This is a genomic window from uncultured Brachybacterium sp., from assembly GCF_947500705.1.
In the GTDB taxonomy this organism is placed as follows: Bacteria; Actinomycetota; Actinomycetes; order Actinomycetales; family Dermabacteraceae; genus Brachybacterium.
Genome location: NZ_CANMSY010000003.1, coordinates 172,134 through 228,405, shown reverse-complemented (window position 1 = coordinate 228,405; position 56,272 = coordinate 172,134). Strand labels below are relative to the sequence as shown.

Annotated in this window: 50 protein-coding genes and 1 pseudogene (2 of these 51 only partly in view); 31 read left to right on the top strand and 20 right to left on the bottom strand. The window is 70.2% G+C overall.

Translation table 11 applies throughout. From position 1 onward, the window contains the following. On the top strand, window positions 1–799 hold the 3' portion of the coding sequence (locus tag Q0937_RS07130) for an acyltransferase family protein (RefSeq protein WP_299301525.1). Its footprint begins 512 nt before the window's first position; only the last 799 of its 1,311 coding nucleotides appear in the window; the start codon falls outside the window, past its left edge; it ends in the stop codon at window positions 797–799. Between the two features lie 132 nt (window positions 800–931). Continuing rightward, the gene (locus Q0937_RS07125) at window positions 932–1,885 is read left to right on the top strand and encodes an HNH endonuclease (protein ID WP_299301522.1); all 954 of its coding nucleotides are present in this window, start codon (window positions 932–934) and stop codon (window positions 1,883–1,885) included. A gap of 190 nt (window positions 1,886–2,075) precedes the next feature. Here the strand turns inward: Q0937_RS07125 and Q0937_RS07120 are convergent. The 3 genes and pseudogenes from Q0937_RS07120 to Q0937_RS07110 all read right to left on the bottom strand — a co-directional run. After that, window positions 2,076–2,229 (bottom strand): annotated as a pseudogene (locus Q0937_RS07120) (IS3 family transposase); the annotation flags it as partial. Window positions 2,230–2,595: 366 nt separating this feature from the next. Further along, entirely contained in the window at window positions 2,596–3,393 is a 798-nt protein-coding gene (locus tag Q0937_RS07115) for a hypothetical protein (RefSeq protein ID WP_299301519.1), read from the bottom strand. Between the two features lie 53 nt (window positions 3,394–3,446). After that, the gene (locus Q0937_RS07110; protein ID WP_299301518.1) at window positions 3,447–4,796 is read right to left on the bottom strand and encodes an AAA family ATPase; all 1,350 of its coding nucleotides are present in this window, start codon (window positions 4,794–4,796) and stop codon (window positions 3,447–3,449) included. A gap of 1,048 nt (window positions 4,797–5,844) precedes the next feature. On the opposite strand from Q0937_RS07110, the gene Q0937_RS07105 reads away from it, so the two are divergent. After that, window positions 5,845–6,198 (top strand): hypothetical protein, encoded by a 354-nt coding sequence (locus tag Q0937_RS07105; protein WP_299301515.1) that lies wholly within the window; start codon window positions 5,845–5,847, stop codon window positions 6,196–6,198. A gap of 70 nt (window positions 6,199–6,268) precedes the next feature. On the opposite strand, the gene Q0937_RS07100 is transcribed toward Q0937_RS07105, so the two are convergent. Further along, entirely contained in the window at window positions 6,269–7,108 is an 840-nt protein-coding gene (locus tag Q0937_RS07100; protein WP_299301512.1) for an NAD(P)-dependent oxidoreductase, read from the bottom strand. A 36-nt stretch (window positions 7,109–7,144) separates the two neighbouring features. Beyond that, the gene (locus Q0937_RS07095; protein ID WP_299301508.1) at window positions 7,145–8,125 is read right to left on the bottom strand and encodes an LLM class flavin-dependent oxidoreductase; all 981 of its coding nucleotides are present in this window, start codon (window positions 8,123–8,125) and stop codon (window positions 7,145–7,147) included. Between the two features lie 260 nt (window positions 8,126–8,385). On the opposite strand from Q0937_RS07095, the gene Q0937_RS07090 reads away from it, so the two are divergent. The 6 genes from Q0937_RS07090 (at window position 8,386) to Q0937_RS07065 (ending at window position 14,887) form a co-directional block, all read left to right on the top strand. Then, entirely contained in the window at window positions 8,386–9,336 is a 951-nt protein-coding gene (locus Q0937_RS07090; RefSeq protein ID WP_299301505.1) for a formate/nitrite transporter family protein, read from the top strand. Then, window positions 9,333–11,906, top strand: a complete 2,574-nt coding sequence (gene nirB / locus Q0937_RS07085) for a nitrite reductase large subunit NirB (RefSeq protein WP_299301502.1) — start codon at window positions 9,333–9,335, stop codon at window positions 11,904–11,906. Before Q0937_RS07090 ends, nirB begins: the two co-directional genes overlap by 4 nt. Then, a complete protein-coding gene (nirD, locus tag Q0937_RS07080; protein WP_299301499.1) occupies window positions 11,903–12,334 on the top strand; it encodes a nitrite reductase small subunit NirD in 432 nt (143 codons plus the stop codon). The genes nirB and nirD overlap by 4 nt, the downstream gene beginning before the upstream one ends. A gap of 107 nt (window positions 12,335–12,441) precedes the next feature. After that, window positions 12,442–13,323 (top strand): uroporphyrinogen-III C-methyltransferase, encoded by an 882-nt coding sequence (gene cobA, locus Q0937_RS07075; RefSeq protein ID WP_299301496.1) that lies wholly within the window; start codon window positions 12,442–12,444, stop codon window positions 13,321–13,323. Beyond that, window positions 13,320–14,171 (top strand): uroporphyrinogen-III synthase, encoded by an 852-nt coding sequence (locus tag Q0937_RS07070; protein WP_299301493.1) that lies wholly within the window; start codon window positions 13,320–13,322, stop codon window positions 14,169–14,171. Before cobA ends, Q0937_RS07070 begins: the two co-directional genes overlap by 4 nt. Continuing rightward, the gene (locus tag Q0937_RS07065; RefSeq protein WP_299301489.1) at window positions 14,168–14,887 is read left to right on the top strand and encodes a sirohydrochlorin chelatase; all 720 of its coding nucleotides are present in this window, start codon (window positions 14,168–14,170) and stop codon (window positions 14,885–14,887) included. The genes Q0937_RS07070 and Q0937_RS07065 overlap by 4 nt, the downstream gene beginning before the upstream one ends. Before the next feature lie 15 nt (window positions 14,888–14,902). On the opposite strand, the gene Q0937_RS07060 is transcribed toward Q0937_RS07065, so the two are convergent. Then, on the bottom strand, window positions 14,903–16,342 hold the full coding sequence (locus Q0937_RS07060) for a GNAT family N-acetyltransferase (RefSeq protein ID WP_299301486.1): 1,440 nt from the start codon (window positions 16,340–16,342) through the stop codon (window positions 14,903–14,905). A gap of 258 nt (window positions 16,343–16,600) precedes the next feature. On the opposite strand from Q0937_RS07060, the gene Q0937_RS07055 reads away from it, so the two are divergent. Further along, entirely contained in the window at window positions 16,601–17,620 is a 1,020-nt protein-coding gene (locus Q0937_RS07055) for an aldo/keto reductase (RefSeq protein ID WP_299302473.1), read from the top strand. A gap of 124 nt (window positions 17,621–17,744) precedes the next feature. Beyond that, window positions 17,745–19,196: a sulfatase gene (locus Q0937_RS07050; RefSeq protein ID WP_299301484.1), complete on the top strand. Its 1,452-nt coding sequence runs from the start codon at window positions 17,745–17,747 to the stop codon at window positions 19,194–19,196. A 112-nt stretch (window positions 19,197–19,308) separates the two neighbouring features. Here the strand turns inward: Q0937_RS07050 and Q0937_RS07045 are convergent, their stop codons facing one another. Next, window positions 19,309–20,238 carry a LysR family transcriptional regulator gene (locus tag Q0937_RS07045; RefSeq protein ID WP_299301481.1) on the bottom strand — a complete coding sequence of 310 codons (930 nt, stop codon included), beginning with the start codon at window positions 20,236–20,238 and terminating at the stop codon, window positions 19,309–19,311. Between the two features lie 69 nt (window positions 20,239–20,307). Here Q0937_RS07045 and Q0937_RS07040 point away from each other — a divergent pair, with 69 nt between their 5' ends. Next, window positions 20,308–21,801, top strand: a complete 1,494-nt coding sequence (locus Q0937_RS07040; protein WP_299301478.1) for an MFS transporter — start codon at window positions 20,308–20,310, stop codon at window positions 21,799–21,801. A 286-nt stretch (window positions 21,802–22,087) separates the two neighbouring features. Here Q0937_RS07040 and Q0937_RS07035 read toward each other — a convergent pair whose 3' ends face one another. Further along, complete coding sequence (locus Q0937_RS07035) at window positions 22,088–22,762, bottom strand: histidine phosphatase family protein (RefSeq protein ID WP_299301475.1); 675 nt, start codon at window positions 22,760–22,762, stop codon at window positions 22,088–22,090. A 212-nt stretch (window positions 22,763–22,974) separates the two neighbouring features. Next, window positions 22,975–23,583 (bottom strand): hypothetical protein, encoded by a 609-nt coding sequence (locus Q0937_RS07030; RefSeq protein WP_299301472.1) that lies wholly within the window; start codon window positions 23,581–23,583, stop codon window positions 22,975–22,977. Window positions 23,584–23,639: 56 nt separating this feature from the next. Here Q0937_RS07030 and Q0937_RS07025 point away from each other — a divergent pair, with 56 nt between their 5' ends. Continuing rightward, a complete protein-coding gene (locus tag Q0937_RS07025) occupies window positions 23,640–24,638 on the top strand; it encodes a dihydroxyacetone kinase subunit DhaK (protein ID WP_299301469.1) in 999 nt (332 codons plus the stop codon). A gap of 11 nt (window positions 24,639–24,649) precedes the next feature. After that, a complete protein-coding gene (locus Q0937_RS07020; RefSeq protein WP_299301466.1) occupies window positions 24,650–25,342 on the top strand; it encodes a DAK2 domain-containing protein in 693 nt (230 codons plus the stop codon). Between the two features lie 196 nt (window positions 25,343–25,538). Here Q0937_RS07020 and Q0937_RS07015 read toward each other — a convergent pair whose 3' ends face one another. Beyond that, window positions 25,539–26,552, bottom strand: coding sequence for a Gfo/Idh/MocA family protein (locus tag Q0937_RS07015; protein ID WP_299301464.1), 1,014 nt, complete (start codon window positions 26,550–26,552; stop codon window positions 25,539–25,541). 85 nt (window positions 26,553–26,637) lie between these two features. Then, a complete protein-coding gene (locus Q0937_RS07010) occupies window positions 26,638–27,597 on the bottom strand; it encodes a Gfo/Idh/MocA family protein (RefSeq protein ID WP_299301461.1) in 960 nt (319 codons plus the stop codon). 196 nt (window positions 27,598–27,793) lie between these two features. Between Q0937_RS07010 and Q0937_RS07005 the strand changes: the two genes are divergently transcribed. The 3 genes from Q0937_RS07005 (at window position 27,794) to Q0937_RS06995 (ending at window position 31,051) form a co-directional block, all read left to right on the top strand. Further along, window positions 27,794–29,089 (top strand): ROK family protein, encoded by a 1,296-nt coding sequence (locus Q0937_RS07005; protein ID WP_299301459.1) that lies wholly within the window; start codon window positions 27,794–27,796, stop codon window positions 29,087–29,089. 149 nt (window positions 29,090–29,238) lie between these two features. Next, the gene (locus Q0937_RS07000) at window positions 29,239–30,105 is read left to right on the top strand and encodes a sugar phosphate isomerase/epimerase (RefSeq protein ID WP_299301457.1); all 867 of its coding nucleotides are present in this window, start codon (window positions 29,239–29,241) and stop codon (window positions 30,103–30,105) included. 115 nt (window positions 30,106–30,220) lie between these two features. Beyond that, on the top strand, window positions 30,221–31,051 hold the full coding sequence (locus Q0937_RS06995; protein WP_299301454.1) for a sulfite exporter TauE/SafE family protein: 831 nt from the start codon (window positions 30,221–30,223) through the stop codon (window positions 31,049–31,051). Between the two features lie 110 nt (window positions 31,052–31,161). Here Q0937_RS06995 and Q0937_RS06990 read toward each other — a convergent pair whose 3' ends face one another. Both Q0937_RS06990 and Q0937_RS06985 read right to left on the bottom strand, forming a co-directional pair. Continuing rightward, entirely contained in the window at window positions 31,162–31,905 is a 744-nt protein-coding gene (locus tag Q0937_RS06990) for a hypothetical protein (RefSeq protein ID WP_299301451.1), read from the bottom strand. A gap of 184 nt (window positions 31,906–32,089) precedes the next feature. Next, entirely contained in the window at window positions 32,090–33,049 is a 960-nt protein-coding gene (locus tag Q0937_RS06985; RefSeq protein ID WP_299301449.1) for a YafY family protein, read from the bottom strand. A gap of 122 nt (window positions 33,050–33,171) precedes the next feature. On the opposite strand from Q0937_RS06985, the gene Q0937_RS06980 reads away from it, so the two are divergent. Beyond that, window positions 33,172–33,747, top strand: coding sequence for a DUF664 domain-containing protein (locus tag Q0937_RS06980; protein ID WP_299301446.1), 576 nt, complete (start codon window positions 33,172–33,174; stop codon window positions 33,745–33,747). A gap of 70 nt (window positions 33,748–33,817) precedes the next feature. Next, the gene (locus Q0937_RS06975; RefSeq protein WP_299301443.1) at window positions 33,818–34,435 is read left to right on the top strand and encodes a DinB family protein; all 618 of its coding nucleotides are present in this window, start codon (window positions 33,818–33,820) and stop codon (window positions 34,433–34,435) included. 87 nt (window positions 34,436–34,522) lie between these two features. Here Q0937_RS06975 and Q0937_RS06970 read toward each other — a convergent pair whose 3' ends face one another. Continuing rightward, complete coding sequence (locus Q0937_RS06970; protein WP_299301440.1) at window positions 34,523–35,725, bottom strand: ROK family transcriptional regulator; 1,203 nt, start codon at window positions 35,723–35,725, stop codon at window positions 34,523–34,525. A 231-nt stretch (window positions 35,726–35,956) separates the two neighbouring features. Between Q0937_RS06970 and Q0937_RS06965 the strand changes: the two genes are divergently transcribed. The 9 genes from Q0937_RS06965 (at window position 35,957) to Q0937_RS06925 (ending at window position 47,199) form a co-directional block, all read left to right on the top strand. Continuing rightward, window positions 35,957–37,648, top strand: coding sequence for an ABC transporter substrate-binding protein (locus Q0937_RS06965; protein ID WP_299301437.1), 1,692 nt, complete (start codon window positions 35,957–35,959; stop codon window positions 37,646–37,648). 83 nt (window positions 37,649–37,731) lie between these two features. Further along, on the top strand, window positions 37,732–38,718 hold the full coding sequence (locus Q0937_RS06960; protein WP_299301434.1) for an ABC transporter permease: 987 nt from the start codon (window positions 37,732–37,734) through the stop codon (window positions 38,716–38,718). 9 nt (window positions 38,719–38,727) lie between these two features. After that, on the top strand, window positions 38,728–39,720 hold the full coding sequence (locus Q0937_RS06955; RefSeq protein ID WP_299301431.1) for an ABC transporter permease: 993 nt from the start codon (window positions 38,728–38,730) through the stop codon (window positions 39,718–39,720). A 155-nt stretch (window positions 39,721–39,875) separates the two neighbouring features. Then, window positions 39,876–40,742, top strand: a complete 867-nt coding sequence (locus Q0937_RS06950; RefSeq protein ID WP_363323217.1) for an ABC transporter ATP-binding protein — start codon at window positions 39,876–39,878, stop codon at window positions 40,740–40,742. After that, window positions 40,739–41,599, top strand: coding sequence for an ABC transporter ATP-binding protein (locus Q0937_RS06945; protein WP_299301426.1), 861 nt, complete (start codon window positions 40,739–40,741; stop codon window positions 41,597–41,599). The genes Q0937_RS06950 and Q0937_RS06945 overlap by 4 nt, the downstream gene beginning before the upstream one ends. Next, window positions 41,596–44,130 carry a glycosyl hydrolase 2 galactose-binding domain-containing protein gene (locus tag Q0937_RS06940; protein ID WP_299301423.1) on the top strand — a complete coding sequence of 845 codons (2,535 nt, stop codon included), beginning with the start codon at window positions 41,596–41,598 and terminating at the stop codon, window positions 44,128–44,130. Before Q0937_RS06945 ends, Q0937_RS06940 begins: the two co-directional genes overlap by 4 nt. A gap of 20 nt (window positions 44,131–44,150) precedes the next feature. Further along, entirely contained in the window at window positions 44,151–44,981 is an 831-nt protein-coding gene (locus Q0937_RS06935; protein WP_299301420.1) for a LacI family DNA-binding transcriptional regulator, read from the top strand. Window positions 44,982–45,106: 125 nt separating this feature from the next. After that, window positions 45,107–46,381, top strand: coding sequence for a Bcr/CflA family efflux MFS transporter (locus Q0937_RS06930; RefSeq protein ID WP_299301417.1), 1,275 nt, complete (start codon window positions 45,107–45,109; stop codon window positions 46,379–46,381). Window positions 46,382–46,488: 107 nt separating this feature from the next. After that, window positions 46,489–47,199: a hypothetical protein gene (locus tag Q0937_RS06925; RefSeq protein ID WP_299301414.1), complete on the top strand. Its 711-nt coding sequence runs from the start codon at window positions 46,489–46,491 to the stop codon at window positions 47,197–47,199. Window positions 47,200–47,274: 75 nt separating this feature from the next. On the opposite strand, the gene Q0937_RS06920 is transcribed toward Q0937_RS06925, so the two are convergent. Then, entirely contained in the window at window positions 47,275–48,057 is a 783-nt protein-coding gene (locus tag Q0937_RS06920; protein WP_299301411.1) for a hypothetical protein, read from the bottom strand. Between the two features lie 92 nt (window positions 48,058–48,149). On the opposite strand from Q0937_RS06920, the gene Q0937_RS06915 reads away from it, so the two are divergent. Continuing rightward, window positions 48,150–48,641 carry an SRPBCC domain-containing protein gene (locus Q0937_RS06915; RefSeq protein WP_299301408.1) on the top strand — a complete coding sequence of 164 codons (492 nt, stop codon included), beginning with the start codon at window positions 48,150–48,152 and terminating at the stop codon, window positions 48,639–48,641. 133 nt (window positions 48,642–48,774) lie between these two features. Here Q0937_RS06915 and Q0937_RS06910 read toward each other — a convergent pair whose 3' ends face one another. Next, window positions 48,775–49,590 carry an IclR family transcriptional regulator gene (locus tag Q0937_RS06910; protein WP_299301405.1) on the bottom strand — a complete coding sequence of 272 codons (816 nt, stop codon included), beginning with the start codon at window positions 49,588–49,590 and terminating at the stop codon, window positions 48,775–48,777. A 144-nt stretch (window positions 49,591–49,734) separates the two neighbouring features. On the opposite strand from Q0937_RS06910, the gene manD reads away from it, so the two are divergent. Next, complete coding sequence (manD, locus tag Q0937_RS06905) at window positions 49,735–50,973, top strand: D-mannonate dehydratase ManD (protein WP_299301402.1); 1,239 nt, start codon at window positions 49,735–49,737, stop codon at window positions 50,971–50,973. Between the two features lie 95 nt (window positions 50,974–51,068). After that, window positions 51,069–52,904 carry a gamma-glutamyltransferase family protein gene (locus Q0937_RS06900; RefSeq protein ID WP_299302470.1) on the top strand — a complete coding sequence of 612 codons (1,836 nt, stop codon included), beginning with the start codon at window positions 51,069–51,071 and terminating at the stop codon, window positions 52,902–52,904. A gap of 35 nt (window positions 52,905–52,939) precedes the next feature. On the opposite strand, the gene Q0937_RS06895 is transcribed toward Q0937_RS06900, so the two are convergent. The 4 genes in view from Q0937_RS06895 to Q0937_RS06880 are tightly spaced (at most 46 nt apart) and all read right to left on the bottom strand, a layout consistent with a single transcriptional unit that may run on beyond the window. Beyond that, the gene (locus Q0937_RS06895; RefSeq protein ID WP_299301399.1) at window positions 52,940–53,932 is read right to left on the bottom strand and encodes a sugar kinase; all 993 of its coding nucleotides are present in this window, start codon (window positions 53,930–53,932) and stop codon (window positions 52,940–52,942) included. Continuing rightward, the gene (locus tag Q0937_RS06890; RefSeq protein ID WP_299301396.1) at window positions 53,929–54,582 is read right to left on the bottom strand and encodes a bifunctional 4-hydroxy-2-oxoglutarate aldolase/2-dehydro-3-deoxy-phosphogluconate aldolase; all 654 of its coding nucleotides are present in this window, start codon (window positions 54,580–54,582) and stop codon (window positions 53,929–53,931) included. The genes Q0937_RS06895 and Q0937_RS06890 overlap by 4 nt, the downstream gene beginning before the upstream one ends. A gap of 46 nt (window positions 54,583–54,628) precedes the next feature. After that, complete coding sequence (locus Q0937_RS06885; protein WP_299301393.1) at window positions 54,629–55,633, bottom strand: L-idonate 5-dehydrogenase; 1,005 nt, start codon at window positions 55,631–55,633, stop codon at window positions 54,629–54,631. Beyond that, a protein-coding gene (locus Q0937_RS06880) for a mannitol dehydrogenase family protein (protein ID WP_299301390.1) crosses the window boundary here: on the bottom strand, window positions 55,633–56,272 show its end. The gene runs 887 nt beyond the window's last position; the window shows 640 of its 1,527 coding nt (coding positions 888–1,527); its start codon lies beyond the right edge, outside the window; the stop codon is at window positions 55,633–55,635. Before Q0937_RS06880 ends, Q0937_RS06885 begins: the two co-directional genes overlap by 1 nt.

Sequence of the window (56,272 nt, the reverse complement as noted above, 5' to 3'; positions counted from 1 at the left end):
CGGCTGGTGGTCGATCATCGGCGGCATCGCGCTCGCCGGCGCCGTGGACGCCCTCAGCATCGTCACGGATCAGCCACTGCTCGGCTACCCGAACTACCTGCTGGTGTGGGCGGCGTTCCACCAGGTTGGTTACGCCTGGCTCGATGGCCGGCTCGCGGGGTCAGGCCGACGTCTGTTGCTCGCCGCGATCGGCCTGGTGGGCCTGCTGCTGCTCGTGCTGGTGGGCCCGTACCCGGTCTCGATGATCACCTCTTCCGCCGACGAGATCTCGAACTCGAGCCCTACCCGCGTGACGATGGCGTTCCTCGGGATGCTTCAGGCCGGGCTGGTGCTGCTGCTCGAGAAGCCGCTGACCGCGCTGCTGCGCTGGCCACGGCTGTGGTTCGTCACCGTGCTCGTGAACCAGCGGATCATGACCTGGTTCCTGTGGCACCTCACCGTGATGGTGGGTCTCGCGCACCTGTTGCTCGCGCTCGACGCGCGGGCGCCGCTGCCCGAGCCGCTGAGCGAGGCGTGGTGGGCGACCCGGCCGCTGTGGGCACTGGTGCTGCTGGCGCTGACAGGGGTGGTGGTGCTGGTGATGGGTAGGTTCGAGATGCCGCGGGCCAACGACAGGCCGGCGCCGCCGCAGTGGAAGCCGATTCTCGCCGCCGTCACCGTGATCGCCGGGCTCGCGGTGATGGCGAACGTGGGCGTGGTGGGGGAGAACGGCGTGACCTGGTGGTGGGTGTTGCTGCCGGTGGTGGGAATGTGGGTATTCGGGGTGATCGGGACGGGGGAGCGGAGTAATGCGGAGTGACTGGCTGGCTTGAACGGCGGGCCCTGGCTTACTGGCCGAGGCGTTCTTGGTGCGCTGTGACAGATGCGGCACGCTCGCGGTCACTACGGAAGGAAAGTAGGCAAGAACGAGGTGTCGTGGAACGATAGCCCGATGCTGCCTTCGATCGAAGACCTCGAGCTTCGTAACGCGTCCATGAACTGGCTTCGCGAACGGACGCGTGACGGCGAACTGAGTGTCCACTACATAGAGCTGGCTGAAGGATTTTCTTTCCAGGGAGTGCGTAGGCCTCTCAAAGACCGTCAGCGCGGCATCCATTCCTCGCGAGGATTTGGTACCGCATGGACGATCACGACGACGTATCGTGAGGATGGGAGGGAACGACCTTACGACGATGCTCCCGGCCCCGACGGTCTGCTGCGTTACCAGTGGCAGGGCAAAGACCACGACCATCCGAGCAACCGCGCGTTGCGCAATTCGATGACGCAAAAGCTTCCGATGATCTGGTTCTGGGGCGTCGCGCCCGGAGAGTTCAGGGCGATCTTCCCGATCTTCCTTGTTGCGGAGGAGCAGGAGAAGCATCAGTTCGTCGTAGACCTCAACGACCAGTGGGAGACGGCGGCTGTAGGGGCAGAGTCGTCAGAGTTAGTCAAGTCGTATCGCGAAGGAACCGTTCGCCAAAGGATTCACCAGCCGGTTTTTCGTCAGCGAGTCATTCGAGCCTACGAGACTCAGTGCGCGATTTGCGGCATGCCGAGGGCAGAACTTCTCGACGCCGCGCACATCGTCGCTGACAAGGAACCGGACGGGATTGCCAGCGTTCCGAACGGATTGGCACTTTGCAAGATTCATCATTCGGCGTACGATCATGACCTGCTGGGAGTGTCGCCGGAGTACAGGGTTGTCCTGCGCGACGACATTCTTGAAGCGAGTGATGGCCCGGTCTATGAGCACGGGCTGAAGGACGCGCATGGGCAGAGTCTGCGCTTTCTCCCTAGGAGAAGGTCTTTGTTGCCGGATGCGGCCCTTCTTGCTCAACGCTTCGACAACTTTCTCGCGGCTCCCGTGCCGCCGCATCGTCCACCAGACATTCTCTTCAAGCGATGATGTGCCGGGTCTTCAGGGGTATCCCATCGCGGCGTGATTAGCATTTTCGACGCCGGAGTAGACGAGTTCGGAGACCTCAATCGGCAGCTGGGAGGCCTTTCGTGCGGGGGCGTGGGCGGCGTTCCAAGGCTTAGACGTAGTCGTTCCGGTAGCCGTGGACCTATGAAGCGCCCTGGGTTTCGTTCCGTGGCTAGACGGTCGCGGGCGCGGTCGTCGTGGGATGAGTGTAGGCCGCTTCGACCGCTGCGGGGGTGCGGTAGTCGAGAGCTTCGTGGAGCCGGGACCTATTCCACCAGTGGAACCCAGCCCATCTTGGCGAGCTCGACCTCGCTGACGGACTCCCAGTCAAAGTTCCGCGCATACCAAGGACGAGCTGCCCGCGTTGATCAGTGACGGGCGGGAGACGATTCATGTCGGCCAGCAAGCTCTTGAACTGGGACTATCTTCAGATCCGTGGTCCGCGGTGGTGCAGTCGAAGCGCTCTCGCGTGCTGTTGGAAACCTGGCGTCCGTCCTGACGGCGCTGGGATTCTATGCCGACCGGGTTCAGCATCCAGAGAAGAGTCCAGACTTTCCGCCTGCTGTAGGAGGTCATCACCCCTCTGGCCGGCCAGGAGATCACCGCGAAGCCCGTATCCACCGACGATGCCCGCCGCATTCTTAACGCGCTGACACTCTAGAATTGCGCAAGCTGGGCCTGTCCCGCAACAACTAAGTGGATAGTTTATCCTTCGCCCACTGCAGGATCGCGGAGTATAAATCGGACGCACTTTGCGACCCAAGATGACTTGCGCCGCTTTTGGTGCATGAAACCTCAACGTGCTTCGATCCGTCGTGACCTATTTGGCCTGTCCAGCATGCAACAAGGTCTGTGTCCCGCTTAAGGCCAGAGAGGCGCCTTTTAATAATTTTCGGCGATGTCGATCGGTCGATTTCAATCCAATTTATTGCATCCTCGGGAACGCCGCTATCCTTCAGTTTTTGAACCAAGGGAAGGTTCTTTTGTCCCCCGACAATGAAAAGTCGAGTGGACGCAAAAATTTCAGCGACGGCTGCCCTGGAGGCCGAGGCTAGCCCGAGATTTGGATCGCATAGTAGTTCCGAGATACTTCCGTCTTCTAAAGAAACATTGCTTTCAGCCCCGTCCCAATGCCCACTCGAGGACGCTATAAAGGTTAGCTCTTCCCTGGAGGCATATATTACATCTAGAGTTATCGCAAGTTGCGATTCGTCTCCGCCCAGATATTTCGGGCGAACGATTTGAGGAATGAATGCGGTGACCGGCTGATTCGCTGACGTTGTATTCAGTGAGCGAGTGAGCATTCGGTCGATCTGACCTCGGACTTCGAAAGACCCCTCTGGAATATTGATCGTTGGTGCAGCATTCGGATATCCGAACTCAGTGTACTGCGAGAGAATGAAATCGCATCCGCCGGGCCCGATTGTCAACTCGTGACCAGAAGCAAGCCACCCCGCGAATCTTTCAAAGAACTCATCGTCGCTCTCCACCGTCGAATCCGAGCATTCGCTGTGGAGTAACACCCGCGCATCAACGACGGCAATCATGCGAACCGGCCCCCACGCCTCTTGGCGAGGGCGAGGATGAGATCCCGCCCCTCCTTGTCTTGCGTATCAAAGAAACCTGCAGGCCACTCCGAAATATCTCCTAGCGGCCCCAACTGAAGGGCAGCGATTCTGCTACCAAATTCGGACGGGTGCGCAAATAAGAATGAAACTTCACGTCCAGATTCCTGAGGCTCAATGGCGATCCTTCGGGCCCGCGTTATTAAGTATTCAGAATGTGTTTCAATTATCATTGACACGTCGGGCCGTGCACTGAAGAAAAAATTTGCGAGTCTGCTTTGAACTGCAGGATGGAGGTGGAGCTCGGGTTGCTCCAGCATTACCAAACTGTTCGGGGGCACACTTAGTGCAATCGTGATAACGGGGAGGAGTTGGCTGACCCCCACTCCGATAGTGGTCAGATCTCTTTCTTTGCCGTTGACCCGGACGGTTAACCCTCTCCCCAGTTTGCCTCGGTCTACGACGTCGACCGAGTCGCCAACTCCCAGCCAGGCAGCCCATGTCCCAACTGCTTCTCTAAGTGGAGAGGTTTGCTTTGTCCCATCGGGGTCGATGAATGCAACTGCTGTCTTCATGTTTCGTAGCAGGTAATCTGCTGTATATTCACCGCGAATGCCGACAGGGACCACTGGGTTTCGGCCGCCGGTCGAAGAGAGTACCTTTGGCTCTTCGCGAAGCGGACCGAGGTATGCGATAGAGTCCGCGAGCCGCTTCAGGCTGGTAAATGCGGCTTGCAGCGTATCCCACGCATGGCGGTATTCCTGACGGATTGCTGCCGTGCGAATCATTGATCGGCGACCGAAGAGTGGCGCCTGTTCGGGCGAGAACATCATTGGGAATACTATATACCCATCTTCGGCGACAATATTCGAGAGCTTTTGAACGACATTCACCACCTTTTCCCGAGATGTTTCGCTGAGTTCTTCTAGCGGCTTTTCGAGCAATTCATTTGTGATCTCGAAAACTTCTCGACTGATGCCGTCGAGATTCTCGCCGGGCGCGCGAAATCTAGCATTCTCGCGGAGCTCATGAATTGCATCGTATATCTCGAATGCTGTGACGTTGGAGTCGGACTCGCGCGATGCAGCGAGCTTCTTTAGGACTTCTTCGACGAGCCTAGAGGCGTCAAACTTGTGAATCGCGTGATGAGGATAAAAGCCGCTGAAAGTGACGAAGGTGCGGCCTGGGGCCTTCTTTCCCTCAATGCTCTTTACCCGAAGAAGGGCTTGGCCCCACGCCCCATTCGGATTGTTCGCTTCGCGAGTCTTTAGTTCAACCCGATGCGTGCTTGCATGGAATATCTGCGCGCCGTTAGCGAGGATCTCCACTTCGCTCACTGACAGCGGTGGGGTCTCGGGTTGGGCTGGCAGTTTTGGGCCGCGTAAATGGATTCGCGTGACGATAGTTTCGCGCATACGTGCGGGGCGCTCAATCCGGTCTGGCTGAGATTGGTCGAGCTCCCACTCGAGAACGATGTGGTTGCTTGATTCGTTCACGACGTCTGAATGATTGCCAAGTCTCAGGATTGTACCATTTAGGATGATGTCGCGAGAGGAGCTTTGGGCAAGCAGGAGGAGAGACTGTAGTAACGAAGATTTTCCCGAGGAGTTTATTCCGGACAAGAAGTTTGTTCCTTCGAGTGGCGTTTCGGCACTCTCTATTCCTTTGAATCCTTCGACTCGCCATTTGGTCACAGGGGCTGCGTGCTCGCCAAAATAGAACATTTCTATAGTCATCCGCATCTTGATCTTGGGCGGGTGGCGCCGCTCGGATTTTCACTGAAGCATTCTCCGCGGTAAGGCTTCTTTGCTGCTAAGCCAACCACGTGGGAGAGGGGGCGGAGTGCCAGATGCTGCCTAGAGTACCGCTTCGGCCCTCATGGCGGGTAGGGAGTTTCTCGTGTCCGCCATGGCGACTGGGCAGGAGCGGTGTGGCGAGCTGTTGGTCGTCGAGGATGCCCGCAGCCCAGGACGAGAAAATGCGCAACCTGACCGAGGAGGAGGGTGGTGTGCTTTGACGCATGCCTAGAGTTTGCACTTGATTGAATAGGGGTTTGCCATGGGTGAAGATGTTCCGCGGCGGCTATTCCGGCGCCGCTAAGGGCATGGTGTTCGCCTTCTCATCGCCTCGCCAAGCCTCTATGTACTTCGATTTGGCATATTAGAGGAAGATCACGGCGGCTCTCTGCCCTTCTTCTTAGGATGAAGAGGACTCAGGATGGCCGCACCCCGTTGCAGGCGCAGGAGACATGCTCAGTCCCTCCTCGTGTCGGACGCCGCCGTGTCCCATGTCGAGCCCGTAGAACTGGTAAACCGCCTGGTTGCCCAGCGATGCGCGGCACTCACCTGGAGCGTCTGGGCGGCGCGGCGAGAGGGGATGCCTGCGGGAGAAGCCGCCGCTGCCGCCGTCGCTCAGCTCGAGCGGGTCGATCGGGACCTCGAGGAGTTTGGGGACCTCCCGCGGTCGGTGCTGCTCGCGGTCGCGGCCCAGGTCCCGGCGGCGCTGGGGTGGGTGGTGGACGCGGCTCTCGCGGGCACCACTCCGGGGGACCCCACCCACCTCGATACCTTCGTCGGGGCGGCGCGGGTCCTGCTCGAGAACGTGCCGGCCGACGAGCGCGGGCCGCGGCTCCGTGAGGACGCGCGCGAGATCGCCGCAGCGCTCGATCGGCGCAACGGGAACGCCGCGCAGTCCGAGCTGCTGCGCGAGAGGTTCTTCCCGCAGGGGTGAGACCGAGGGCGGGACGCCGAGTCGGTCGGCGGGCCGGGAGCACGCCCCCTCCCGTCGGCCGTCGAAGCGACTACCGCCAGGAGTGCTCCGGCGCGTACCCGAGCACGCGCCGGGCCTTGTCGATTGAGAGCAGGGTGCCGTTGCCGGCGATGTCTCCGTGCACGGGGACCTCCGGGAACACCTCGGCGACGAGTTCGCGGTTGTCGCGGGTCATGACGGTGTCGGCCGCGGCGACGATGAAGCGGTCGGAGCCGGCCTGGGCGTGATCGAGGGAGCGGCGCACGGCCTGGGCGGCGTCGCGGCCGTCCACATAGCCCCACAGGTTCCACTTGCGGGCGGTGGCGTCGGCGTCGAAGTCGGGGAAGCGGGCGTAGTCCTCCTCGTCCATGACGTTCGAGAAGCGCAGCGCGATGATCTTCAGATCCGGGTGCCAGCGGCACAGCTGGATCGCGAGCTGCTCCTCGAGGTGCTTGGACAGCGAGTAGTGGGACTCGGGCCGGGCCTCGTACTCCTCGTCCACCGGGATGTACGGCGGCGGGGTGTCGAAGGGCAGGCCCAGCACCGTCTCGCTCGAGGCGGTGACGACGTTGCGGATCCCCGCCTTGAGCGCAGCGGTGAGCACGTTGTAGGTGCTGAGCATGTTGTTCTGGAACGTCGACGAGTTCGTGGCGAGGCCCGGTGCGGGGATCGCACTGAGGTGCACGAGCGCGTCGAATCCCTGCGGGGACTGCTCGTCGATGCCGGTGAGCGCGTCGAGCACCTGACCGGCGTCACGCAGATCGATCTGCACGAACCCGGGGCCGCGCTCGCCGGCCCGGTCGAGGTTCACCACCTGGTGCCCCCGGTCGCGGAGGTCGCGCACCACCGAACGTCCCAGCTTGCCGGAGCCACCTGTCACTGCGATTCTCATGTGCTCATACTGCATCCTCGGCGCGGCCGGCGACACTCAGCCCATCCACGCCTCGGCCAGCAGCTCGGCGGAGCGAAGCCGCTGCTCCACCCGCGGTCCCTGGTGGGCGATGATCAGCTCGTCCGCGCCGGTCTGCTCGGCGAACTCGGTGACCTGGGCCCGGACCGTGTCCGGGGTGCCGACGGCGCTGTAGGTCGCCATCTCGTGCAGGTGCCGGGCCTGGGGAGCAGCGAGCAGCTCATCGGCCTGCTCGTCGGTGTACTCAGTGCCCGGCTGCAGCAGCAGCGCCACCCGGCTGCGCATCATCTCGTGCTGCTGGCGCTCGGCGTCGGCCTGGTCGTCGGCGGCGATGACGTTGTACGCCGCCATCACATAGGGCGCATCGAGCTGCTCGGAGGGCTGGAAGTCGCGGCGGTACAGCGCGATTGCCTCGTGCAGCGCGCCGGGGGAGAAGTGCGAGGCGAAGGCGTAGGGCAGGCCGAGCACGGCGGCCAGGCTCGCACCGAACAGCGAGGAGCCGAGGATGAACAGCGGGACGTCGGTGCCCTTGCCCGGATAGGCGTTCACACCCGGGATCCGGGACTGACCGCGCAGGTAGGCCTGCAGCTCCACGACGTCCTCGGGGAAGGAATCGGCCGTGGCGCCGCTGCGGCGCAGCGCGCGCATCGTGTTCTGGTCGGTGCCCGGCGCGCGGCCCAGTCCCAGGTCGATCCGCCCGGGATGGAGGGTCTCGAGGGTGCCGAACTGCTCAGCGATCACCAGCGGGGCATGGTTGGGCAGCATGATGCCGCCCGCTCCGAGTCGGATGGTGCTGGTGTGCGCGGCGACATGGGCGATCAGCACCGCAGTGGCGGAGGAGGCGATCGAGGCCATGTTGTGGTGCTCGGCGTACCAGACCCGCCCGTACCCGGTCTCCTCCGCTTTCCGGGCCAGAGCGACCGTGCCCTCCAGCGCCTGCGCCACGCTCTGGTCACGGGCGGCGGTGGCGAGGTCGAGGATCGAGAGCGGGACAGGCATGGAGCACCTTTCGTGGAGTGGCGGCACCGGTCGGAGCAGCACCTGCTGGCACAACGCCCACGGCGTCGGTTCTCTTCCCGGCACCTCTTCGCGCCGTCGCGGCGGAGCGCCAGAGCCCCGTCCACCCCTGGGACGCCACATCACGAGAAGGTCACGGCGCCCTCTCGCTCTTCGCCTCAGCTCCACAAGAGCCCAGGATGGCCGCACCCCGCTGCAGGCGCACGGGACATGCCCATCCTTCCCTCGTGTCAGGAGCTGCCATGTCCTACGTCCAGCCCACCGATCTGGTGGACCGGCTCACCGCCGCCGGCGCCTCGAAGGTCACCTACTCCGCCGGTGTCACGGTGCTGCGTGCTTTCATGGCCGGGGCGATCCTCACCCTCGGCGCCGCCTTCGCCGTCACCGTCTCCACCCAGACCGGGGAGCCGCTGCTGGGAGCGCTGCTGTTCCCCGTCGGCTTCATCCTGCTGTACCTGATGGGCTACGACCTCCTCACCGGGGTGTTCACACTGATGCCGATCGCACTGATCGCGCGGAAGCCCGGAGTGACGCTGCGCTCGATGCTTCGCGTCTGGGGCCTGGTGTTCCTGGGCAACTTCCTCGGCGCGTTCATGGTCGCGGTGCTGATGGCCATCTACTTCACCTACGGCTTCTCCACCGAGCCCAGCCCCGTGGGCCTGGCGATCTCCGAGATCGGCCACGGCCGCACCGTCGGCTACGCCGATCACGGCGCCGCCGGAATGCTCACCCTGTTCGTCCGCGCCGTGCTGTGCAACTGGATGGTCTCCACCGGCGTGGTCGGCGCGTTCATGACCGACAACCTCCTGGGGAAGATCGCCTGCATGTGGATGCCGGTGATGCTGTTCTTCTACATGGGCTTCGAGCACTCCATCGTGAACATGTTCCTGTTCCCCTCCGGCCTGCTGCTCGGCGCGGAGTTCACGATCATGGACTACCTGATCTGGAACGAGATCCCCACCGTGGTCGGCAACCTCGTGGGCGGCCTGGTGTTCGTGGGCCTCCCGCTCTACTACGCCCACCGCCGCAAGAGCCCCGCCGCCGCTACCGGCACCGCGACTGCCCCCACCACCGCGACCGGCACAGCCGTGGAGGCCACCCCCGTCCCAGCCCTCGACCCCACCGGCACCCCGGCCGCCCCGTCGGCCGAGGGTCCGACCGAGGTCCCCGAACTGGTGGGGGCGCCCCGATGAGCCCCCGCATCGTCGTGATCGGCGCCGGCATGGCGGCGCACCGCCTGGTCGACTCGCTCGTCACCCGCGCCGAGGAGCGGATCACCGTGACCGTGCTCGGGGACGAGGCCCGCCGCCCCTACGACCGGGTGGGCCTGACCCGCTTCTTCGACGGGGACAGTCCCGAGGAGCTCACCCTCGCGCACACGATCTTCGAGGACCCCCGCGTCACCCTCCACGAGGGGGACCCCGTCCACGCGATCGACCGCGAGAACCGCACCGTCACCACCGCCTCCGGCACCGTCCACCCCTACGACCACCTGGTCCTCGCCACCGGCTCCCACGCGGCGAGGCCCCCGATCCAGGGCGCCGAGCTGCCCGGCTGCTTCGTCTACCGCACCCTGGACGACGTCGAGGCGCTGCGCCGCCACGTCGAAGCACGCGCCGCACAGCCCGACGCCGCGCAGGGCGATCAGCCCGTGCGCGGGATCGTCGTCGGCGGCGGGCTGCTGGGCCTCGAGGCCGCCGGCGCCCTGCAAGGGATGGGCGCCGAGGCGACGGTCCTGCAGTCCGGCGACCGGCTGATGTCCGCCCAGCTGGACCTGCCCGCCGGAGCCACCCTGCGCCGCCTCATCGAGGCCCGCGGGATCACCGTGCGCACCGAGGCCCGCTCCAACGCCGTGCTCCCGGACGCCGACGGCAGCGCCCGCGCCGTCCTCCTCCCGGACGGCTCCGAGCTCCCGGCGGACCTCGTGATCTTCACCGTCGGCGTCCGCCCCCGCGACGAGCTCGCCCGCACCGCGGGCCTGGCCTGCGACGAGCGCGGCGGGGTGCGGATCGACGAGACCTGCGCGACCTCCGACCCGGCCGTGCACGCGATCGGCGAGGTCGCCTCCTTCGAGGGGCAGTGCGTGGGCCTGGTCGCCCCCGGCTACGCCATGGCCGAAGTGGTCAGCGACCGGATCCTCGGCGGGGAGGCGACGTTCGCCGGCTACGACCTCTCCACCAAGCTCAAGCTCTCCGGCGTGGACGTCGCCAGCTTCGGCGACGCCTTCGCCACCACCCCCGGCGCCCTGGACGTGGTCTACACCGACCCCGTGAACGGCGTCCACAAGAAACTCGTCCTCTCCGACGACGCGAAGACCCTGCTCGGCGGGATGCTGGTGGGCGACGCCTCCGCCTACGGCTCCCTGCGCCCGCTGGTCGGCGGGCCGCTCGGCGGGGACCCCGCCGCCTACCTGCTCCCCGCAGGGGCGTCGGCCGCCCCGACCGCCGAACTGCCCGATGAGGCGGTGGTCTGCTCCTGCTCCTCGGTGAGCGCCGGCGCCATCCGCCACGCCGTGCGGGAGCAGGGCTGCGCCGACGCCGCGGCCGTCACCGCCTGCACCAAGGCGGGCGCCACCTGCGGCTCCTGCACCGTGATGGTCACCTCGCTCGTCGGCAGCGAGCTCGCGAAGCTGGGCAGGGCCGTCTCCGCCGGGCTGTGCGAGCACTTCGACCTCTCCCGCCGCCAGCTGTTCGATGCCGTGCACGTCTCGGGCCTGACCACCTTCAGCGCCGTCATCGCGCGGTTCGGCCGCGGGCGCGGCTGCGACACCTGCAAGCCCGTGCTCGCCGGCATCCTCGCCCTGCTCGGCGGGGAGCACGTGCTGGACAACGAGAACGCCACCCTGCAGGACACCAACGACCACGTGATGGCCAACATGCAGAAGGACGGCACCTACTCCGTGGTCCCGCGCATGCCCGGCGGGGAGGTCACCCCGGAGGGCCTGATCACGGTGGGGGAGGTGGCCCGCGACTTCGGGCTCTACACCAAGATCACCGGCGGCCAGCGGGTGGACATGTTCGGCGCCCGACTCGAGGAGCTGCCGCTGATCTGGCGGCGCCTGACCGAGGCCGGCTTCGAATCCGGCCACGCCTACGGCAAGTCGCTGCGCACCGTGAAATCCTGCGTGGGCTCCACCTGGTGCCGCTACGGCGTGCTGGACTCCACCTCCATGGCCATCCAGCTCGAGCTGCGCTACCGCGGGCTGCGCACCCCGCACAAGTTCAAGCTCGGCGTCTCCGGCTGCGCCCGCGAATGCGCCGAGGCCCGCGCCAAGGACGCCGGCATCATCGCCACCGCCCAGGGCTGGAACCTGTACGTGGGCGGGAACGGCGGCGCCACCCCGCGCCACGCCCAGCTGCTGGTCGAGGGCCTGGACGACGACACCCTGATCCGCACCCTGGACCGATACTTCATGTACTACGCCCGCACCGCCGACAAGCTCCAGCGCACCGCCCCCTGGCTCGAAGCGCTCGACGGCGGGATCGACGGGCTGCGCGCCGTGATCATGGACGACTCCCTGGGGCTCGCCGAAGATCTCGACGCGGCCATGGAACGCCACGTCGAGGGTTACCGTGATGAGTGGGCCGAGACTCTCGCCGACCCCGCCAAGCTCGCCCGCTTCCGCTCCTTCGTGAACGCCCCCACCACCCCCGACCCCGGCCTCGCCTTCGTCCCCGAGCGCGGGCAGGTGCGCCCCGCCCGGCCCGAGGAACGCACGGGTGGGATCCTGATCGCCGGCACGACCCTGGAGGTACGACGATGACCCCGACCCTCACCACCCCGAGCACCGCCAGCACGACTCTCGCCAGCCCGAGCCTCAGCAGCCCGGCCCTCGCCCCGCAGCTCGCGGCGAACTGGCTCCGGCTGTGCACCCTCGCGGATCTCGAGGTCGAACGGGGCTGCGCGGCCCTCGTGGGCCAGGAGCAGGTCGCTCTTTTCCTGCTGGCCGACGGCGACCTCCGCGCGGTCGACAACCACGACCCCTACTCGGGGGCGAACGTCATCTCCCGCGGCATCGTCGGCTCCCGCGGCGGCCGCCCCACCATCGCCTCCCCGATGTACAAGCAGGTCTTCGACCTGCGCTCGGGCACCTGCGTGAACACCCGCGGCAAGCAGGTGCGACGCCTCCGGGTCTGGCCGGTGCGCACCCTCGACGGGGACGTCTACCTGCTGCGCGGAGGTGCACGATGACCCTCGAGCCCGGAGCAGGGACCCCGGCGCCGGCCCCGGCATTCGGGAGGCCGACCCGCACGCTCAAGGCGCCAGCACCAGCACCAGTGCCAGCACCAGCGCCAGCAATGACACCCGCCCCGGCACCGGCACCCGCCCGGATGGCCGCCCCCGGCCACGTCGCACTGGTGGGCGGCGGGCCGGGCCCGCTGGACCTGCTCACGGTGCGCGCCCTGCGGCTGCTGCGCGTGGCCGACGTGGTGATCGTCGACCGGCTCGGCCCCGCCGCAGAGGTCCGCGCGGAGCTGCGTCCCAGCGCGCTCGTGATCGACGTCGGCAAGCGCCCCGGCCACCATCCCGTCCCGCAGGAGCAGATCAACGCCTTGCTCATCGCGCACGCCCGCGCCGGGAAGGCGGTCGTGCGGCTGAAGGGCGGGGACCCGTTCGTGCTGGGCCGCGGCGGCGAGGAGGTGCTCGCCTGCCGCGCTGCCGGGATCGAGGTCGAGGTGGTCCCCGGGATCAGCAGCGCCCTCGCCGTGCCCCAGGCCGCCGGGGTGCCGGTCACCCATCGCGGACTCTCCTCCACCGTGCACGTGGTCAGCGGGCACGACCTGAGCGGGCCGCACGGACCGTCGGCCGCGACCCTCGCCGCGCTCGCCGACGACGGAGTGACCACCGTGGTGCTGATGGGAGTCGCGGCGCTTCCCGCCCTGGTCGCCGCCGCCCTCGCCCATGGAGTGCCAGGGCAGCGGCCGACCGCGATCATAGAGAACGGCCACACCCCGCGACAGCGCACCACCCGCACCACCCTCGCCCGCGCCGTCCATACGGCCGGAGCCGTCGGCGTGCGCAGCCCCGCGGTGATCGTGATCGGCGAGGTGGCCCGGGCCGGGCTGCTGCAGCCGGAAGCGTCGGCCGCGCTCGCCCTCGCGGAGCCGAACCGGTCAGCGGCGCCGGACCTCGCCGAGATGGCCGCGCTCGGCGGGCAGACGCCGGAGCACGCGGCGTGAGCACCCCGACCCAGCTCTCCAGCGCGCTCGCGGGCAGACGGCTCGTGCTCGCCCTGGACCGCCGGGCCGAGGAGCTCGCCGCCGCACTGATCCGCCACGGCGCCGAGATCCAGCACGCCCCCGCGATGAGCATGATCCCGCACGTGGATGACCCGCAGCTGCTGGCCCGCACCGCCGAGCTCATCGCCCTCCCGCCGAGCCTGCTGATCGCCACCACCGGGGTGGGGGTGCGCGGCTGGTTCGAGGCCGCCGACGCCGCCGGCCTCGCCCCCTCGCTGCGCGCCGCGCTCGCCGGCACTCGGGTCCTCGCCCGCGGCCCCAAGGCCCGCGGCGCCGCCCAGCAGGTGGGACTCACCGTGGACTGGGTCGCACAGGAGGGCACCTCCGCCGAGGTGATCGCTCACCTCGCCGGCCAGGACCTCACCGGGATCCGCGCCGCCGTGCAGCACCACGGCTCCGGGGCCGACGGCCTCGACGAGGCGCTCCAGGGCGCCGGCGCCGAGGTGGTGGCCCTGACCGTCTACCGCTGGGGACCACCGCGCGACCCGGCCGCTGTGCACCGCTCCGTTCTCGACGCCGCCGCCGGAGCAGTGGACGCGGTCCTGTTCACCGCCGCACCCGGCACCGAGAACTGGCTGGTCGCCGCCGAACAGGCCGGCGCCCTGCCCGAAATCGCCGCCCGCACCCGCGCCGGTGAGCTGGTCATGGCGGCCGTCGGCCCCCTCACCGCCGCGCCCCTGGAAGCGCGCGGGATGTCCGCACTGCTGCCCGCCCGCAGCCGGATGGGCGCGCTGGTGCGCGCCGTCGTCCAGCACTTCGACCCGACCGCCCAGAAGGACCTGTCATGACCACCCTCGTCGCCTGCTCCCACGGCACCCGCTCCCCAGCCGGCCGCGCCGTGATCGCCCGGATCCGCGAGGCTCTCGCCGCGGCCCTGCCCGAGGCGACCGTGCGCGAGGCGTACGTGGACGTCGAGCAGCCCGAGATCGCAGGCGTGGTTCAGCGGGCCGCCGCCCGGGGCCCCACGGTGGTGGTGCCGCTGCTGCTCTCGACCGGCTTCCACACCGGCGTGGATATCGCCGCCGCCGTCGTCCCCCACCCCGCAGCAGTCGCCGCCCTCCCGCTCGGACCCCACGAAGCCCTCGTGCCAGCGTTGAGGGACCGGCTCGCCGCCCTCAGCGGCGGCGACGCCGGGCACCGGCCCGGCGACCACGTGGTGCTCGCCGCAGCCGGCTCCTCCGACCCCGCTGCGGCTCGTGCCGTGGAGCAGATGCGCGACCTCCTCGCCGCCCGCCTGCCCTGCCCGGTGAGCATCGGCTACGGCGCGGGCTGCGCCCCCACGATCCCGGAGGCCGTCACCGCCGCACGGGAGTCGGGAGCGCGCCGCGTGATCGCCGCGAGCTATGTGCTGGCCCCGGGCCATTTCGCGGGCCTGGTCCGCGCTGCCGGGGCGGATCTCGTCAGCGCGCCGCTCGGCGCCCACCCGGGCGTGGTCCGGGTGGCCGCCCAGCGGTACCGGGACGCACTCGCCCTCCTGGGTGCTTCGCAGCGAGTGACGGTCTGAGGATTCGGCAGTCGGTCAGTACCCGACGCTCAGCTGCAGCGGGGCCGACGGAGCGAACGCCACGTCGAGCCACGCCGTCGCTGCGGCGTCGGCCTCGATGCGACCTGCCGCGGCGAGCGTGCCCCAGCGTGCTCCGCCGAGCAGCAGGGAGCTGAGCTCCGAGACGCCCACACGGGCGGTGGCGGCGTCGACCGCGGATCCGTCCGCCGCCCCGCTGGCGCCCACCCTGCCGGGAACCAGCGTCTCGACAGCGCCGGCGCCCTCCCCGTCGACCGTGAGACGGTAGCGCCCGCCGGTGATGCCCAGCGGATCGATCACCTCGAGCACCACGGAGCCCGGGATGCGGTAGCGGCGACCCTCCAGGCAGGCGGCGACGTCGAGCACCCGCAACCAGTGGTGGTCATGCTCGGTGGACTTCAGGGCGCGCTGGTCCTCGAGCATCCAGCGCACCGGCTCGTCCGACGAGCGCAGCCCGCCGGTGACCGTCGTGATCAGGTCGTGCGTGAGGGCGAAGCGCCACAGGGCGGCGTACGCGTCGGTCGTCGCGGCTATCAGCCTTTCGATGCGCAGGGTCGCTGTGCCGTCGGCTTCCTTGACGCTGTAGACGATGATGCCGCGCACGCTGCCCTCGCTGTCCGTGTACTGCACGGCGCGAGAGGCCTTGTTCTCCTTCTGCGGGTGCAGGCCGGCGGCGTCCCGCCACAGGCCGGCCCAGCCGGAGATCTCCCCGGGCCGGCCCACAACCGTCTCGGCGTGGATGCTCGCGAGTGCCCGCATGGCATCTTCACGCTCGATCGGATCGATACGCCCGCGCCCCTCGTCGACCGGGCGCGGCCCCGACCAGCCCGCGCGACGGTTCTCGATCGTGAACGCACGGGCACCGACGGCCGGGCCGAAGCCGTACCGGCCGTAGATCGTCGCCTCGGACACGGTCAGCCCCGCGATCGAGTAACCGGCGCCCGCTGCGGTGCGCAGCTCACCCTCGAGCATGGCGCGGGCGATGCCGCGCCGGCGATGGGTGGAGGAGACCGTGACATCGCTGATCGCCCACATCGGCACCACGCAGCCGGGATCGAGCACCAGGCCGGTGCCCCACGTCGCGATGGTCCCCACCGGCGTCTCGGCGTGCGGAGCAGAAGGATCGAAGACCCCGACCAGACGCCCCTCGACCTGCAGCAGTGTGCTGCGCCAGCCCACCGAGTGCTCCGTGCGCTCCTCCAGGAAGCCACGGCTGACCGCGGCGACGAAGCTCTCGAAGGCGCTCTCATCGTGCCCGTCGATCGTGCAGTACTCGAGCCCGCCAGAGCGCAGCGCGCCCTCGGAGACCTGGTCGAGCGGCACCTCCGCCGCAGGTGTCCAGGCGGGAAGGCCGCGCGGAACGGGGAGGGCATCGAGAGTCGCGAGGGCATCCTCGAGCGTCGGGGCAGAGCTGGGCGCAGGGGCCGAAGTCGTCATGCACGCCAGAGTAGTGACGACCGGGGCACCCTAGCCACGAGTTTTGCGCCGACGCACTGCCCTGGCTGGTCTCGATCCGCCGCGGGGAGATCACGCTCGAGGACGCCGAGGAGCAGGCGGGCGAGGGGGCGGTCGAGCAAAAGGGGGCGAGTGAGCAGGCGAGTGGGCCGTCGCGCCTGCGATCAGCGGATCTGCCAGACTTGCTCCGTACGCCGGGCTGAACCGGCGAACCCACGAACAGCGAGGTCACCGATGCCCATGCAGTACCGCACTCCCACCCGCCTGGCCCGCCCGCTGTCCGTGATCGGTCAGGGCTGCTGGCAGATCGGAGCCGACTGGGGCGACGTCTCCTCCGATGCGGCTCATGCCGTGCTCGACGCGGCCGTCGATGCCGGCATCACCTTCTTCGACACGGCCGACGTCTACGGTGACGGCCGCAGCGAGCAGCTGCTCGGCGCGATGCGCGCACGCCTGGGCGCCGACGGGGGAGCGGCCTCCGATCTCCCGTTCATCGCCACCAAGGCCTCCCGCCGCGCCGACCCCTTCGCCCCGGAATCCTTCACCGAGGAGAACCTGCGCGCGTGGGTCGAGCGTTCCCGCCGGAACCTCGGCATGGACACCCTGGACCTGGTGCAGCTGCACTGCCCGCCGCCCGCGATCTACCGCGAGGACCGCGTGTTCGACGTGCTCGATGCGCTCGCCGAGGAGAAGAAGATCGCCGCCTGGGGCGTGAGCGTCGAGACCTGCGAGGAGGCGATGCTCAGCCTGGAGCGCGAGCACCTCGCCTCGATCCAGATCATCCTGAACCCCTTCCGCCTCAAGCCCCTGGGCGAGGTGGTGCCCACGGCCGACGCGAAGGGCGTGGCGATCATCGCCCGCGTACCCCTCGCCTCCGGGCTGCTCACCGGCAAGTTCTCGCCCAGCAGCCAGTTCGCCGCCAACGACCACCGCAGCTTCAACCGCCACGGCGAGGCCTTCGACCAGGGCGAGACCTTCTCCGGCGTGGACTTCGAGACGGGCCTGACCGCCGTGGCCCGCCTCGAGCAGGCGCTCGACGGGGCGATGCCGCTCGCGGAGGCCAGCCTGCGCTGGATCCTCGCCCAGCAGGGCGTCACCGCCGCGATCCCCGGCGCCAGCAGCGGAGAGCAGGCCCGGAGCAACGCCGCCGCCGGCTCCGCCCCCACCACCGAGCAGGCCGAGGTGCTCGGCCGCTTCGACGCCGCCGTGCGCGAGACCTACGACGAGCTGCTGCGAGAGTCCATCCACCCGCGCTGGTGATCCACCGGCTGCGCGGCCCTCGCCGGCCGTGCAGCCCCCGCCGGCCGCGCAACCGTCATCGGCCACGCAGCCTCGCCGGCCGCGCAGACCCCTCGATGATGACCGTCTCTCCCAGGAGCACCGCATGACCCGCCCCAACATCGTGTTCATCATGTCCGACGACCACGCGGCGCATTCGATCTCGGCCTACGGCAGCCGCGTGAACACCACCCCGCACATGGACCGCCTCGCCGCGGAGGGCGCGCGGATGGATGCGGTGTACTGCACCAACGCCATCTGCACCCCCTCGCGCGCCTCGATCCTCACCGGCACCTACAGCCACATCAACCGCGCCCCCTCGATCTACTCCGAGTTCGACTACCGGGTGCGCACCTTCCCCGAGGTGCTGCAGGACTGCGGCTATCAGACGGCGCTGTTCGGCAAATGGCACCTGGGACACTCCGAGATCTCCCGACCCCGCGGCTTCGACGACTGGCGGATCTATCCCGACCAGGGCGCCTATGTGGACCCGGTGATGAGCGGACCCGACGGCGAGGAGACGATCGAGGGCTACGCGACCGACATCGTCACCCAGCAGAGCCTCGAATTCCTCGAGCGCCGCGACCCGGAGAAGCCCTTCTGCCTGCTGGTCCACCACAAGGCCCCGCACCGGCCCTGGATCCCGCACCCCCGCTACGGCGACCTCTACCAGGTGGGCACCATCCCCGAGCCGGACACGATGGAGGATGACCACGCCACCCGCGCCCAGGTGGTGCGCGAGGTGGCCATGCAGCTCGACGACCTCCGGCCCACCGATTACAAGGACGAGCTGCCGCCCGAGCTCGAGGGGGACACCGAGGACGCGAGACGCGCCCGATCATCGTGGAAGTACCAGCGCTACATGCGCGACTACCTGCGCTGCGTGCAGGCGGTCGATGACTCGGTGGGGGAGATCCTCAGCTGGCTCGAGGTGAACGGCCTGGACGAGAACACCCTGTTCATCTACACCTCCGATCAGGGCTTCTTCCTCGGTGACCACGGCTGGTTCGACAAGCGCCTGATGCTCGACGAATCGCTGACCATGCCGATGCTGGTGCGCTGGCCCGCTCAGGTCCCGGCGGGATCACGCGTCACCGACACCATCTCCAACGTGGACTTCGCCGCGACCCTGCTTGACGCCGCCGGCCGCTCCGTCGCGGACCTCCCGGACCAGCAGGGCAGGAGCTTCCTGGCCCAGCTGCGCGGGGAGAGCGTCGAGGACTGGCGCCAGGCCGTCTACTACCGCTACTGGGAGCACGACGATCCCGAGCACCACGCCCCCGCCCACTACGGTGTGCGCACCCCCACCCACAAGTACATCCGCTACTACAACGACGGGCTCGGCACACCGGGCTCCTCGGACCGCATCATGCCGGTCGAGGACGAGCTGTACGACCTGGTCGCCGATCCGCAGGAGATGACCAACGTCGTTCACGACATTGCGTATACGCAAATCCTCGAACAGATGCAGACCCTCACCGCCCAACTCCAGGCCGAGTACGGCGACGCCCCCTACGAAGGCCCGGACACCCCGCGCCTGGAGTGGCCGACGGTCTGACCCCGCACGGCATCCGGCACCGGCTCGCCGAGCATCGCTGCGCTCGCCGACCGTCCGCCGTGCTCGCTGAGCATCCGCTGCGCTCGCCGGAGTGGTGGCGCGCGCCGAGCGCTCACTCCGCGGCGGCGGGCGCCGGCACCCGGCGGTGACCTCGGGTCGCGATGTGGAGGACGTCCACGAAGTCCTCGACGACCGGCGAGGGGTCGGGCCCGGTGACCACGCCGATGGTCCGGTGCGCCTCGGGATGGTCGATCGACAGTTCGACGACGTCCGTCGCGTGGGTGACGGCGCTCGGCGGCAGGACGGTCACGCCCACCCCTGCGGCAGCGAGCCCCTGGGCGACCCGGTAGTCGTCGACCTCGAAAGCGGTCTCGGGCAGTCCGCCGACGTCCGCGAGCAGGCGGACGATCGAATCGTGCAGCCCGTAGCCGGCGCCGAGGATCACCAGCTCGTGGGCGCGGAGGTCCTCGGGGGTGAGCGGGCGCTGGAGCCTCGCGATCGGGTGCTGGGTCGACGCCAGGGCGACCAACGGCTCGTCGAAGAGCACCGACATCTTCCCGCCGGGGATGTTCTCCGGCTCCGCGAGCAGGGCGAGGTCAGCGGAGCCGTCCCGCACCGCCTCGAGGGTCTCGCGCCGGGAGCCGTGGCTGAGCTGGAACCGGGTGGTGCGCCGGAAGGTGCGGAAATGCGCGATCGCGCGCGGGAGGTAGCTCTCGCCGAGCGCGGCCTGGTAGCTGATCGAGATCAGGGCGTTCTCGGTGCCGGCTTGGCGGCGCGCCGCGATCAGGCCGTTCTCGAGCAGGGCGAGGGCCTCGGTGCCCGCCTCGGCGAGATGGCGCCCGGCATCGGTGAGCACGACGGACCGTCCCTGCCGCGCGGTCAGGCGCACCCCGGCGTGCTCCGCCAGTCGGGCCACGGCGCGGCTCGCAGAGGGTTGCTGCATCCCCAGCTTCTGCGCGGCCTCGGAGATCGTTCCGGTGCGGGCGAGCTCGACCAGGACGGGGAGGTCCGGCAGGAGGCGACGAGTATCGGACTGATTCATGCCTGCAGTGTATGCGAGTGTGATGAATCTGCATTAGTCATGCACTACGGGATTGCATAACATGCCAGTATGCCGTCTTCGCCCGCGCCGAGCGCTGCGGCCAGCGCTTCCGATGCGCCGGTCGCTGCCTCGCGCTCCGCCAGCTCCCGCTCCGCCCATTCCATCCCCGCCGCGGCGGAGTCATCGCACGGCTCGGCGCAGCCCGGGGTCTCCACGCGCCGGCTCGCCCTGGTCCTGCTGCTCGCGGGCTTCGCCAGCTTCGCCGAGCTCTACGCCGTCCAGGGCCTGCTCCCCAGCCTCGCCGCCGACTTCGGCATCAGCGCCGCTGACACTGCCTGGATCGTCTCCGCCGGCACGATCGGTGTCGCGATCGGCGTCTTCCCCTGGGCCTGGGCGGCCGGACGCATCGGACGGCTGCAGGCGCTGCGCATCGCCACGATCGTGGGCGTGCTGCTGATGCTCGTCTCCACTCTCGCGCCGACGCTCGAGCTGATGCTGGTAGGTCGGTTCCTGGCCGGTGTCTTCCTGGGTGGCGTCCCGGTGCTCGCAGTGCCCTATGTCTACGATCTGCTCAGCGGCCGTCGTGCCGCCGTGGCACTGGCCACCTACATCTCCGGCACCACCATCGGCGGGGCCGGCGGCCGGCTGCTGGCCGGACCGCTCGGGGAATGGCTGGGCTGGGAGAGTGCGCTGATGGCGATCAGCGGGATCAGCCTGCTGTGCGCGATCCTGTTCGCGGTGCTCGCCCCGGTGCCCGCGGCCGGCTCGGCCCTCGTTCCCGCTGCCAGCTCGAGCGCACCGTCGGGCGGGTCCACCGCGCGCACCGGCAGCCGTGCTGCACGCACCAGCCAGTGGTCGCGGATCAAGGCTGCGCTCGCCCAACCGCATCTGCGCCGACTGGACCTGCAGGGGCTCCTGCTCACCGGGGTGATGGTGAGCTTCTACAGCCTGATCGGGTTCCGGCTCGCCGCCGAGCCGTTCCACCTCTCGCCCACCTGGACCGCGTTCGTGTTCCTGGCCTACTTCGCCGGGACGTTCAGCTCCCGCCTGGCCGGCACCTGGCTGCCCCGCTTCGGCTTCGTGCGCACCGACCTGGTGGCGCTCGCCCTGACCGCCGTGGGCCTCGGCCTCACCCTTATCCCGAACCTGGTCGCGGTCGTCACCGGGGTCGTGATCTTCACCGCCGGGTTCTTCATGGCGCACTCCGCCGCGGTCACGACCGTGGGAGCGACCAGCTCGCCCGCGTCACGCAGCCAGGCCAGCGCGCTGTACACGCTGTGCTTCTATCTCGGCAGCGGCGTGGTCGGCGGATTCGTCGCGCTGGCCTACGACTTCTCCGGCTGGGCGGTGCTGATCGGCGTGATGCTGCTGATCATCGCGTTCGCGGGGATCAGCGCGGCGACGACCACGGTGCCGCGCCCCGCGTTCCTTCGCGCCTCCATGGACGTCCCGGGCGCGGCGGTGGAAGGCCAGCCTGCGGCGCGCGCGCCTGATTCGCAACTGCCCGATTCGCGCCGAGCCGACTCACGTCAGCTCGAATCGCGTCAGTCCGCCTCTTCCTGAGGCTGGGCCTCGAGCGCGGCGCGCAGATGCGCGGCCAGCAGCTCACCGGAATGCAGGATGTGCGAGCGCACCGCGGTCCGGGCCGCCTCTGGCTCGCGCCTGCAGCGCCTCGATGATCGCGTCGTGCTCGGACCGGGTGGTCTCGGGTCAGCCGCGCAGCGCGCTGAACTGGAGCAGCAGCACCACGATCCCGATGAGCACGGGGACGCTCACGAACATGAGGCTGACCTTCTCCAGTCCCATCAGATCCCCCTCCTGCGCTGGATCCCCCTTCTGCGACGGCTGCTCAGACGGCCGCTTCCGCGTCCTGATCCGCGGTGATGTCGTGCTCAATCGAGCCCAACAGGTGGCCGCCGCCGATCGGTTCGCTGACCCAGTCCTCGAGCGTCCATCCCTGATCGGGATGGCCGGTGAGGGTGACCATGCCGGTGTTGAACAGCGGCCGGTCGTGGCGGGTCGCGGCGCCGAGCTCGCCGACCACCGAGGCGAAGACGCGGATCGCCGCGCCGTGGCTGACCACCGCGACGGTCGCGTCCTCGGCGTAGAGCCCGGCGATATGGCGCAGCGCCCCGGTGTAGCGGGCCCAGAACTGCTCGCCGGTCTCCCCGCCCGGCAGGCCGCCGGTGAGGTCACCGCCGCTCCATCGGGCCTGGTTGTCCTGGTACGCCTCGACCGCGTCCTCATCGCGCCGCATCTCGAAGTCACCGGCGCTGATTTCCTCGAGGCCCTGAGTGAGCCGCGGGCTCATGCCCAGCGCTGCCGCCATCGGTGCCGCAGTCTCGTGGGTGCGCAGCAATCGGGAGACGTGCAGCCCGGAGATGCTCTCGTGCGCCAGGGCACTGGGGACGGCCTCGGCCTGGGTGGCGCCGAGGGCGGTCAGCCCGGGCCCGGGATAGTCCGCATCGAGGATCCCCTCGACGTTGCTGGGGGTCTGGCCATGGCGGATCAGGAGAAGTCGCATGGTTTTCACCGTACGCGATCACCTGGCCGGTTCCATAGACGCCAGGTGAACAACTGGTGCGCAGGTCACAGCCATGGGAGCGATCCCACTCGGGTGCCGATGATCGGCCCGTCGGCTCGTCGGCCCGTCGGCCCGTCGGCCCGTCGGCCCGTCGGCCCGTCGATCGGTCGGTCTGTCGGGCGGCCCGTCGGCACCGAGCGCACCACGTGCGCTCAGCGGCGCCGGCGCCTTTCGTGCCGAGAGACGAGCACGATCGCGACCGTCGGCACCAGCAGCCCCCAGATCCCCAGCGCGACAGCTGCCACCGAGATGATCACCCACGCCGGCCTGGACTGCTCCGGGGGCCCGCCCGGCTCACCGGGCTGGGGGATGGGCTGATCGGTGAGGTCCGCGGGATCGCCCAGCAGCTCGGTGAGCCGCTCCGGGTCATCGGGGCCGCCATCCGCCGGCAGAGCGCACCAGGTGCTGCTGTACGAGCCGTCCTCCCCGGAAGCCCAGACCAGCAGGCTCGTGCCCGCCTCGATCCTGCCCAGTCCGCAGGAGGCGATCCACTCATGGGTGGTGAACTCGATGGTGCGGGACTCCTCGCCCTTCCACACCGTGTCGACCACCGCGAAGTAGGTGACCTCGCCCTCGACGTCCTCGATCTCGCTCTCGATCGTGATGTCCGCGATCAGATCGGCATTCGCAGCGGCTTCCTCGAAGGTCAGCTCCATGCAGTCGCAGGCATACGCCGAGGGTGCGCCCACCAGGACCAGCATCAGCAGGCCGGCGAGCATCACGAGCAGCCGCGAGCTGCGACGAGTTGCGGTGGTGTGCATCACGCCAGGATAGTGTCGAGCTGTCGCCGGCACCTGCTTTGTGGAAGGAGCGCACCATGCGCCGCAGCATCGTCAACGATCCCGAGGATCTGGTCCCCGAGGCCCTCGAAGGTCTCGTGCTCAGCCACCCCCTGCTGCTCGCGCTCGAGGCGGAGCACCGCGTCGTCACCCGCCGTCACCGCGCCACTGACAAGGTGGGCCTGGTCTCCGGCGGCGGCTCCGGCCACGAGCCGCTGCATGCGGGCTTCGTGGGCACCGGGATGCTCGACGTGGCGGTCGCCGGTGCCGTGTTCGCTAGCCCCACCGCGTTGCAGGTCCTCGCAGCCACCAAGGCGGCCGACGCAGGCCGCGGCGTGGTCCAGATCGTCAAGAACTACACCGGCGACGTCCTGAACTTCCGCATCGCCGGGGAGATCAGCGGCGATGACGCGATCGAGACCGAGATCGTCCTGGTCGACGACGACCTCGCCACCGACACCGGGGATGCGGACGGCCCCGGCCGCCGGGGCACCGCCGCCACCGTGATCGTCGAGAAGCTGTGCGGGGCCGCCGCCGAGGCCGGGGCGAGCCTCGCCGAGGTCGCCGCGATCGGTCGTCGCGCCGCCTCCCGCGCCCGCACGATGAGCCTCGCGCTCTCCGCGGGGACCCACCCCGGGGATGCGGAGCCCCAGTTCGCCCTGGGAGATGACGAGGTCGAGCTCGGCGTGGGCATCCACGGTGAGCGCGGCCGCGGCCGCGTCCCCTTCCGCGACGCCGACGGACTCACCGAGCTGCTGCTGGAGCCGCTGCGCGAGGAGCTCGAGCTGCACCGCGGCGACCAGGTGCTCGCGATCGTCAACGGGCTCGGCGGCACCTACCCGCTCGAGCTGAACCTGGTGGCCCGCTCCCTGCACCACCACCTGGCCGACGCGGGCGTCGCGATCGAACGCTCCCTGGTCGGCTCCTATGTGACCAGCCTGGACATGCACGGCATCTCGATCACCCTCATGCCGCTGGACGACGAGCAGAGCCGGCTGTGGGACGCGCCCGTCCGTACCCCCGCCCTGACCTGGTAAGGAATTGCCTCATGAACGATCAGACCCCCAGCAGGACCCTTCCCGCCGGCTTCGGCCGCGCCTTCGTCCTCACCCTGCGTGAGGCCCTCGTGGGCTCCGCGGACGAGCTCGGCGACCTCGACCGCCGCGCGGGCGACGGTGACTTCGGCACGAACGTCCGCACGGCGATGAAGCACCTCGATCGGAACCTCGAGGCCGACGAACCCAGCAGGTACCGCGAGTGGCTGACCGCGCTGTACATGGCGTGGCTCGGCGTGGGCGGCACCAGCGGGCCCCTCTTCGGCATGTTCTTCCGCGACCTCGCCAAGGCAGGGGAGGAGGCGGGCACCGCCGCGCCCACCATCGCCCAGTTCACCGACGCGCTCGCCGCCGGCCAGGCCACCGTGCAGCGCTACGGCGAGGCGAAGGTGGGCGACAAGACGATGATCGACTCACTCGACCCAGCCGTCACCGCCCTTCGCGCTGCGCTCGAGGCCGATGCGGAGACGACCGCCGTCGAGGCTCTGTTCGCAGCGGAGGATGCCGCGGTCGCCGGGGCCACCGCCACGGCGCAGACCATCGCGCGCCGCGGCCGTGCCAGCTACGTCGGCGATGCCTCCCAGGGCGTCATCGACCCCGGGTCCGCGGCCATGGCGCTGGTGATCAGCTCCGCCCGCGCCGGAGCCGACGGTTCCGGCGTCGCCAACATCGGCTGGATCGCCTGACCGAAGTCTCTGCCCGGAAGATGAGCCGCTCCCGTGACCAGCGGGTGACGTTGTCGGCCTTGCGTCGCCGATTGCGTGCTCAGGACCGATGGTGGGCAGATCATCGGTCCTGAGCGCGCAATCGGTGAGTCCGCGCGACTCAGCGGGAGGGAGCGGGTGGGGGAGAGACTCTCGGCAGCCGGGCAGCCGCTCGGCCTCAGAGGCGGATCACGTCAGCCATCGTCCCGGTGCGGGAGGACTCGTAGGCCGCGAGGATCACGCCGAGCACGCTGACGCCCTCGACCTCGGTGTTGAGCGGACGCTCCCCGGTGAGCAGGCAGTCCACGAAGTGCGCGATCTCGGCGGAGAAGGTCTCCACCTCCTCGTGCTCGAAGACCTGCTCCTCCTCGCCGCGCACCTGCACCCGCAGGGTCGAGCCGTCGGAGCTGAGCGAGCCCTTCTCGCCCACCACCGAGAAGCGGTCCGTGCCCGGCGCCGCCTGGTACGCCCAGGAGGTCACCATCTGGCCCACCGCGCCGTTCTCGAAGCGCACCAGCACCTGGGCCGAGTCCTCACCCTCCATGAACTTCAGGCGGTGGGTGGAGAGCATGGCGAAGGCGCTGGTCGGCACCGCGCCGGCCAGGTGCAGCATCAGGTAGGTGGGGTGATAGCCGGTGTCGATCAGCTCGCCGCCGCCGGAGGTCGCGGCGTTCGCGCGCCAGCCCATCGAGTCGGGATCGAAGTCGTTGAAGAACGAGTCGGTGGTGCGCACCTCGTACACCTCGCCCAGCGTGCCGGCGTCGATCAGCTCCGTGGCCTTCGCCACGGCCGGCATGAACAGCTGGTTGTGCGCGCACATCAGCGTCACGCCCGCCTTCTGCACCGCGTCGCTGACCTGCTTCGCCTCCTCCGGGGTGAGGCACAGCGGCTTCTCGCACAGGATGTGCTTGCCCGCTGCGGCGGCCGCGAGGATCGCCGGGGTGTGCAGGTGGTGGGGGAGGCAGATGTCGATCGCATCGACGTTCTCGTCCTTCACCAGCTCCAGGAAGTCGGTGTAGCCCTTCGCGCCGGTCTCGACCTCGCGGCGGGCCAGCGCCTCGGGGTCGACGTCGGCGATGGCCGTGACCTGTGCGCGGTCGGCGACGGTCGCGTAGGCGTTCAGGTGGGCGGTGGCGATGCCGCCGCCGCCCAGGATGCCGATGCGGAGGGGGGAGGGGACGGTCGTGGTCATGGGAGCTCCTGAGAAGTCGTGGGGGTCGTGGGGGTCGTGCTGGACGTGCTCGTCCTGTCGGTCTTCGGGGTCGTGATGGGGCGCCTCAGGCGGCCGCGGCGTTCGCGGCGACCACGAGGGCGGTGAGAGCCTGGGCCCGGCCGAGGTTCTCGGCCGTGTCCTGGCCCGAGCGGATCGCCCGGGCCCACTGCGCGAAGGGGTTCTCGGCATCGCCGGGGACGTCGATCGGGACGGGGCCCTGGCCGGTGTCGACGCTGGTGCCGCCGCCCTTCCCGAGCCCGTGCTGGAACGAGCCCTCGGTGCCCTGCACCTCGATCGAGAAGGGGCTCGTGGGGGTGACGAATCCGGTCTCGATCACTCCGATCGCGCCGTCGGGGCCGGTCACGGTGACCACGGCGTTGTCCTCCACGCCGCGGCCGGTCATGTCGGTGAAGGTCGCCGAGCGCACCTGCACTTCGCTGCCCAGGATCATCTGGGTGAGGTAGACGGGATGCGCGGCGAGGTCGCTGAACGCCCCGCCGATCGCGGTGGCCGGATCGTAGAAGCGCGCCGGCAGCCAGTCGCCGGTGGACCCGTCATGAGCCAGCCGCACCCGCGAGTAGGTCAGGCGCCCGAGCCGCCCCTCCTCGAGCACGCGGCGCAGCGCGAGCGCGTAGCCGTGGGCCAGGCGGGGCAGGGAGACGGTCAGCCGCAGACCCGCCTCACGGGCCGCGGCGATCAGCTCCTCGCCCTCGGCGACGGTGGGGGCCAGCAGCTTCTCGGTGAACACGTGCTTGCCCGCCGCGAGCGCCCGGCCGATGACGTCGCGGTGCGCACTGGTGGCGGTGGTGACGGTGACGCCGTCGAGATCCTCCCGGGCCAGCAGCGTCTCGAGGTCCGGGGTGAACTCGACCCCGAGCGTCTCGGCCAGGGCCCGGCCGCGCTCGGCGTCCTCGTCCCAGACGGCTATCAGCTCGGTGCCGGGATGCTGCTGCGCCTCCCGGGCGTACTCCTCGGCATGGACGTGCCAGGCCGAGAGGGCGGCGATACGTAGGGGTGCAGACATTGTCCTCACGATTCGTCGGTCGGGATGCGGCACGCCCGCTGCCCGCTGCGCGCAGTGCGTATCAGGGGCGGGGACCTCGTGGTGCTGGTGAGGTAGGTTACTCACACCGGTGGACATAATCAATGGGTCGGCACCCACGGAGTCGACATCGGCTGGACCCACGGAGGGGACTGGAAGCACGGAGGGGAAGGGCGGCATGCGCGGAACATCGATGGCGGATATCGGCTCCTACAACGAGAAGCTCGTGCTGCAGATGATCCGTTCGGCACCTGGCGGGATGTCCCAGTCCCAGGTGGTGCGCGGCAGCGGTCTGTCGCGGCAGACGGTCTCGCTGATCGCCCGTCGGCTCCTGCAGGAGGGACTCATCGAGACGGCCGGGCAGCGCATCTCCGGGCCCGGCAAGCCCTCCACGACCCTGCAGGCAGTGGCCGATTCCCGCTGGACCATCGGCCTCCACGTGGACCCCGCGTACCTCACCATCGTCATCTGCGACCTGCAGGGGAACGCCGTGGACACGACCATCCTCGCGGCCCCCTCCGAGGATTCCGCCGCGGACATCGCCCGCATCGCCGCCGAGATCGAGCGCCTCTGCACCCGCCACGGTGCGGTCAAAATTCACGACGCCCCGGCCTCGGCTCCGGCTCCGGCTCCGGCCCCGGCCCCGGGCGCCGGCACAGGCACGGGCGCCGACGGAGCCGACGGGCGGGCCGCGCTGCAGGATCCACCCCGGCGAGTGGTGCTGGGGATCGGGGTCGCCGCCCCCGCCCCGCTGGACTCTGCCTCCGGCGTGATCCTGGATCCGCCCTGGCTGCCCAGCTGGCACGGCGTCCCGGTGGTCGCACAGCTCGAGGCCGCCACCGGCCTGCCCGTCCTCCTGGACAAGGACACCAACGCGGCGCTGACCGGCGAGATCTGGGCTGGGCACCTCCCGACCGAGGAGACCATCCTCTATCTCTACCTCAGCCACGGCGTCGGCTCCGCAGTGAGCGCGAACGGACGCGTCCACCGCGGTGGCAGCACCCAGGCCGGGGAGATCGGCCACCTGCCCACCGGGGTGGCCGACGAGATCTGCTCCTGCGGCCGCCACGGCTGCCTGAACCTGTTCGCCGGCGCGCGCCGGATGATCGAGCGTGCCATCGCAGCGGGCATGGATATCTGCGCGGAGGACGTCCCCGCTTCGGTGGACGCGATCGCCGCCGCCGCGCAGCGCGGTGAGAGCAGCGCGCTCGCAGCGGTGGAACGGCACCTCGCCGCGGTGATCGCGGCGCTGGACATCCTCTCCCGCATCCACGATCCGCAGCGGATCATCGTGGGCGGCCCGGTGCTGTCGGCGCTGCTGCCGCTGGCCGCACCTCGGATCCGTGCGGGCACGCCGGACTGGCTCGACAGGTCCGGGTGCACGCTGCACTTCTCAGAGCTCGGCAACGCCGCCGGCGCGATCGGTGCGGCCTGCCTGTTCCTCGAGGAGGAGCTGTCTCCCGGTCGAGGGTAGGCGGCCGACCTCGGCGCCCGATCGTCGCACTCGGCGGTTCCGGCCCCAGCCCAGCCACCCGACCAGCCCCGCCCCACCCGACCAGCCCTGCTCTTTCTGAGCAGTACCGCCAACCGTCCAGCCCTGTCACCCCTTGACGAAGGAGACCCATGTTCTCGACCCTTTCGCCCGGCGCTCTCGGCCTCGACCTCGCCCACCCGCGCGCCGTCGACCTCGCAGCTGCCCACGGCTTCGGTGGCATCGATCCTGACCTCACCCACTTCCGCACCCTCGGACCCTCCGGCACCGCCGAGCATGCCGCCGTGGTCCGCGAGCAGGGCCTGCAGTGGGGGCTGGCGGGCCTGACCGTGCCGCTGGATGCTCCGGCCGCTGACTTCCGCCAGGCGCTGGTGGACCTGCCGGCCGATCTCGAGCTGCTCACCGCTGCCGGTGTCACCCGCATGGGCACCTGGATCCGCCCGATGCACCAGGAGCTCGACCACCGCCAGAACTGGCGACTGCACCTGGGCCGCCTCTCGCTCGTGGCCGCACTGCTCGACGACGCGGGGATCCAGTTGGGCCTGGAGTACATCGGCCCCAAGACCCTCTGGTCCGCCGAGCGCTTCCCCTTCATCCACTCCCTGCGCGAGCTGCGTGAGCTGATCGCCGAGACCGGCGCCGGCAATGTCGGGCTCATCCTGGATTCCTACCACTGGTACACCGCCGGGGAAGGCGCCACGGAGCTGGAGGGCCTCGCCGACTCCGACATCATCTCCGTGGACCTCAACGACGCCCGCGCCGACCGCGTGCGTGACGAGCAGCAGGACCTCGACCGCCGCCTGCCCTTCGACACCGGCGTCATCGACCTCGACAGCTTTCTCCGCGCGATCACGCGTGCCGGGTACACCGGCCCCGTCAAGATCGAACCGTTCATGAGCTCCCTCGCCGAGCGGCCCGTCGACGAGGTGCTCACCGAGATCTCCGGACTGCTGGATCGTGCGCTCGCGCACGGCGCCGATACCGACGGGGAACGCTGAGCCGTCACTCCAGTGCGAGACCGGCCGTGAGACCGGCGCGGACCGCCCCACCTGCCCGCGCGGCACGCTGATAAGTTCACTCACCATGCCTGACCTCGCTGCACTGATTCCCGACATGAGCCCTGTCGCCTGGTCGCTGGTGGCCCTCGGGGCGCTGATCGTCGGCTTCTCCAAGACGGCGCTGCCCGGGGCCGGCACCATCGCCGTAGGCATCTTCGCCTTCGCCATGCCCGCCAAGGAATCCACCGCCGCGCTGCTGCTCCTGCTGATCGTGGGCGATATGACCGCGCTGTGGGTCTACCGGCGCGAGCCGGACGTGCGCACCCTGGTGCGCCTGCTGCCCAGCGCCATGATCGGGGTGGTGATCGGCGCGTTCTACTTCGCGCGCGTCGACGGGGATGCAGTGCGCCTGACCATCGGCATCATCCTGCTGACCCTGGTGATCGTCACCGTGACCCGGCGCCAGCTCGCCCAGCGACGGGAGGCTGCGGCAGCCCGCGGCGCGGGAGGCGCCGACGGCGCGAGCGCCCGGACCGGGACGGGCCTGCCCGCCACCCGGGTGGAGGTGGGCGGCTCGAGATCGGGTGCTGCCGCGACCGTGCAGGGCATGGGCTACGGCCTGCTGGGCGGCTTCACCACCATGGTCGCCAATGCCGCCGGGCCCGTGATGTCGCTGTACTTCTACGCGATGCGGATGCCGGTGCTGACCTTCCTGGGCACCTCCGCCTGGTACTTCGCGATCGTGAACCTCTTCAAGGTGCCGTTCTCGGCAGGGCTGGGCCTGATCACCCGCGACACCCTGGTGATGGACGCGATGCTGATCCCGGTGGTGCTGATCGGTGCATTTGCCGGATCGAAGGTGGCCCGTCGGATCCCGCAGAAGGTGTTCGAGAACCTGATCCTGGTGCTCACCGTCGCCGCCGCGCTGGGCCTGCTGCTGTTCTGACGCGGATCTGCTGCTGTACTGACGTCGGGCCCGCTGCTGCGCTGACGTCGGGCCTACTGCTGCGCAGATGTCGGGCCCGCTGCTGCGCCGACGGGATCTCCCCCGGGGGCTCAGCCTGCGCGGAAGCCCTGCGCCTCGACGTCCTCGGGGGTGCCGGCGTAGATGATCTCCCGGACCTCGACCACCGTCGGCGCGGCACCGCCCACCCCGAGGTCGGCCGTCCACACCTCGCCGCTGGGATCGAAATAGGAGTTCGCGGTCGTGATATCGAGCAGCAGCGCGGAGTTCTCCCCGCAGTACAGCCAGCTCTGGCGCCCGGCATGGTGCTCGATGCTGTCGCGCGGCACCGGGGTGCAGATGCTGCCCTCGGCCAGGACCACCATCAGCGGCAACGGGTCCTCGGGGGCCGGCGCTGTGAACCCATCGATGGCGGGGGAGCGGATGCGCACGGCCGTCTTCTCGAGCGGATCGCGCACGCACAGCGCCTCGTCGCCCTGCACCTGCTTGCAGGCGATCAGCAGATCCTCCGTCGCGCCGCAGCTGAAATAGTTCTTGCCCAGCACCCAGCGGGAGATCTGCGGAGCCCGGTCCGCGCAGGCATCACCCTCGAGCTCCTCGATCTGCCAGCTCTGATCCGGCCAGACGCCGGTGATCGTGGTGGCGGTGGGCGGCTCGTCGCTCTCGTCCCGGTCTCCGCTCTCGACGTGAGCACCGGTGCCCCCACCGTCAGAGGGGTCTGCGCCGCCGCCCTCGGCGGAGGGAACCCGCTTCGGGGGCGCGTTCTGACCGGCGGGCGGGGGTTCGAACTCCGATGGCTGCGGCGCGGGAGCGTCACCATCGCTGCAGGCGGCCACCGAGACGGCCAGCAGCAGGGCGCTGAGCAGGGCGAGCGGTCGGTGGTGAGCGGCCAGGGGTATCGGTGTCCGTTCCGGGTGGGGACGACGGCCCGATCCGCCCTCCCCTGGGCTCTGCGAGCCAGGATAGGCCGCGTGCTCCGACAGGGAATGGAACCGGCGCAGATCGGTTGCTGCCTGCGCCCTACTGCCCCGGCGCCATCCGCGCCGACCCCGCCCAGTCCCGCATCCCTTCGATCACGTCGAGCAGCTCGGGCGGATCGATCACCTCGACCGGGGCACCGATCCACGCCAGATGCATCGCCACCCAGTGCAGCTCATCGGCGCCGGCGCGGAGGATGCAGGCGCCCGGGCCGTCGGCCGTGACCGTCCCGGACCGGGCGGGGACCTGCGGGGCGACCTCTTCGAACGGGGCGAGTATCCGCACCGTGGCCGCCGCGCGGTATCCGCCGACCGTGATCGATTCGCGCACCGTGGCTTCGATGTCCGGGGTGGGGCGCTCGGTGATCGTGAAGGTCGAGGGGTGCACCGCGTGCATGCGGTCCAGCCGGAAGGTGCGCCAGTCCTCACGGTCCAGGTCCCAGGCGAACAGGTACCAGCGCCCCTCGACGGAGAGGACCCGGTGGGGCTCGAGGCGACGCTCACCGCGCTCGCCACCCAGCTTCTCGTAGTCCACACGGATCCGTCGCCGGTCGCGCACCGCGGTGGCCAGGGCCAGCAGCACCTCCGCCCGGGCGACGGGCATCGGCCGGGAGACCACCCCCAGGGCGTTCGACACGGCGGAGACCTCCGCCCTCACCTCCGGCGGCAGGATCCGATCCAGCGCAGCCAGCGCCCGCAGGGCCTCGGCATCCAAGCCCTCGATCCCGGAGGAGGCGGTCAACCGCAGGCCGACGGCCACCGCGACCGCCTCATGCGCACCGAGCAGCAGCGGCGGCAGCTCCCGCCCGGCACCCAGCTGGTAGCCGCCCCCGTGCCCGGCGGAGGTCAGCACCGGATAGCCCATCTCGCGCAGGCGGTCCACATCCCGCCGCACCGTCCGCACCGTCACCTCGAGCTCGCCCGCCAGCTCGGGCCCGGTCCAGACGGTGCGCGACTGCAGCAGGGCCAGCAGTCGCAGTGCTCTGGTGGTCACGTTGCTCATGCACACACTCTGCCCGACTTCGAGGACAGATGCTGTCCGCAAGGGCGAGAACGGTGGGTCCTGCCCGATCGACCGTCCCCACGCGGGCCCACGGCCCGCTGCCGAAGAGAACAGAGAGCACGATGCCTTTCCTCACCGCCGAGACCACCGACGAGCGCGACAGTCTCGCCACCTTCGCCCAGCAGCAGATCGACCAGGTCGCCACGGCCCTCCACGGGCTGGAGCGCGAGCAGCTCGCGCTGGTCCCGAGCGCCTCCGGGATGAGCCTCGGAGCGCTGGCCCGGCACGTCCTGCTGATATCCACCGGAGCGGCACAGGCCATGGTGGCCGCCCCCGACGCTCCGCCGGCGCCCACCGGCACGCCGCAGCAGCTCATGGCCGAAGGCGGACTCGCCCCGGACGCCCTGCGGGAGGGGGACACGCCCGACTCGCTGATCGAGCAGCTCCAGCAGGTCGGCGCACAGCTCGCCGCCGCGATCCGCGGCGTCGATCTGGAGACCCGGGGTCCCGTTCCCGATCAGCCCTGGTTCGAGGGGCGCGCGACGTGGAGTCTGCGGTGGTACGCCCTGCATATGATCGAGGAGAACGCCCGCCACGCGGGTCACGCGGACCTCCTGCGCGAGAGCATCGACGGCAAGGGTGCCTACGAGCTGAACGCCCTCGCCGCCGGACAGTCCTGGCCGCCTGCCAACTGGTGAGCGCAGTACGACCTCACCCCGCCCGTCGGCCCACTGCCTCACCACATCTCGACACCCCATGGAGGATCCGATGACCAGCGACGAAACCACCCAGAACCCGCAGGCCCGTGGCATCGACGGTGACCTGCCCACCGTGCTGCTCGACCAGATCGAGCCCCACGTCCGCGAACACCTGCGGCCCCGGCTCGAGGGCCTCACCGACGAGGAGTACTTCTTCGACCCCGGAGGCGTCGGCCGGGCCTGGACCGTGCATCCCCGAACGGCCGACGGCGAGACCCCGCCGACCTCGCTCCAGGGCGGCTCCGGAGCGATGACCATCGACTTCGAGTTCCCCGAACCCGACCCCTCGCCGCTGACCACGATCTCCTGGCGGCTGGGCCACATCATCGTGGGCGTGCTCGCGATGCGCAGCCACGACCACCTCGGCGGCCCGCCCGCTGACTACATGAGCTGGGACTACGCCGCGACCGCGACGGAGGCGCTCGCGCAGTTCGATGCCGAGTACGAGCGCTGGATCACCGGCGTGCGGAGCTGGGACGCAGAGGAGCTCCAGGTCGCCGTGGGCGAGGCGGAGGGGCCGTGGGCCGAGCACTCCCGCGCGACCCTCGTCGCCCACATCAACCGCGAGCTCATCCACCACCTCGCCGAGATCGCGCTGCTGCGAGACCTGTGGGCGCATCGGGGGTGAGTGGGCGAGCACGCGGGGACTGGTCGCGAAGAAGCTGAGCACGCAGGAGCTGAGCATGCAGAAGCTCAGCGCGAAGGAGCTGTCCGCTCAGGCGGCCGGCTCGACATGGGGCAGCTCGCGGGCCGGCCCGCTGTGGGAGGCCCGCCCCGGGGCCATGAACGTCTGCAGCGCCAGCACCGCCGCACCGACCGCGCAGGGATGGGGCTGGACTTGGGAGACCGCCACCGACATCTCTGCCCCGAGATTGCGGGCCCGGGCGGTGAGCAGTTCCTCCATCACCCCTTCGACCAGCACCGGGGCGACCTGCATCCCCGGCCCGGAGAGCACCACCGCAGGGATCCCCAGGGCGCTGGTGGCCGACCAGACCGCCTGAGCCAGGGCAGAGACCGCCGCGACGAACACCTTGCGCGCCCGGGGCTCCCCGTGGGCGGCCGCCAGGGCTATCAGCACTACGTCGCTGCTCAGGGAGGCGGGGGTCAGCCGCAGTCCCAGGTCCTTCGCCAGGCTGCCGGTGCGCACGGCATTCTCGATGATGGCGCGGGCCGAGGCGTACTGGTGCAGGCAGCCGCGGCCGCCGCACTTGCAGGCCGGCCCCTCGGGATCGATGCCCACGTGATCCAGGGTGGCGGAGCTGGCCGACCCGGGCTGCAGCGGCCGGCCGTCCAGGAGGATCGACAAGCCCAGCCCCGCATCCATGTGCACCGTCGCGCACAGCCCGCTCTCGGGCTGCTCGCCGCTCCAGAAGCTGCCGAGCGCGGCGCACGCCGGAGCGTTCGCGCTGATGGAGGGGATGTCCAGGCCCTCCGAGATGGTGCGCAGCAGGGCCGGGCCGCCCCCGTCGAGTCCGTAGGGGATCGCAAAGCCGATCCCGGTGGCGGAGTGCGCCTCGGCCTCCGGCCGGATCATCGACAGCGCCCGACGCAGCGCAGCGCCTACCTCTGTCGGATCGGAGGAGCTCTCCAGCGGCACTGCGATCCGGGCGCGCAGACCGCCGGCGAGATCAACCCCTGCCAGAGACAGGCGGTCCGCGTCGATGGTGCAGCCGATCGCCCAGCGCGCCTGGTCGTTCAGCCGCAGCAGGGAGGCGCGCTTGCCGCCGTTGGACGCTGCGAAGCCGCTCTCTACCAGCAGTTCCGCCGCGAGTAGGCGCTTGACGGCATAGGTGACGGTCGCCGGGGTCACGCCGAGCTCCCGGGAGATCTCCACCCGGCTGGTCTCCGCGCGGCGGCGCACCAGCTCGAGAATCGCGGCGTCCGTGGTGGAGGCGCTGCGCTCGCCGATCACGCTCATCGCCCTCTCCTCTCCCGCTGGTCCTGTGCTGGTCCCGGCCAGTCTGGCACCCGGGCTGAGACGCCGGGTCGCTCCGCATCGTGATCATTCCGTTGCCTGCTCCAGGCCGCCTCGCCTCTTGACGGATCGTGACCGAGGTCTCCACAATACCCATACTTCATTAACGTAATGAAGGAAGTTTCCCAGAGTGATCGACCCGGCACGCGCTGACGCGTGACAAGGAGAGCAACGATGCACCTCAGTCGTCGAGACCTGTACAAGCTCACCGCGCTCGGCGCGGCCCCCGTCGCGCTCGCGGCGTGCAGCACGAGCTCCAACCTCGAGAACGGCGGGGGAGGTGGGACCGAGGAGCGGCCGATCATCACCACCACCGCCAACACGGGCCTGGCCGAGAACTTCAACCCCCACTCGCCATCGGTGATCTCCCTGATCCAGGGCCTGATCTACGAGACGCTGTTCTACTTCAACCCCCTCGAGCCCATCGACCAGGAACCCGCCCCGCTGCTGGGCGAGAGCTACTCCTGGAACGAGGACGGCACCGTCCTGACCGTGAAGACCCGCTCCGGTGTGGTCTGGGCCGACGACACACCCTTCACCGCGAAGGACGTCGCCTTCACCTTCACCAAGGTCCGCGACACCGAGGCGCTCAATGCCGCAGGCACCGCCCCGTCGGCCGAGGCGATCGACGACACCACGGTCGAGATCACCTACGCCGAGCCGTCCTACACCGAGGGCCCCAACGCCCTGGCCCGCACCTGGATCATCCCCGAGCACCTCTTCGCGGACGTCGATGACCTGGCCACCTACGCGAACACGGAGCCGGTGGGCACCGGCCCCTTCGCCCTGGACGACTTCACCCCCGAGTCCTACCTGCTGCTGGCCAACGACAAGCACTGGGACGAGGGCAAGCCCGCCATCGGCGGGATCCGCGCCATCGCCATCTCCGGCAACCAGTCCGGCACCGACATGTGGTTGGCGGGGGAGATCGACTACATGTCCTCCGCGATCCCGAACCTCGAGGAGCATGTGGCCGCCAATCCCGAGCTCTCCTTCACCAACACCGGCATCTCCCAGATGGCGCTCATGGCCGCCTCCAATCCGGAGCTGGGCTGCGAGGGACCGCAGACCGACGTCGCCGTGCGCAAGGCCCTCTACTACGGCATGGACCGCGAGCAGCTCTCCAAGCTGGCCTTCTTCGACCTCGGCACAGACATCTCGCCCTCCTACGGCCTGCCCGAGCGCGACGGGGACTTCATCGACCCCTCGATCGAGAACGCCCCCTGGAACGCCCAGCCCGACGAGGCCAAGAAGATCCTCGAGGACGCGGGTTATGCGCTCGGCTCCGACGGGGTCTACGCCAAGGGCGACGTCCGGGTCTCGATGACGGTCTCGTGCCCCACCGGCTGGTCCGACTACGTCACGGCGCTGGACACCCTCGCCGCGCAGTACAAGGAGATCGGCATCGAGCTGATCCCGCAGCAGGTCTCGGTCAACGAGTGGAACGACGCCAAGGCGCGCGGGACCTATCAGCTGGTCATCGACTCCGTCGGCCAGGGCCCCGCACCGGATCCCTACTACCCCTACCGCAACCACTTCTCCACCGACAACACGGTGCCCGTGGGCGAGAACGGGAACCCCTACCACAACGTCACACGCTTCTCGGATCCCGACGTCGACGCCGCGCTCGATGCCGCCGCGGCGACCGACGATCCCGAGGTCAAGAAGGAGCACTACTTCCTGATCCAGCAGCGGCTGGTCGAGGTGATGCCGGCGATCCCGGTGATGATCGGCTCGAGCCTCACGCAGTACAGCTCCGCGAAGGTCTCCGGCTGGCCCACCCAGGAGGACCTCTACGCCTACCCGATGGCCTGGGCGGCGCCGGACAACTCCATGGTCCTCAAGGCCATCGTCCCCGCCAGCTGACCCACCGGCCCGCGCCGCCCCGCTCCGCCCCGACCAGGGCGGAGCGGGCGGCGCGGCCCGGGCGACGAAAGGATCTCGAGGCAGTGCATCTCCTGCGCAAGATCGGGTTCTACCTGGTGGCCCTCTGGGCCGCAGTGACCCTCAACTTCTTCATCCCCCGAGCCCTGCCGGGGAGCCCGGTGGACGCCGTCCTCGCGAAGCTCGCGCTGCGCGGACCGGTCGCCCCGGAGACCCGCCAGGCCATCGAGGTGATGCTCGGGGCGGACACGGACCGATCGCTGTTCCAGGAGTACTTCGCCTACCTCGGCGGGCTCCTGAGCGGCGACCTCGGCGTCTCGGTGACCTACTTCCCGACCCCCGTCTCCCAGGTGGTGGGCCAGTCCCTGCCCTGGACCCTGGTGCTGGTGGGCCTGGCCACCACCTTCACCTTCATCCTGGGAATGGTGCTGGGCACCCTGGCGGGGTGGAAGCGCGGGACCTGGCTGGACTCCCTGATCCCGGCCACCACGATCCTGCAGGCCGTGCCCTACTTCTGGCTCGCGCTGCTGTTCATCTACGTGCTGTCGGTGAACCTGGGGATGTTCCCGATCTCCGGCGGCTACGACTACACCCTGGTGCGACCGGCCTTCGACTACCCCTTCCTCTCCAACGCCCTCTACTACGGCTTCCTGCCGGCGCTGACGATCGTGCTGTCCTCGCTCGGCGGCTGGCTGCTGGGGATGCGCAACATGATGGTCTCCACCCTCAGCGAGGACTACATCCTCACCGCCGAGGCGAAAGGGCTCTCCCCGCGCCGCGTGATGGTCATGTACGCCGCCCGCAACGCGATGCTGCCCAGCGTCTCCGGCTTCGCGATCTCGCTCGGCTTCGTGGTCTCCGGCTCGATCGTGGTCGAGACCGTCTTCTCCTACCCGGGTGTCGGATTCACCATGCTGCAGGCCGTGCAGAACAACGACTACTCGCTCATGCAGGGCATGTTCCTGATCATCACCGTGGCCGTGCTCGCGGCGAACCTCGTGGTGGACCTGCTGTACGGCGTGATCGACCCCCGTACCCGAGCGCGAGGCTGAGGAGCACCGATGGCCACGTCCACAGACCCCACGTCCGCAGTCCCGAACTCGGCAGCCCCCACCGCCGGGACCCCCGGCCGACTGCGCGCCTCGCTGCGCCGCCTCGCCACCCCCTCCCTGGTGATCGGGGCGGGCCTGGTGGTCGTGATCACCCTGTTCGGACTGATCGCCCCCTTCTTCGTGGCCGACCCGCTGGCGATCTCCAACCTCGGCATGGCGCCGCCGTCGGCCGAGCACTGGCTGGGCACCACCCAGACCGGCCAGGACGTGCTGGCCCAGCTGGCCTGGGCCACCCGCGGCTCCCTGCTGGTGGGCGTGATCGTGGCGGTCCTGGCCCTGTTCCTCTCCGCCTTCTTCGGGATCCTGGGCGGATACCTCGGCGGCTGGATCGACGAGGGCTTCTCCCTGTTCACCAACGTGGTGCTGATCCTGCCGGGACTGCCGCTGATGATCGTGATCGGCTCCTACGTCCAGCAGCGCGGCCTGCTGCTGATCGCGTTCATCCTCGCGATCACCTCCTGGGCCGCCGCCGCCCGCGTGCTGCGCTCCCAGACCCTGTCGATCCGCACCCGCGACTACGTGCAGGCCGCGAAGGTCGCCGGAGAGAAGCCCCACCGCATCATCGCCGTGGAGATCCTGCCCAACCTGCTGCCCGTGATGTCCAGCGGCTTCGTCTTCGCCCTGATCACTGCGATCCTCGGCGAAGCGGGGCTGAGCTTCATCGGCCTCGGCGTGGTGGGCACCCAGACCTGGGGCTCGATGCTGTTCTACGCCCAGAACGGCCAGGCCCTCACCCTGGGCGGCTGGTGGTGGTTCGTCCCGCCGGGCCTGATGATCGCGGCGCTGGGCTGCGGCCTGTCGCTGATCAACTTCTCGATCGACGGCATCATCAACCCGCGCCTGCGCACCGCCCCCAAGGCCGCCCGCTCCGTGCGCCGCGCGGAACAGGGTGCCGAGCGCGCCGACGATTCCGAGGCCACGACGAAGGAGGTCCTCGCATGAGCACCCCGATGACCGGGCCCGTGCCCCCGGACCACCCCGCCCACGATCCCGACCCGAACGTCGAGACCGCCTCGGCGATCGCCCGCGGCGAGCTCGGCGATCCGGCCCTCCAGGACTCCCTCGAGCAGGGCCGCACCGGAGGCGATGGCTCGCCGGTGCTCGAGGACCCCGTGCTCACCGTCAAGGACCTGAACATCGTCTATGAGGTCGGCAAGGGGGTGCACGCCGTCCAGGACGCCTCCTTCGTGCTGCGCCGCGGGGAGATCCTGGGCCTGGCGGGGGAGTCCGGCTGCGGGAAGACCACCCTCGCCTACGGGCTGAACCAGCTGCACCGGCCCCCGGCCCGCATCACCGGCGGCTCGGTCACCTTCCACGACCGTGATGCCGCCGCCGACGTGGACGTGCTCGCGCTCGAGGGCTCGGCGCTGCGCGCCTTCCGCTGGTCGAAGGTCGCGATGGTGTTCCAGGGCGCGATGAACTCCCTGAACCCCGTGCTGAGCATCCGCACCCAGCTGGGGGACGTGCTCACCACGCACCGACCCCAGATGGACCGGGGAGAGCGACGTCGGCGCAGCGAGGAGCTGCTCGAGCTGGTCGGAGTGGACCGCGGCCGCATCGACGCCTACCCCCACGAGCTCTCCGGCGGCATGCGCCAGCGGGTGATGATCGCGATGGCGCTCGCCCTGGACCCGCAGCTGATGATCATGGACGAACCCACCACCGCGCTGGACGTCGTGGTCCAGCGCGAGATCCTCCAGGAGGTGCTGCGACTGCGCCGGGAGCTGGGCTTCGCGGTCGTGTTCATCACCCACGACCTGCCCATGCTGCTGGAGATCTCCGACCGCATCGCGGTGATGAAGCAGGGGCGGATCGTCGAGCTCGACACCGCCGAGAACCTCTACTTCGCCCCGCAGCACCCCTACACCCGCCGCCTGCTGGGCTCCTTCCCGTCCCTGACCGGCGACGCCGGGGACTTCGTGCGCGCCGGCTTCAGCGGCGCCGACCAGGAGGCCACCCGATGACCACCCTGACCGTCACCGATCTCCACAAGTCCTACCGGCTGCGCAGCGGGGCGCGCGTCACCACGCTCCAGGCCGTCAAGGGCGTCTCCCTCGAGCTGAGCCCCGGCCGCACCGTGGCCCTGGTGGGCCAGTCCGGCTCCGGCAAGTCCACGATCGCCAAGATCCTCGCCCAGCTCGAACGGCCCACCTCCGGGACCATCACCCTGGACGGCGCCCCCGTCGGCACCCGCGGCAGGGCCCTGGCCCACTACCGCGATCACGTCCAGATGGTGTTCCAGGATCCCTTCGCCTCCTTGAACCCCTTCCACACCATCGCCCACCACATCGAGCGACCCCTGCTCCTGCACGGCCGGGCCACCCGCGCGAACCTGCGCGAGAAGGTCTGCGAGCTGCTCGAACGGGTCAACCTCAGCCCCGCGACGAGCTTCCTCGAGCGCCGACCGCACGAGCTCTCCGGTGGGCAGCGCCAGCGCGTGGCCATCGCCCGTGCGCTCGCCCCGGAGCCCACGGTGCTGATCGCCGACGAGCCGGTCTCGATGCTCGACGTCTCCATCCGCCTGGGCGTGCTGAACCTGCTGGCGCGGCTGCAGCGCGAGGAGAACCTCGCGATGCTCTACATCACCCACGACCTGGCCACCGCCCGCCACTTCTCCGATGAGATCCTGGTGATGTACCGCGGCGAGGTGGTCGAGCGCGGTCCGGCCGACGACGTCATCCTGAACCCCCAGGCCGAGTTCACCCGGCAGCTGCTGATCGCCGCCCCCGAACCGGGGAACAACCCGCGCTTCCTCGCCGAGGCCCAGCGCCGCGGCGTCCCCATGCCCGACCACCTGGCGCTCGCCGAGGAGAATTCGTGACCCTGACCAGTACTCCCGCCCGTCGGCCCCTGCACGAGGGCTGGCAGCTGAGCATCACCGACGGTCCCGCCCCCTTCGCGGTGCGCGAGGTGCCGGCCACGGTGCCCGGCACCCTGATCACCGACCTGCATGCCGCCGGGCTGATCCCCGATCCGTACCTGGACCGCCACGAGCACGACCTGCAGTGGACCGGGGACTGCGACGTGCTGTACGAGACCGGATTCGACTGGGCACCCAGCGGCGCCGAGCGGGTGGACCTGGTCGCCGCCTCCCTCGACACCGCCGCGACGGTCCTGCTGAACGGCCTCCGCATCGCCGAGGTGCAGAACCAGCACCGCTCCTGGCGCTTCGATGTCACCGACGCACTGGTCGAGGGGACCAACCGGCTCGAGATCCGCTTCGCCTCCCCGCTGCGCACCGCCCGCGAGAACGAGCAGGTGCTCGGGGTGTTGCCGGTGACCGGCAACGACCTGCCCTACAACGCGATCCGCAAGATGGCCTGCAACTTCGGCTGGGACTGGGGGCCGGTGCTGGTCACCAGCGGCATCGCCGGGCCGATCGGCCTCGAGGAATGGTCCGGGGCGCGCCTGGCCGAGGTGCGCCCGCAGGTCACCGTCGAGCCCGGCGCCGGCTCCGAGGCCGGCGCGCGCGGGCTCGTCGACCTCACCGCCCTCCTCGAACGGGCGGATCTGCTGGACGAGATCGCGGTGACCGTCTCGGCGCGGCTGCTGGACCCTGCCGGGCAGCAGGTCCAGGAGCTCATCCGCTCCACTGCAGAGGACGAGATCGACCTGCGCCTCTCGGCCGCGGACCCGCAGCTGTGGTGGCCGCGCGGCTACGGCGAGCAGCCGCTGTACACCGTGGCCATCGAACTGCGCGACGCCGCGGACCAGGTGCTCGATGCGCGCGCGCACCGGATCGGCTTCCGCACCGCGGGCGTGCTCGAGGAGCCCGACGAGATCGGCACCTCCTTCACGATCGTGGTCAACGACCGCCCGATCCTCGCCAAGGGCGCGAACTGGATCCCCGATGACTGCTTCCCGGTGCGCCTGACCGCCGAGGACTATCGCGCGAGCATCACCGACGCCCTCGAGGCCGGGATGAACACCCTGCGCATCTGGGGCGGGGGCCTGTACGAATCCGAGCTGCTCTACGACCTCTGCGACGAGCTGGGGATCCTGGTGTGGCAGGACTTCACCACCGCCTGCGCCGCCTACTCCGAGCTCGAACCGCTGCGCAGCGAGTTCGAGGCCGAGGCGCGCGAGCACATCGTGCGTCTGGCCTGGCACCCCTCGCTGGTCCACTGGAACGGCAGCAACGAGAACGTCGAGGGCTTTCACCACTGGGGCTGGCAGGAGCACATCCCGGAGGGCGCAGGGTGGGGCCTCGGCTACTACACCGAGCTGTTCCCGTCCCTGCTGGCCGAGCTTGACCCCACCCGCAGTTATACCCCCACCAGCCCCTACTCACGACCCCTGCCCGAGGACCCCCGCAACCCCGATCACGGCACCGTGCACAACTGGGTGGCCTGGGCGTCCGAGGAGGACAACGACTACCTCCGCTACCGCGACACCGTCCCGCGGTTCTCCGCCGAGTTCGGATACCAGGGACCCGCCAACTACGCCACCCTCGCCCGGGCCGTCACCGAACGGCCGCTGAACGAGGACTCGGAGACCATGCTGTCCCACCAGAAGGCGGTGGGCGGCCAGGACAAGCTGCGCCGCGGCATGGCCGGGCACCTCCCCCCGGTCGAGGGTTTGGACGACTTCCACTTCGCCACCCAGCTGAACCAGGCGCGCGCCCTGATCTGCGGGATCGGCCATTACCGCTCGCATTGGCCGGTGTGCGGCGGCACCATCGTCTGGCAGCTCAACGACTGCTGGCCGGTCACCTCCTGGGCCGCGGTGGACGGCGACCGCCGCCGCAAGCTGCTCTGGTACGCGCTGCGCGAGGTGCATGCGCCGGTGCTGCTGACCATCCAGCCCCGCGAGGACGGTCCGGCGATCAGCCTCGGCAACGACACCGACGAGCCCCTGAGCGGGACGCTGCGCCTGCGCCGCCAGAACCACGACGGGCAGCTGCTCGCCGAGGCCACGCTCGAGGTGCAGGTCCCCGCCCGCTCCGCGGCCACGCTGCCGCTCCCGGCAGAGCTCGCGACCGCCACGGACCCCGCCGCCGAGGTGCTGCTGGTGCAGCTGGCGGGGACCGAGGTGCGCACCGTGCACCCCTTCGCGGAGGACCGCGACTCCGCACTGGCCGGGGGAGCGGTGACCGCGAGCGCCCAACGGGTCGCGGACGGCGTCGAGATCACCGTGAGCGCCGGCTCGACGGTGCGGGACCTGTGCGTGCTCGCGGACAAGGTCGATCCGGCCGCGACCGTCGACCGCCAGCTGGTGACCCTGCTGGCCGGAGAGAGCGCACGGATCCGGGTGCGCACCACCGCCACGGTGGACCCCAGCGCCTTCCTGGCCGATGATGTGCTGATCAGCGCCAACGATCTGGTCGCCCGGGCCCGCGCCCGCGCCGCCTGAGACCGCCGGGGAGGCACTCCATGGCCACCATCGGGATCACCATCCCCGAGTCCGTCTGGTCCGCACGCTCCGAACGGTTCTACACCCAGGCCCTGCACGGGCTCGAGGACACCGCAGTCTCCCAGGGCCACACCGTCCTCAGCCACGTCACCGGCAGCCCGGCCGAGGAGCTGGAGACGATGCGGCGCTGGGCCGAGCGCGACATGGTCGACGTGGTGATCCTCAAGGATCTCCTGGATGGGGACGACCGCCCGCACCAGGCCCGCGCACTCGGCCTGCCCTTCGTGGTGATCGGCGATGTGCGCCAGGGAGAGTTCTCCGCGGTGACCGTCGACAACGCCGGCACCATGCAGCATCTGCTCGAGGACCTCCACGGGCGGGGCCACCGGGTCATCGGCCATGTCGGCGGCCCTTCGCACCTGCTCCACAGCCGCTGGCGCTGCGAGGCCTATCGGGAGTTCGCGCAGGCCCGGGAACTGCCCGCGCTCTTCGCCGAGGGGGACTACGGGGCCGACAGCGGCGCCGCCGCGACCCAGGCGCTGCTGGACGGCCCGCAGCGACCCACCGTGATCATCTTCGACAACGACGCGATGGCGATCGCCGGCGCTCACCGGGCGGTCGCGGCCGGGCTGCGCGTGCCCGAGGACCTCTCGATCGTCGCCTGGGACGACTCCCCGGCCTGTCAGACCCACGAACCACCGCTGGCCGTGCTCGAGCACCTCCCGCACCAGCTCGGCGTGGACCTCGCCCGCGCCGCCCTGACCCTGCTCGCGGATCCGGGCACCCCGGTGCGTCTGGCGCACGAGGTGCCGCGGCTGCTGCCCCGCGGCACCGTGAGCACCCGCGCCTAGACCGCGCCCACGGACCGTCGGCCCTCGCGAAATCGGACCGTCGGCCTTCGCGAAAGTGGACCGTCGGCCTTCGCGAAAGCGGACCGTCGGCCTTCGCGAAAGCGCTTGCCTCTAGACTCCTCGACGTGACCACCCCCGAGGCGACCGACACCGCGACCATCCCGCCCCGCCGGCGCACCGCTGGAGCCCGCATCACCCTCACCCTTGCCGCTCTGGGCATGCTGGGCCCCTTCACGATCAACACCGTCTTCCCCGCGTTCACGCAGATCGGGGAGGAGTTCGGCGCCTCCGACGTGGTGCTGCAGCAGCTGATCAGCGTTTACCTCGCCTCCTTCGCCGTGATGAGCGTCTTCCACGGACCGCTCTCGGACGCGCTGGGCCGCAAGAAGGTGATGCTCGCGGGCCTCGCGATCTACATCCTGGCGATGTTCGGCGCGGTCTTCGCCTCCGGGATGGGCATGCTCATCGCGCTGCGGGTGCTGCAGGGCATGAGCGCCGGTGCCGCCACGATCGTCTCGCGGGTGGTGATCCGCGACCTCTTCGCGGGCGCCGAGGCGCAGCGTCTGATGGCACAGGTGATGATGATCTTCGCACTCTCCCCGGTGATCGCCCCGATGCTCGGCGGGTGGTTGCTGCTGCTGGGCGACTGGCGCTGGGTGTTCGCGGGCGTGGGCATCTATGGCGTGCTGGTGATGGTCGCGACCGCGCTGATGCCCGAATCCCTGCCGAAGGAGAACCGGATCCCGCTGCGAGTGGGCTCCGTGGTCGGCGCCCTGTGGGAGGTGGGCCGTTCCCCGGCGCTGGTGCGGATCGCCCTCGCGACCGCCTTCGGGTTCGCCGCCCACTTCGTGTTCGTCGCCGCCGCGCCGATCATCGTGGTGCGGCTGCTGGGACTCGGCGAGCAGGACTTCTGGGTGCTGTTCGGCCCGCTGATCATCGGCATGATGGCCGGGTCCTACCTGGTGGGCAGGGCGGCCGACGCGATGGACCGCTCCCGGCTGATCACCTTCGGCTACGTCGGCACCGTGATCACCAGCGTGCTGAACCTGGTGCTGGTGATGGTCTTCCCGGATCCCTCCGGGCAGCTCGATGCGAGCCTGATCCCGGTGCTGATCGGGCCGATGCTGATGTCCTTCACCGCGTCGCTGTTCTTCGCCCCCATCCAGCTGGAGATCCTGGATCTGTTCCCGCACCAGCGCGGGGCCGCCGCATCGCTGGGCACCTTCTTCACCCTGATCATGAATGCCCTGCTCTCCGGGGTCATCGCCCCGCTGATCACCGGCAGCCTCACCGTGGTGGCGGTGGCCGCGCTCGCCTACGTGGTGATCGGGTCGCTGCTGTGGGCCTGGCATCTCGCCGAGCGCCGACGCCAGCCGATGCGTGCGGCAGCCCCGCTCTGACGTTCCCGCGCTGAACCTTGCGCTGAACTACGCGCTGCAGCTCCCTTCGAGCACCTCTTTCGCGTGTTCCCTCTCCCTCACGGTGCCACAGGGGGGACGATGGGGGCATGTCCTTCGACCTGGATCCCCTCGAGCTCGTCGCCGCCGCGCTGACGGCCGTGCTGCTGTCCGTCCCGATCGCGTTCCCGCTGGCCGCCGGGATCATCGCCGGCCCGCGCCGCACCTGGAGCGGAGCGGGGCTCGCGATGGGGGTCAGCCTGCTGCTGGGTGTGGTGCTCGCCGTCGCCGCGGCCTTCATCGCACCCGGGGCCCTGCAGACGCTCAGCAGCATCGCCCTGATCCTGGGACTGCTGTGCGCGATCGCTGCCGCGGTGCTGGTCATCGTCCTGGACGACGGGAACACTCTCGCCATCGCGATCGGGGTCGCCGCCTGCGTGCTGGTCGGCCTCGGCGAGCCCGGCGAGACCATGGTCGCGATGCTCGGCATCAGCTCCTCGACCCTGGTGGTCCTCTCCGCGGTGGTGATCGGGGCGGTCGCCCTGGTGGCGATCGTCGGCTTCCTGGTCGCCGTCGCAGGCAGGGTGCGAGCGCTGCAGATCGGCGTGGCAGTGGCCGCGATCGTCGCTGCGCTGATCAGCGTGTTCGGGATGTTCGGGCTGCTGCTGCACGAGCTCGCGCGCATCCATCTGCCGCAGATGCCGCTGCTGGCCACCCTGATCTCCGTGCTCGTCGCCCTCGTGATCGGCAGCGTGGTCGGTGGCGTGCTCGAGACGACCAGGACGCGCCGGCCGGCGCCGACCGTTTCCGACGCAGGCTGAGACGCGCGGGCTGAGACGCGCGAGCTGTGACCCGCGGGCTGAGTCGCGCGAGCTGTGACCCGCGGGCTGACGAACTCAGGCGGAGCCGAGGAGGCGTTCCCTCAACGCACGGAACCACCGCAGCTCGTACTCGCTGCGGGGAATCGCCAGGGCGTGCCCGCACCATCCCAGCACCTGCGCCCGCTCCCATCGACCCTCCCGGATCAAGCGCGGGATGATGTGCGCACCGAGGGTGAGTCCGGGCATCGTCTCGTCCCGCTGCGGGGCCGAGACCCCCTTCTGACCCGCCACCTCGAACAGCCTCGGCAGCGTGGTGTCGATCAGGATCGGACGCTCCTCCAGATAGCGTGAGAGGCCCGGCTGGGAGATCAGGAGCAGGACGGCGCCGCGCTGGGTGGGCGGCGGTATCAGCCCGCTCTGCGCCCAGTCGAACATCGCCTCGATGCCCCGGTTCCGGTCCCATGCCTTGGGGTTCGCCACGAATCGCTGCGCCCACGCCTCGACGAATCCCTGGAGATCGTCGGGGAACAGCCTCGGGATGATGTCCCGGGCGATCGGCAGCTCCACGGGATGCACTCTCGTCGCGGCCGGCGCTGTGCGTGTCGCCAGCCTGGCCACGGACGCGGCATCGTGGTGACCCCGGCGCAGGCTCCCGCTCCAACGCCCCTGCTCGTCGCGCTCCCCGATCGGCGCCGCGTCGATGGCATCCGCCGACTTCCTCACCGCGTTCCAGGCCCGACGCCTCTGCACCACAGAAAGCGGCTCGAGCAGGTTGAGCACCTCCGCGGTGCGTCCGGCGCGGAGGGCGGCGTGAAGTACTCGGTCCGGGGCGGACAGCGAGGTCGAAGGAGCACTCATGGCACAGGAATACCACGATGCTTCGTCACCCCGCGAGGACTACTCTGGGTGAGTGCGCGGAGCTGCTCCGCGTCCCCGTCGGAGGAGTGCAGATGACCATCACCGGAACCCTCGACACCGCAGGCCGCGACCTCGTGCTCACCCGCGTCGTGGCCGCCCCGGCAGCCCGGATCTGGGAGCACGTGAGCCGCTCCGCGCTGCTCGCCACCTGGTACGGGACATACACCGGTGACCCCGCGAGCGGTTCCGTCCAGGTCACCATGACGGCGGAGCCTGGGGAGGCGTCCACCTCTGATTACACGATCCACGCCTGCGAGCCGGGCCGATTGCTGACGGTCAGCGCGTCCATGGAGGGCACCTGGACCCTGAGCCTCGAGCTCACCCCCGACGCCGACGGCGGCACGCAGGTCGCGCTGACCCACCACGACGTGCCGGTCGAGATGGTGCACGACATCGGCCCGGGCTGGGAGTGGTACCTCGACCGACTCACCGGTGCCGTGACCGGCGGCAGGATCCCGGGCATGGACGTCTGGGACAGCGAGTACATGACGCTCAGCGAGGAGTACGCCGCGCTCGCCGGGTGACGCGCGGCGTTCAGCGTCGTCGGCCAGTCGGGCCGGCACCGAGAGTGACGATCGGACCATCTTGTGTCGCGCAAAGTGTTCCGAACGTCGATCTCGACCACGGCAGGCCACCGGTCGGCCAGACCGGCACCTCTCAGCGGGCGAGCTCGAACCCGGCCGGGGCGAGCCGGCTCAGCTCCTCACGCAGGAGCGCGCCGACCTCCTTGCGCCGCGCCGCCCCCATCCGCTCGAGCGGCCCGGTGACGCTGACGGCGACCGAGCGCCCGCCGGTGCGGGTCAGGGCCACGCCCACGCAGGCGATGCCCGGCTCGTTCTCCTCGATCTCGGTGGACCACCCGCGGCGGGCGGCCTCATCCACCACCTCGGTGAGGTGCTGCAGGCTGATCACGCTCCCGGCCTCGTCCGCTCCTCCCTCGGTGGCCTGGGCATACGCGGTCAACGCGTCTCCGCGTGCCCCGTCGGCCGCGAGCATCGCCCGACCCATCGCGGTGCGAGCCGCCGGGGCCCGGCTGCCCACCCGCGACCACACCCGGAGCGTGCGCTCGGGCTCGACCTTGTCGAGGTAGAGCACGCGCGTGCCGTCCATCTGCCCCAGATGCACCAGTTCCTGGGAGCGCTGCGAGATGCTGGCGAGAGCCGGAGCGAACAGGGTCGGCAGATTCTCGCCGGTGCCGTAGGCCTGGGCGAGCCCGAGCGGGGCGGTGCCCAGCCGGTAGCGCTGGTCCCTCGCGGACTGCTCGGCGAACCCGCGGTGCATGAGCGCTCGCAGCAAGCGGTGGACTGACGCCTTGTTCAGCCCACCGGCCTCGGCGATGTCGCGCAGCGTCATCCCCTCGGGGCCGGCGCCAGCCAGGATCTCCAGCAGGATCAGCGCCTTGTCGACGCTGCCGACGGGGCTCGCCCCGTGGACGGGTGCCGTTGGCTTCTCCTCCGGGTCGGGAGCGGTCATCGCATGCCTCTCTTCCTGGATGAGCAGAGATTGCCCGGTGCTCACGGCGCCTCTAGACTCATTACGGACTGCAGAATATGCGTTCCATCATATAAAACAGATTCGGGGTCCCGCAGTCGTGGCCTCGCCCCGGAGGAGCCTCGCATGGCCATCGATCGCATCGACGTGAACGTCACCAGCCCCGGCCGCAACTTCGTCACCGCCATCGTGACCACCAGCGACGGCATCACCGGCCTCGGCGACGGCACGCTGAACGGACGCGAACTCTCGGTGGTCTCCTACCTGCGCGACCACGTGGCGCCCACCCTGATCGGCCGCGACGAGTCCCAGATCGAATCGATCTGGCAGTACCTCTACCGCAGCCCCTACTGGCGTCGCGGCCCGGTGACGATGGCCGCGGTCTCCGCGATCGACATGGCCCTGTGGGACATCGCCGCGAAGAAGGCGGGAGAGCCGCTGTACAAGCTGCTCGGCGGCGCCTCCCGCAGCGGCCTGCTCACCTACGCCCACGCCTCCGGCACCACGATCGAGAGGCTCAACGAAGCGATCCACGGCTACGTCGAGCAGGGCTTCCAGGCCGTGCGGATCCAGTCGGGCGTGCCCGGACTGGACCAGATCTACGGTGTCCACGACTCGGAGCCGGGTGGGAAGTACGAGTACGAGCCGGCCGGGCGGGCCGCGGCGGGCGCGCCGCTGCGGCCGACGGAGGAGACCTGGGACACCGCCGCCTACCTCCGCCACCTGCCCACCGTCTTCGCCGGAGTTCGCGAGGAGTTCGGGCCCGCGCTGCACCTGCTGCACGACGGCCACCACCGCATGCGGCCCATCGAAGCCGCGAAGCTCGCGAAGTCCCTCGAGCCCTACGACCCGTTCTGGTTCGAGGACTGCACCCCCGGCGAGGACCAGGCCGCGCTGCGCCTGGTGCGCCAGCACTCGGTGACCCCGCTCGCGATCGGCGAGGTGTTCAACTCCGTCCACGACTACCAGACCCTGATCACCGAGCGGCTGATCGACTACGTGCGCTCCTCGGCCACCCACGCAGGCGGCATCACCGGCCTGCGCCAGATCATGAGCTTCGCCGCGGTCTACGGCATCCGCTCCGGCTTCCACGGCCCCACCGACGTCTCCCCGGTGGGGATGGCCGCGAACCTCCACCTGGGTCTCGCGATCCACAACTTCGGGATTCAGGAGTACATGCCCCACTCCGAGAGCACCCTGTCGGTGTTCCGCACCAGCTACCGCTTCGAGGGCGGGATGCTGCACCCGGGCGAGACCCCGGGGTTCGGCGTCGAGCTCGATGAGGAGGCGGCAGCGGGGCACGAGTACCAGCCCGCCTACCTGCCGGTGAACAGACTGCGCGACGGGACCGTGCACGACTGGTGACCTCTGAAGGAGCCCCGGTGAGCGCTGACCCCACCACCCCGTTCGTCGTCCCGCCCGGACCGACCACGCGACCCACGCTCGAGGGAACCTTCGGGATGACCGCCTCGACCCACTGGATCGCGACGGCCTGCATGCAGAGCGTCCTGGAGCGCGGCGGGAATGCCTTCGACGCCGCGACCGCCGGCGCCTTCGTGCTGCATGTGGTCGAGCCGCACCTCAACGGCCCCGGCGGGGACATGACGGCGATTCTGGCGACCGCCGCAGACCCCACCCCCGTCGTGGTGATGGGACAGGGTTCCGCCCCGGCCGGGGCGAGCATCGCGCACTACCGCGCCGAGGGCCTCACCGCCGTGCCCGGCACCGGCGCCCTCGCCGCCGCCGTTCCCCTGGCGGTGGATGCCTGGCTGCTGGTGCTGCAGGAGAAGGGCACCTGGGAGCTCGAGGACGTCCTGGCCTACGCGATCGACTGCGCCGAGCAGGGCCATCCCGTCCTCGCCCGCGTCAGCGCCCAGATCGAGACGGTCGCCCAGACCTTCACCGAGCACTGGCCGAGCTCCGCCGCGCTGTGGATGCCGGACGGGGCCGCGCCGGAGCCCGGGCAGCTGATCCGCAACCCGGAGTATGCCGCGGTGCTGCGGGACCTCGTCGCGGCCGGCGCCGGTCACGGGGCCGGGATCGGGGCCGACGGTGCGGGCGGGAGTGAGCTGCCCGATGGGCGCGAGCTGCCCAGCGAACCCGAGCTGCCAGGCGGGCGGGAGGCTCGGATCGCCGCCGCCCGGGAGCGGTGGCGCGCCGGGCCCGTCGCCCAGGCCATCGCCGAGTTCGTGCGCACCCCGCACCGCCACTCCGACGGGGCCGATCACGCCGGCGTGATGACCCTCGAGGACCTGGCTGCGGCCGAGGCGCACGTCGACACGGCAGCCACCGCGAACTTCCGTGGCTGGACGGTCGCCAAGACCGGCGCCTGGGGACAGGGCCCGGCCCTGCTCGAGGCCCTCGGCATCCTGGACGGCTGCGAGGATACCCAGCTCGACCCCTCCACCGAGCGCGGCGCCCACACCATCCTCGAGGCGCTCAAGCTGGCACTCGCCGACCGCGACGTTCACTACGGCGACACGGACGGAGGCGTCGACCTCGAGCAGCTGCTCTCACCCGAGTACCTCTCCGGCCGCCGCGCCCTGATCGCCGAGAACGCCTCCCACGAATTCCGCCCGGGCGCTCTCGGAGACGGTCCGTCGGCCCTGCCGCCGCTGCTCACCGACGACGAGTTCGCGCAGTGCACCGGCGAAGCCGTCGACCACGGCAGCTCCGGGGAGCCGACGGTCCGACCGACCGGGGAGGCGCGCGGGGACACCTGCCATCTCGATGCGGTCGACCGCTGGGGCAACATCATCAGCGCCACCCCTTCCGGCGGCTGGCTGCAGTCCTCACCCGCCATCCCTGGCCTCGGCTTCTGCCTCGGCACCCGCCTGCAGATGATGTGGCTGGACGAGACGCTGCCCTCGGCCCTGCGTCCCGGCCGGCGCCCGCGCACCACCCTCACCCCGACGCTGGTGCTGCGGGACGGTGAGGCCGTCCTGGCCTGCGGCTCCCCGGGCGGTGACCAGCAGGATCAGTGGCAGCTGCTGTTCCTGCTGCGCGTGCTGGTGGGCGGGCTCGAGCTCCAGCAGGCGATCGACGCCCCGGCCCTGCACACCCTCTCGATGCCGGGCTCCTTCTGGCCCCGCACGTGGTCCCCGGGCCGGGCCGTGGTCGAGGATCGCCTCGGTGAGGAGGTCATCGCCGGGCTCGAGGCACGCGGGCATGAGGTGGTGCGCGCCGGGGACTGGTCGCTGGGGCGGCTGTCGTGCGTGATGCGTGACCCCGACACCGGGATGCTGCGCGCCGCCGCCAACTCCCGCGGCGCCCAGGGCTACGCCGCCGGCCGCTGAGGCCCAACCGCTGCCGCCGGCCGCTGCTGAGTCGGTCAGCGGCTCACGGGGTCCGCGGCGCCGCCGGAGAGCAGGGCGTCGAGGTCGCGCAGCCGCGGCGCCCCTTCCCAGTCCCCGGGGCTGGTGCAGGCCAGCGCCCCGCAGGCATTCGCCCTGGCCAGCCGTGCGGGCACGTCCAGCCCGTCGAGCTGAGCGCTGAGATATCCGGCCACGAAGGCGTCCCCGGCACCGACGGTGTCGACCACGTCCACCCGGTGCCCAGGGGCCTCATGGATCTCGCCGTCCGCGAGGGCGGCGCCGCCGTCGGCCCCGAGCTTCACGACCACCTGGCGGCCGTCGGCCTCCAGCGCCCGCAGCAGAGCCCGGTGGTCAGTGTCGGCGATGTCCGGAGCGAGGATCGAGAGCTCCTCCGGCCCGCCGAACACGACGTCGACGTGCTCGAGGATCTCGCCCAGCCGCTGCCCGAGGAGTTCCCGCGACCCCAGCCGCGAACGAAAGTTCACATCGAGGCTGACCTGCACTCCTGCCGCCACTGCGCGCTGCACGGCAGAGATGTTCGTGGCGTGCGCGGTGTCCGAGAGCAGCGGGGTGATGCCGCTGAGCTGCAGGATCTCGGCCTGCTCGATGAGTCCTGCCGGGAGGTCGCCCGGGGTGAGGGCGGAGGCGGCGGACCCGGCCCGGTAGTAGTCCACGCGGGTGGTGGCGGCGCTGGGGCGGGACTTGATCATCAGGCCCGTCGGCCGCTCCGGATCGACCGTGCAGTGCACCTCGACGCCCTCGGCGCGGATCTCGCGGGCCACGCGCGTGCCCAGCGGATCATCGCCCACTCGGCTCACCCACGCGGAGGGGACGCCCAGCCGGCGCAGCCCGATCGCGAGGTTCGACTCGGCGCCACCCAGCGAGATGTCCACCGAGGGCAGATGCGCGAGCGAGCCGATGGAGGCGGTGCGCATCAGCGCCATGGTCTCGCCGACCGCCACCACGCGGGGGCCGACGGGGGCGCGGACGCCCTCGTCGGGGATCCTCATGCCCCGGCCTCGCGGGTGGTCACGCCCACGAACCGGGCGGCGCGGTCGGCGAGCTCCTCGAGGCTGCCGCCCTTCAGGGCGTCTCCCACCAGTGGCCCGCCCACGGAGACCGCGTCGGCGCCGGCGCGCAGCCAGGCCGCGGCCGCCTCGAGATCCACCCCGCCCGAGGGGACCACGCGGATGTCGGGGAAGGGACCGCGCAGGTCCTTGAGGTATCCGGGGCCCACGACGGACGCCGGGAACACCTTCACCGCCGCCGCCCCCGCGGCCCAGCCGGCGTGCAGCTCGGTGGGGGTGAGCCCGCCGGCGACGATCGCGATGCCGGCCTCCGCCGCCGCCTCCAGCAGGTCGGGGCGGGTGATCGGGGTGACGATGTAGTGCGCGCCCCGCTCGGCGGCGGTGCGCAGCTGCGCCGGGTCGGTGACGGTGCCGATGCCGAGGTCCAGGCGGTCCCCGAAGCGCTCGAGCAGCGCGGGCAGCTCCTCGAGGGTGCCGGGGGTGGACAGCGTCAGCTCCACGGAACGGATGCCGGCGTCGGCGAGGGTCGCGAGCACGGGAGCGTACTGCTCGGCGCGCTCACCACGGATCACGACGATCAACCGGGCGGAGGCGGTGCGCTCGGGGAGCGACAGGCGGGACACGGGGGTCATGGCGGATCTCCTGGGGGTCAGGGCGAGCGGACGGACGGCGCGCTGCTCAGAGCTCGAGCAGCACCTTGGCGGAGAGGGAGGCATCGCGCGCGGTCGCGAAGGCGCTCTCGGCCTCGGCGGCGGGGATCGACTGGGTGACCACCGCGTCGAAGCGGGCATCCTCGGCCAGCAGCTCGATGGCCTCGTCGATCTCGGTGTCGAAGCGCTGGGTGCCCCGCAGCTGGACCTCCTTGGCGACCAGCGCGGCGAGGTTCACCGGGATGTCCTGGTTGGGCAGGATCGCGACCTGCACGATGATCCCGGCCGGGCGCACCGCCTGCACGGCGGAGGAGAGCGAGATGGGGGCCCCGGAGCATTCGAGCACCACGTCGTAGGCGGAGTGCTCGGGGGTCTCCTCGCCCACGAGGATCGTGCGATCGGCGCCGAGGGCACGGGCGCGCTCGAGCGGCTCGGGGCGCACGTCGGTGGCGTCCACCGAGGCGGCGCCGCGGTGGAGCAGAGCGGCGACGGCGAGCAGGCCGATCGGACCCGAGCCCAGCACCAGGGCCTTCTTGCCCGTCACGTCCCCGGCGATGGTCACGGCGTGCAGGGACACGGCGAGCGGCTCGGCGAGAGCGCCGCGCTTCAGCGGCAGCGACTCGGGCAGACGGCGCAGGTTCGCGCGGTCGATGACGAGGTGCTCCGCGGCCGCGCCCTGGCGGTGCGGGGTGACGCTCGCGCTGCCCAGGTAGTCGCCGCCCGGCCACAGGTGGGGGCGGTCCTCGATGCCCGGGGCGGAGGTGCCGTAGCGGGCGGGGTGCACGGTGACCGGGGTGCCCGGGGCGTACTCGCCGCTGGGGTCCAGGTCCACCACTGCGGAGAGCTCGTGGCCCGGGGTCAGCGGCTCGGTGATCACGAAGGCGCCGTTGGCCCCCTGATAGTAGTAGTGCAGGTCCGAGCCGCAGATGCCGACGTACTTGATGCGCAGGCGCACCTGATCAGGGCCGGGTTCGACCTCGGGGGCGTCCTCCCAGCGGAGGTCTTCGGCGGCGTGGATGGCGAGGGTCTTCATCAGCGGTTCTCCTTGAACGAGGCGGTGAGTGCCTCGGCGGTCGCGGCGCGCGGTCCCGAGGTGAGGATCGTGGTGAGCAGCTCGCCGACCAGATCGACGAACTCCGGGCGGTCGGCGAGCTCCTCGGAGAGGCATCCGCTCTCCATCAGGAGGCGGGCGTGCTCGGCCGGGCTGGTGGCCGCCGAAGCGATCTCCTGCAGCTGCGCCTGGGCGGGATCGGTCATGGCGCGCGCCTGCTCCCCGGGCTCGAAGCCTCGCGGGGGGACGACGCAGGCGAACCAGGCCGCGACCGTGAGGGCCAGCAGAGCCGGGGTCCGCCCCGCGTCCAGATGGAAGCGGGCAGGGACGGGGATGCGCTGGGGCAGCCGCATCGACCCGTCGGACCCGACCTGGCGGGTGCGGTGGCCGAGGTCGTGGTTGTGCCAGCGGTGGGTGAGGTCCTCGATGTACCCCGCGGTGTCGAACCCCGCGGGCAGATCGATGGTGGGCAGGTTCTCGTCGTGGATCAGCGTGAGCACGGCCTCGGCGATCCAGTCCTGGTCGAAGGCCTCGGGGATGGTGACCCGGCCGTCGAGCGCCCCCAGGTAGGCGATGAGGGAGTGCGGTCCGTTGAGGATGCGGAGCTTGACCTGCTCGTAC

What these genes read in the sequence shown, in the direction of transcription:
- Q0937_RS06920 (WP_299301411.1), bottom strand. Translation starts at nt 48,057, where the DNA reads ATGAGTGCTCCTTCGACCTCGCTGTCCGCCCCGGACCGAGTACTTCAC.
- Q0937_RS07065 (WP_299301489.1), top strand. Translation starts at nt 14,168, where the DNA reads ATGACCACCCTCGTCGCCTGCTCCCACGGCACCCGCTCCCCAGCCGGC.
- Q0937_RS06885 (WP_299301393.1), bottom strand. Translation starts at nt 55,633, where the DNA reads ATGAAGACCCTCGCCATCCACGCCGCCGAAGACCTCCGCTGGGAGGAC.
- Q0937_RS07035 (WP_299301475.1), bottom strand. Translation starts at nt 22,762, where the DNA reads ATGCGACTTCTCCTGATCCGCCATGGCCAGACCCCCAGCAACGTCGAG.
- Q0937_RS07005 (WP_299301459.1), top strand. Translation starts at nt 27,794, where the DNA reads ATGCGCGGAACATCGATGGCGGATATCGGCTCCTACAACGAGAAGCTC.
- Q0937_RS06975 (WP_299301443.1), top strand. Translation starts at nt 33,818, where the DNA reads ATGACCAGCGACGAAACCACCCAGAACCCGCAGGCCCGTGGCATCGAC.
- Q0937_RS07105 (WP_299301515.1), top strand. Translation starts at nt 5,845, where the DNA reads ATGCCTGCGGGAGAAGCCGCCGCTGCCGCCGTCGCTCAGCTCGAGCGG.
- cobA (WP_299301496.1), top strand. Translation starts at nt 12,442, where the DNA reads ATGACACCCGCCCCGGCACCGGCACCCGCCCGGATGGCCGCCCCCGGC.
- Q0937_RS06980 (WP_299301446.1), top strand. Translation starts at nt 33,172, where the DNA reads ATGCCTTTCCTCACCGCCGAGACCACCGACGAGCGCGACAGTCTCGCC.
- Q0937_RS07055 (WP_299302473.1), top strand. Translation starts at nt 16,601, where the DNA reads ATGCAGTACCGCACTCCCACCCGCCTGGCCCGCCCGCTGTCCGTGATC.
- nirB (WP_299301502.1), top strand. Translation starts at nt 9,333, where the DNA reads ATGAGCCCCCGCATCGTCGTGATCGGCGCCGGCATGGCGGCGCACCGC.
- Q0937_RS06955 (WP_299301431.1), top strand. Translation starts at nt 38,728, where the DNA reads ATGGCCACGTCCACAGACCCCACGTCCGCAGTCCCGAACTCGGCAGCC.
- Q0937_RS07020 (WP_299301466.1), top strand. Translation starts at nt 24,650, where the DNA reads ATGAACGATCAGACCCCCAGCAGGACCCTTCCCGCCGGCTTCGGCCGC.
- manD (WP_299301402.1), top strand. Translation starts at nt 49,735, where the DNA reads ATGGCCATCGATCGCATCGACGTGAACGTCACCAGCCCCGGCCGCAAC.
- Q0937_RS06925 (WP_299301414.1), top strand. Translation starts at nt 46,489, where the DNA reads ATGTCCTTCGACCTGGATCCCCTCGAGCTCGTCGCCGCCGCGCTGACG.
- Q0937_RS06995 (WP_299301454.1), top strand. Translation starts at nt 30,221, where the DNA reads ATGAGCCCTGTCGCCTGGTCGCTGGTGGCCCTCGGGGCGCTGATCGTC.
- Q0937_RS06910 (WP_299301405.1), bottom strand. Translation starts at nt 49,590, where the DNA reads ATGACCGCTCCCGACCCGGAGGAGAAGCCAACGGCACCCGTCCACGGG.
- Q0937_RS07050 (WP_299301484.1), top strand. Translation starts at nt 17,745, where the DNA reads ATGACCCGCCCCAACATCGTGTTCATCATGTCCGACGACCACGCGGCG.
- Q0937_RS07015 (WP_299301464.1), bottom strand. Translation starts at nt 26,552, where the DNA reads ATGACCACGACCGTCCCCTCCCCCCTCCGCATCGGCATCCTGGGCGGC.
- Q0937_RS07030 (WP_299301472.1), bottom strand. Translation starts at nt 23,583, where the DNA reads ATGCACACCACCGCAACTCGTCGCAGCTCGCGGCTGCTCGTGATGCTC.
- Q0937_RS07000 (WP_299301457.1), top strand. Translation starts at nt 29,239, where the DNA reads ATGTTCTCGACCCTTTCGCCCGGCGCTCTCGGCCTCGACCTCGCCCAC.
- Q0937_RS07100 (WP_299301512.1), bottom strand. Translation starts at nt 7,108, where the DNA reads ATGAGAATCGCAGTGACAGGTGGCTCCGGCAAGCTGGGACGTTCGGTG.
- nirD (WP_299301499.1), top strand. Translation starts at nt 11,903, where the DNA reads ATGACCCCGACCCTCACCACCCCGAGCACCGCCAGCACGACTCTCGCC.
- Q0937_RS06890 (WP_299301396.1), bottom strand. Translation starts at nt 54,582, where the DNA reads ATGACCCCCGTGTCCCGCCTGTCGCTCCCCGAGCGCACCGCCTCCGCC.
- Q0937_RS06945 (WP_299301426.1), top strand. Translation starts at nt 40,739, where the DNA reads ATGACCACCCTGACCGTCACCGATCTCCACAAGTCCTACCGGCTGCGC.
- Q0937_RS07025 (WP_299301469.1), top strand. Translation starts at nt 23,640, where the DNA reads ATGCGCCGCAGCATCGTCAACGATCCCGAGGATCTGGTCCCCGAGGCC.
- Q0937_RS06970 (WP_299301440.1), bottom strand. Translation starts at nt 35,725, where the DNA reads ATGAGCGTGATCGGCGAGCGCAGCGCCTCCACCACGGACGCCGCGATT.
- Q0937_RS07010 (WP_299301461.1), bottom strand. Translation starts at nt 27,597, where the DNA reads ATGTCTGCACCCCTACGTATCGCCGCCCTCTCGGCCTGGCACGTCCAT.
- Q0937_RS06915 (WP_299301408.1), top strand. Translation starts at nt 48,150, where the DNA reads ATGACCATCACCGGAACCCTCGACACCGCAGGCCGCGACCTCGTGCTC.
- Q0937_RS07045 (WP_299301481.1), bottom strand. Translation starts at nt 20,238, where the DNA reads ATGAATCAGTCCGATACTCGTCGCCTCCTGCCGGACCTCCCCGTCCTG.
- Q0937_RS06985 (WP_299301449.1), bottom strand. Translation starts at nt 33,049, where the DNA reads ATGAGCAACGTGACCACCAGAGCACTGCGACTGCTGGCCCTGCTGCAG.
- Q0937_RS07060 (WP_299301486.1), bottom strand. Translation starts at nt 16,342, where the DNA reads ATGACGACTTCGGCCCCTGCGCCCAGCTCTGCCCCGACGCTCGAGGAT.
- Q0937_RS06935 (WP_299301420.1), top strand. Translation starts at nt 44,151, where the DNA reads ATGGCCACCATCGGGATCACCATCCCCGAGTCCGTCTGGTCCGCACGC.
- Q0937_RS06895 (WP_299301399.1), bottom strand. Translation starts at nt 53,932, where the DNA reads ATGAGGATCCCCGACGAGGGCGTCCGCGCCCCCGTCGGCCCCCGCGTG.
- Q0937_RS07095 (WP_299301508.1), bottom strand. Translation starts at nt 8,125, where the DNA reads ATGCCTGTCCCGCTCTCGATCCTCGACCTCGCCACCGCCGCCCGTGAC.
- Q0937_RS06965 (WP_299301437.1), top strand. Translation starts at nt 35,957, where the DNA reads ATGCACCTCAGTCGTCGAGACCTGTACAAGCTCACCGCGCTCGGCGCG.
- Q0937_RS06900 (WP_299302470.1), top strand. Translation starts at nt 51,069, where the DNA reads ATGACCGCCTCGACCCACTGGATCGCGACGGCCTGCATGCAGAGCGTC.
- Q0937_RS07090 (WP_299301505.1), top strand. Translation starts at nt 8,386, where the DNA reads ATGTCCTACGTCCAGCCCACCGATCTGGTGGACCGGCTCACCGCCGCC.
- Q0937_RS07040 (WP_299301478.1), top strand. Translation starts at nt 20,308, where the DNA reads ATGCCGTCTTCGCCCGCGCCGAGCGCTGCGGCCAGCGCTTCCGATGCG.
- Q0937_RS07125 (WP_299301522.1), top strand. Translation starts at nt 932, where the DNA reads ATGCTGCCTTCGATCGAAGACCTCGAGCTTCGTAACGCGTCCATGAAC.